The 46238-nt window shown below is 70.5% G+C and carries 36 protein-coding genes, 1 tRNA gene and 1 pseudogene; 20 read left to right on the top strand and 18 right to left on the bottom strand.

Going from position 1 to position 46238, the window contains the following annotated elements; genetic code table 11:
- Positions 1 to 9 precede the first annotated feature (9 nt).
- From GVL03_RS13190 to GVL03_RS13145, 10 genes are all read right to left on the bottom strand, one after another.
- Positions 10 to 1806, bottom strand: a complete 1797-nt coding sequence (locus GVL03_RS13190; RefSeq protein WP_306770339.1) for a cell wall metabolism sensor histidine kinase WalK — start codon at positions 1804 to 1806, stop codon at positions 10 to 12.
- The gene (locus GVL03_RS13185) at positions 1766 to 2458 is read right to left on the bottom strand and encodes a response regulator transcription factor (protein ID WP_159501463.1); all 693 of its coding nucleotides are present in this window, start codon (positions 2456 to 2458) and stop codon (positions 1766 to 1768) included. The genes GVL03_RS13190 and GVL03_RS13185 overlap by 41 nt, the downstream gene beginning before the upstream one ends.
- 151 nt (positions 2459 to 2609) lie before the next feature.
- Complete coding sequence (locus GVL03_RS13180) at positions 2610 to 3584, bottom strand: ABC transporter substrate-binding protein (protein WP_159501462.1); 975 nt, start codon at positions 3582 to 3584, stop codon at positions 2610 to 2612.
- A gap of 73 nt (positions 3585 to 3657) precedes the next feature.
- Positions 3658 to 5748, bottom strand: a complete 2091-nt coding sequence (locus GVL03_RS13175) for an ABC transporter permease subunit (protein WP_159501461.1) — start codon at positions 5746 to 5748, stop codon at positions 3658 to 3660.
- Positions 5745 to 6839 (bottom strand): glycine betaine/L-proline ABC transporter ATP-binding protein, encoded by a 1095-nt coding sequence (locus GVL03_RS13170; RefSeq protein WP_200847177.1) that lies wholly within the window; start codon positions 6837 to 6839, stop codon positions 5745 to 5747. The genes GVL03_RS13175 and GVL03_RS13170 overlap by 4 nt, the downstream gene beginning before the upstream one ends.
- 36 nt (positions 6840 to 6875) lie before the next feature.
- Positions 6876 to 8360 carry an aldehyde dehydrogenase family protein gene (locus tag GVL03_RS13165; RefSeq protein ID WP_159501459.1) on the bottom strand — a complete coding sequence of 495 codons (1485 nt, stop codon included), beginning with the start codon at positions 8358 to 8360 and terminating at the stop codon, positions 6876 to 6878.
- A gap of 181 nt (positions 8361 to 8541) precedes the next feature.
- Positions 8542 to 10218 (bottom strand): choline dehydrogenase, encoded by a 1677-nt coding sequence (betA, locus tag GVL03_RS13160; protein ID WP_200847176.1) that lies wholly within the window; start codon positions 10216 to 10218, stop codon positions 8542 to 8544.
- On the bottom strand, positions 10215 to 11345 hold the full coding sequence (locus GVL03_RS13155) for an aromatic ring-hydroxylating dioxygenase subunit alpha (RefSeq protein WP_159501457.1): 1131 nt from the start codon (positions 11343 to 11345) through the stop codon (positions 10215 to 10217). Before GVL03_RS13155 ends, betA begins: the two co-directional genes overlap by 4 nt.
- 50 nt (positions 11346 to 11395) lie before the next feature.
- A complete protein-coding gene (locus GVL03_RS13150; RefSeq protein ID WP_159501456.1) occupies positions 11396 to 12613 on the bottom strand; it encodes an NAD(P)/FAD-dependent oxidoreductase in 1218 nt (405 codons plus the stop codon).
- Positions 12613 to 12951 carry a bifunctional 3-phenylpropionate/cinnamic acid dioxygenase ferredoxin subunit gene (locus GVL03_RS13145; protein ID WP_159501455.1) on the bottom strand — a complete coding sequence of 113 codons (339 nt, stop codon included), beginning with the start codon at positions 12949 to 12951 and terminating at the stop codon, positions 12613 to 12615. The genes GVL03_RS13150 and GVL03_RS13145 overlap by 1 nt, the downstream gene beginning before the upstream one ends.
- Before the next feature lie 428 nt (positions 12952 to 13379).
- On the opposite strand from GVL03_RS13145, the gene GVL03_RS13140 reads away from it, so the two are divergent.
- From GVL03_RS13140 to solA, 3 genes are all read left to right on the top strand, one after another.
- Positions 13380 to 14171: an IclR family transcriptional regulator gene (locus GVL03_RS13140; protein ID WP_159501454.1), complete on the top strand. Its 792-nt coding sequence runs from the start codon at positions 13380 to 13382 to the stop codon at positions 14169 to 14171.
- A gap of 164 nt (positions 14172 to 14335) precedes the next feature.
- Positions 14336 to 16834, top strand: a complete 2499-nt coding sequence (locus tag GVL03_RS13135) for an FAD-dependent oxidoreductase (RefSeq protein ID WP_235038161.1) — start codon at positions 14336 to 14338, stop codon at positions 16832 to 16834.
- Between the two features lie 59 nt (positions 16835 to 16893).
- Positions 16894 to 18057, top strand: a complete 1164-nt coding sequence (gene solA / locus GVL03_RS13130; protein ID WP_159501453.1) for an N-methyl-L-tryptophan oxidase — start codon at positions 16894 to 16896, stop codon at positions 18055 to 18057.
- 26 nt (positions 18058 to 18083) lie between these two features.
- Here solA and GVL03_RS13125 read toward each other — a convergent pair whose 3' ends face one another.
- The 3 genes from GVL03_RS13125 to GVL03_RS13115 all read right to left on the bottom strand — a co-directional run bounded on the left by GVL03_RS13125 (position 18084) and on the right by GVL03_RS13115 (position 21817).
- Positions 18084 to 19739, bottom strand: coding sequence for a DNA repair helicase XPB (locus GVL03_RS13125; protein WP_159501452.1), 1656 nt, complete (start codon positions 19737 to 19739; stop codon positions 18084 to 18086).
- A gap of 80 nt (positions 19740 to 19819) precedes the next feature.
- Positions 19820 to 21547, bottom strand: coding sequence for a helicase-associated domain-containing protein (locus tag GVL03_RS13120; protein WP_235038160.1), 1728 nt, complete (start codon positions 21545 to 21547; stop codon positions 19820 to 19822).
- Between the two features lie 3 nt (positions 21548 to 21550).
- The gene (locus GVL03_RS13115) at positions 21551 to 21817 is read right to left on the bottom strand and encodes a multidrug ABC transporter ATPase (RefSeq protein ID WP_159501451.1); all 267 of its coding nucleotides are present in this window, start codon (positions 21815 to 21817) and stop codon (positions 21551 to 21553) included.
- Positions 21818 to 21931: 114 nt separating this feature from the next.
- On the opposite strand from GVL03_RS13115, the gene GVL03_RS13110 reads away from it, so the two are divergent.
- Together GVL03_RS13110 and GVL03_RS13105 are read left to right on the top strand one after the other, a co-directional pair.
- On the top strand, positions 21932 to 22315 hold the full coding sequence (locus GVL03_RS13110; RefSeq protein WP_159501450.1) for a cold-shock protein: 384 nt from the start codon (positions 21932 to 21934) through the stop codon (positions 22313 to 22315).
- On the top strand, positions 22299 to 23081 hold the full coding sequence (locus GVL03_RS13105; RefSeq protein WP_159501449.1) for a DUF3027 domain-containing protein: 783 nt from the start codon (positions 22299 to 22301) through the stop codon (positions 23079 to 23081). Before GVL03_RS13110 ends, GVL03_RS13105 begins: the two co-directional genes overlap by 17 nt.
- A gap of 170 nt (positions 23082 to 23251) precedes the next feature.
- Here the strand turns inward: GVL03_RS13105 and serC are convergent, their stop codons facing one another.
- Entirely contained in the window at positions 23252 to 24364 is a 1113-nt protein-coding gene (serC, locus tag GVL03_RS13100) for a phosphoserine transaminase (RefSeq protein ID WP_159501448.1), read from the bottom strand.
- A 100-nt stretch (positions 24365 to 24464) separates the two neighbouring features.
- Between serC and GVL03_RS13095 the strand changes: the two genes are divergently transcribed.
- The 4 genes from GVL03_RS13095 to GVL03_RS22335 all read left to right on the top strand — a co-directional run bounded on the left by GVL03_RS13095 (position 24465) and on the right by GVL03_RS22335 (position 28959).
- On the top strand, positions 24465 to 25166 hold the full coding sequence (locus tag GVL03_RS13095) for a metal-dependent transcriptional regulator (RefSeq protein ID WP_159501447.1): 702 nt from the start codon (positions 24465 to 24467) through the stop codon (positions 25164 to 25166).
- A 588-nt stretch (positions 25167 to 25754) separates the two neighbouring features.
- Entirely contained in the window at positions 25755 to 26576 is an 822-nt protein-coding gene (locus GVL03_RS13090) for a M23 family metallopeptidase (RefSeq protein ID WP_200847175.1), read from the top strand.
- 431 nt (positions 26577 to 27007) lie between these two features.
- Positions 27008 to 27505: an HNH endonuclease gene (locus GVL03_RS13085; RefSeq protein WP_159501445.1), complete on the top strand. Its 498-nt coding sequence runs from the start codon at positions 27008 to 27010 to the stop codon at positions 27503 to 27505.
- A 563-nt stretch (positions 27506 to 28068) separates the two neighbouring features.
- Positions 28069 to 28959 carry a heavy metal-responsive transcriptional regulator gene (locus GVL03_RS22335; RefSeq protein WP_235038159.1) on the top strand — a complete coding sequence of 297 codons (891 nt, stop codon included), beginning with the start codon at positions 28069 to 28071 and terminating at the stop codon, positions 28957 to 28959.
- Positions 28960 to 29056: 97 nt separating this feature from the next.
- Here GVL03_RS22335 and GVL03_RS13070 read toward each other — a convergent pair whose 3' ends face one another.
- A complete protein-coding gene (locus GVL03_RS13070; protein ID WP_159501444.1) occupies positions 29057 to 29554 on the bottom strand; it encodes a MarR family winged helix-turn-helix transcriptional regulator in 498 nt (165 codons plus the stop codon).
- A gap of 39 nt (positions 29555 to 29593) precedes the next feature.
- Between GVL03_RS13070 and GVL03_RS13065 the strand changes: the two genes are divergently transcribed.
- From GVL03_RS13065 to GVL03_RS13050, 4 genes are all read left to right on the top strand, one after another.
- On the top strand, positions 29594 to 30502 hold the full coding sequence (locus GVL03_RS13065; RefSeq protein ID WP_235038158.1) for an EamA family transporter: 909 nt from the start codon (positions 29594 to 29596) through the stop codon (positions 30500 to 30502).
- 192 nt (positions 30503 to 30694) lie between these two features.
- The gene (locus GVL03_RS13060) at positions 30695 to 31384 is read left to right on the top strand and encodes a hypothetical protein (protein WP_235038157.1); all 690 of its coding nucleotides are present in this window, start codon (positions 30695 to 30697) and stop codon (positions 31382 to 31384) included.
- 1 nt (position 31385) lies between these two features.
- Positions 31386 to 33113: a DNA polymerase Y family protein gene (locus tag GVL03_RS13055; RefSeq protein WP_159501443.1), complete on the top strand. Its 1728-nt coding sequence runs from the start codon at positions 31386 to 31388 to the stop codon at positions 33111 to 33113.
- Positions 33114 to 33341: 228 nt separating this feature from the next.
- Complete coding sequence (locus GVL03_RS13050) at positions 33342 to 36755, top strand: error-prone DNA polymerase (protein WP_159501442.1); 3414 nt, start codon at positions 33342 to 33344, stop codon at positions 36753 to 36755.
- Positions 36756 to 36869: 114 nt separating this feature from the next.
- Here the strand turns inward: GVL03_RS13050 and GVL03_RS13045 are convergent, their stop codons facing one another.
- Positions 36870 to 37148 (bottom strand): Fe-S cluster assembly protein HesB, encoded by a 279-nt coding sequence (locus GVL03_RS13045; protein ID WP_159501441.1) that lies wholly within the window; start codon positions 37146 to 37148, stop codon positions 36870 to 36872.
- A 108-nt stretch (positions 37149 to 37256) separates the two neighbouring features.
- Positions 37257 to 37391, bottom strand: coding sequence for a hypothetical protein (locus tag GVL03_RS22645; protein WP_306770338.1), 135 nt, complete (start codon positions 37389 to 37391; stop codon positions 37257 to 37259).
- Positions 37392 to 37648: 257 nt separating this feature from the next.
- Here GVL03_RS22645 and poxB point away from each other — a divergent pair, with 257 nt between their 5' ends.
- The 5 genes and pseudogenes from poxB to GVL03_RS13025 all read left to right on the top strand — a co-directional run bounded on the left by poxB (position 37649) and on the right by GVL03_RS13025 (position 41972).
- Positions 37649 to 39382, top strand: coding sequence for a ubiquinone-dependent pyruvate dehydrogenase (poxB, locus tag GVL03_RS13040; RefSeq protein WP_159501440.1), 1734 nt, complete (start codon positions 37649 to 37651; stop codon positions 39380 to 39382).
- Between the two features lie 35 nt (positions 39383 to 39417).
- Positions 39418 to 40419: pseudogene (locus GVL03_RS13035) on the top strand (MFS transporter); the annotation flags it as partial.
- 52 nt (positions 40420 to 40471) lie between these two features.
- Complete coding sequence (locus GVL03_RS22640) at positions 40472 to 40618, top strand: hypothetical protein (protein WP_306770337.1); 147 nt, start codon at positions 40472 to 40474, stop codon at positions 40616 to 40618.
- 50 nt (positions 40619 to 40668) lie between these two features.
- Positions 40669 to 40740, top strand: a tRNA-Arg gene (locus GVL03_RS13030).
- A 167-nt stretch (positions 40741 to 40907) separates the two neighbouring features.
- Entirely contained in the window at positions 40908 to 41972 is a 1065-nt protein-coding gene (locus GVL03_RS13025) for a hypothetical protein (RefSeq protein WP_159501439.1), read from the top strand.
- Positions 41973 to 42021: 49 nt separating this feature from the next.
- On the opposite strand, the gene GVL03_RS13020 is transcribed toward GVL03_RS13025, so the two are convergent.
- Entirely contained in the window at positions 42022 to 43290 is a 1269-nt protein-coding gene (locus tag GVL03_RS13020; RefSeq protein ID WP_159501438.1) for a TetR/AcrR family transcriptional regulator, read from the bottom strand.
- An 84-nt stretch (positions 43291 to 43374) separates the two neighbouring features.
- Between GVL03_RS13020 and GVL03_RS13015 the strand changes: the two genes are divergently transcribed.
- Positions 43375 to 44640, top strand: coding sequence for an MFS transporter (locus tag GVL03_RS13015; RefSeq protein ID WP_159501437.1), 1266 nt, complete (start codon positions 43375 to 43377; stop codon positions 44638 to 44640).
- Positions 44637 to 46160 carry a carboxylesterase/lipase family protein gene (locus GVL03_RS13010; protein ID WP_159501436.1) on the top strand — a complete coding sequence of 508 codons (1524 nt, stop codon included), beginning with the start codon at positions 44637 to 44639 and terminating at the stop codon, positions 46158 to 46160. The genes GVL03_RS13015 and GVL03_RS13010 overlap by 4 nt, the downstream gene beginning before the upstream one ends.
- The last annotated feature ends 78 nt before the right edge of the window (positions 46161 to 46238 follow it).

The raw sequence follows: 46238 nt of genomic DNA, 5'->3' as shown, positions 1-46238 counted from the left end.
GGGGGTCGCTCAGCCGAGCGGGCCGGGCAGTGGCGGCAGCGGAGGCAACGGCTGGGTCTCGATGAGCAGGTGCGCTGCCGCATCCTGGTCGGCCGCGAGCGGGAGCGAGACACGGAAGGTCGCGCCGCCGCCCGGGGTGTCGGTCACGGCGACCGTGCCGCGGAGCGTCTCGACGATCGAGGCGACGATCGAGAGGCCGAGCCCCGATCCGCCGGTCTCGCGGGCACGCGATGTGTCCGCGCGCCAGAACCGCTGGAAGATCTGCGACCGGATCTGCTCCGGGATCCCCTCGCCGTGGTCGATGACCTCGATCCATCCCATGCGCGTCTCGTCGTCGGTGCCGACGCGGATCTCGATGGGGGAGTCGACGGGCGAGAACCGCTGCGCGTTGCCCAGCAGGTTGGCGATCACCTGCCGGATGCGGTTCTCGTCGCCCATGACCACGGGAGGCATGACGGGCGACACCTCGTCGAACACGGCGGGCAGCGCCGGGATCTCCCCGGTGTCGCGGGGTCGACGGCGGAGCCGTGAGGCGAGGCCGATCGCGGCCGTCGGGACGGGGCCGCGGCGTCTGGTCTGAGCCTCGGCGCTCGGCAGCGGCGGCGGCAGCCGCGGGGTCTGCAGCGTCGTGGGGCGAGCGGCGCCGTCGTCCCGCACGGCGACGCGGCGCTGAGGAGCGGCGGCGCGCACGTCCAGGGCGGCGTCGCGCGCGATGGGACGCAGGTCGACCGCTGTGAAGACGATGTCCCGGCGCTCGTCCAGGCGGGCGAGGGCGAGGAGGTCCTCGACCATGGAGGTCATCCGCATCGCCTCCTTCTCGATGCGCTCCATCGCCTGCGCGGTGCCGTCGGCATCCGGGATGGCGCCCATCCGGTAGAGCTCGGCGTAGCCGCGCACGGTCACGAGCGGGGTGCGCAGCTCGTGACTTGCGTCCCCGATGAAGCGGCGCATCTGCCGCACGGTCGCGTCGCGGTCGGAGAGCGAGGCGTCGACGCGGCCGAGCATCGCGTTGATGGCCCGCTTCAGCCGGCCGACCTCGGTGGTGGCAGGTTCGATGTCGGTGAGCCGCTGGCTGAAATCTCCCCCCGCGATCGCCTCGGCCGTGCGCTCGACCTGTCCGAGGCTGCGGAACGTCAGCGTCACGACCCAGCGCACCAGGAACGCGCTCGCGATGACCGTGACCAGGGCGAGCAGCGTGTAGATGCCGAGATAGGTCGCGATGATGCGTTCGGTGGGCGCGGTCGGCGTGGCGACGAGCTGCACGACGGTCGCCGAGACATCGTCGATGGGCGTCACGATGACCGTCGCGTGGAAGGCGCCGGTCGGATCTCCGTCCAACGGGAACACCGACTCCTGCGAGATGTACGCCTGATCGCACGGGAAGGTGGCCGGCAGCACCGGAGTCGACGCAGAATCCTGCCCGCCCGCGACGACGATCCGGATGCCTTCGGTGGAGCACTCGTACAACGCCACCGTGTACGCGGTGTTGGCGGCATCGTCGCGTCGAGCGAAGGTCAGAGTGCCGTCGTTGTTGAGCGTGGTCGTCACGAGCGAGTTGGCGATGGCGGATTGAGCGACCTGCTTCAAGTTCGAGTCCAGGTTCGCGAGCAGGGTCGTGCGCAGGAACACCATGGTGCCCAGGCCTGCGGCGACGAGTCCGATCACGAGGACCGCGACGGTGACGCCGGTGACCTTCGCGCGCAGGCTGATGCTGCGCCACCAGCGCGTGATGCCGTCGCTCTCGCCCAGGATGTGGTCCTTCCGCTCAGGCGGATTTGCCGGCCTTGAGCATGTATCCGAATCCACGCTTGGTCTGGATGAGGGACTCCGCCGAGTGCGGGTCGATCTTCCGGCGCAGGTACGAGATGTAGCTCTCGACGATGCCCGCGTCGCCGTTGAAGTCGTACTCCCACACGTGGTCGAGGATCTGTGCCTTCGACAGCACCCGGTTGGGGTTGAGCATCAGGTAGCGCAGCAGCTTGAACTCGGTCGGGCTGAGCTCGATCTGCGTGTCGCCGACGAAGACGTCGTGCGTGTCCTGGTCCATCGTGAGCTCGCCGGCGCGGATGACCGACTCCTCGTCGGCCTGCATCGTGCGGCGCAGGATCGCCTGGATGCGGGCCACGATCTCATCGAGCGAGAAGGGCTTCGTGACGTAGTCGTCGCCGCCGGCGTTGAGACCGGTGATCTTGTCCTCGGTGTCGTCCTTGGCCGTGAGGAACAGGATCGGTGCCGTGTACCCCGCCTCGCGGAGGCGTTTCGTGACGCTGAACCCGTTCATGTCGGGCAGCATCACGTCGAGCACGATGAGATCCGGTTCCTCCTCGAGGACCGCGGAGATCGTCTGAGCGCCGTTGGAGACGGCTCGGACCTGGAATCCGGCGAACTTCAGGCTCGTGATGAGCAGGTCGCGGATGTTCGGTTCGTCGTCCACGACGAGGATGCGCGGTGCGGTCATAGGCCCATTATGGTCCGCTCTCCCTACGCGCGTCCTGAAACCTCCCTCCGCGGCGTGGCTCGGGCCGGCGACAGCACGTCCGGACCGGGCGAGGAGCGCGCCCTCACCCGGTCCGGACATCTCACCGGGCCCGGTCCATCCGGGCAGGGTCTCAGGAGATTCCCTCGAGCATCGCCGCCACCTTGTCGGGGTTCTCCGTCACCCATCGCTCGGCCGCCGCCGCCGGCGTCAGTCCCTCCTCGGAGATGTAGGCCGACACGACGTTCTGGTCGTCGTTGGTCCACTGGAAGTTCTCGAACAGCTGCGCGGCGGGGGAGCCGGCCTCGATCCACTCCGCCGATGCGATCTTGTCGAGCACGTACGGAGGGTAGTCGCAGGCGACCGCCTCGGGATCAGCGTCGCAGCCCTCGGTGTACGCGGGCAGCTCGAGGTGAACGAGCGCCTGCTCGGAGAGGAACCAGTGCGGCTCGTAGAAGTAGGCGAGCAACGGCGTGCGGTTCGTCTCCGCGGCGCGGAACGCCTCGATGAGCGCCGCCTCGGAACCGGCGTAGACGACCTGGAAGTCGAGCCCCAGGTTCGCCACGAGCGCCTCGTCGTTGGTGACGTAGCTCGGGTCGCCGTCGAGAAGCTGGCCTTTGCCGCCCGACTCGCTCGTCGCGAAGAGGTCGGCGTACTCGTTGAGGTCCTCCCAGCTGGTGAGGTCGGGGTACTCCTCGCCCATCCACTCCGGCAGGTACCAGCCGATGATCCCCTCGTTGCCGGTGGGACCGACCTCGACGGCGACGCCGTCGGTCTCGATGTACTTCTCCTTGAGGTCGTCGTGACCCCAGTTCTCGATGATCGCGTCGACCTCGCCGGTCGCGAAGCCCTGCCAGGCGACCTCTTCCGAGATCGACTTCTGATCGATCGTGCAGCCCAGCTCGGTCTCGGCGAGGTACGTGTACACGGCCGCGTTGGCCGTGTACCCGACCCAGTCGTTCATCGCGAGGCTGGTGGTGCCGCACGCCGACGCGTCGCCGTCCGATCCGCCCTCGTTGAGCGACGAGCCGCACGCGCTCAGCGTCAGCGCGCCGATCGAGGCGATCGCGAACGACGACAGCAGACGGGCGGACCGCCGACGGTTCATGGCTACTCGGTGCATGTGATCTCCCTCCGTGAGACGCGGGCGTCTCGTCTGGGCCTGAGCGGGGCCTTCCCGCTCAGGCTGTGTGCGTTCGAGCCGACCGGGCGATCGGCGGGAGCAGGCGTCGCAGGCGACGCTTCGACGCTGCGGCGGTGCGCTGCCCGCGGTGGGCGAACGCCTGGGTGGTGCGGTCGAGGAGCATGCCCCAGATCACGATCGCGAGCCCCGCGGCGAGCCCCTTGCCGAACAGCTCGCCCTGCACGAAGCCGGCGACGACGAGGTATCCCAGGCCGCCGCCGCCGACCAGACCGCCGATCACGACCATCGCGAGCACGTAGATGAGCCCCTGGTTGACGGCGAGCGCGATCGCGCGGCGGATCATGGGCAGCTGGATCCTGGTGATCGCCTGCCAGCTGGAGGACCCCGTCGAGAGCGCGACCTCTCGCAGGCTCTCCGGCAGCCGCTGGATCGCGTCCGCGATGATCTTGATCGAGATCGGGGCCGCGTAGATGACGGCGGCGACGATCGCGGTGAAACGGCTCGGGCCGAACAGGCCCAGGAACGGCACGAGGTAGACGAACGCGGGCATCGTCTGCGCGGCGTCGAGCACGGGACGCACGATGCGGTCGGTGCGCGGCGAGCGCCCCATCCACACGCCGACGACGAGCGCGAACGCCACCACGATCGCGGTGGCGACCAGGGTCGACGCGAGCGTCACCATCGAGGCGCCCCAGACTCCGAGCCACACGACCAGCAGAAGCCCGGCGGTCGTGCCGGCCGCGAGCAGCCGTCCGCCGGCGATTCCCGCGACGATCACGAAGACCGCGATGACGACGACGACCGGCGACTGCTGCAGCAGGGACTGAAGCGGGTTGAGCACTCCGACGGTGGCGATCTCCTGCAGCCCGCCGGTGACGACGCCGAACGTCCCTTTGACCCAGTCCGACGCCGCGTTCACCGCGGTCTGGATCGTGTCGCCGATCTCGAGCCGGCCGGGGAAGACCGCGGCCCACAGCTGGGTGCGCGAGAGGTGCACGCCCACGGCCGTCACGACGGCGCCGATGCCGTAGCCGATGCGGCGCGCCAGCGGCGAGCTCTGCCTGCGGGCCGCAGCGACGAGCGGGTCGCCGCGCTCGCCGATCGCGGTGGTGACCCGGTCGAGCATGATCGCCAGGAGCACCACTGCGAGGCCGGCGTTGAAGGCGCGGCCGACGTTGAGCGACTGCAGCGCCTGCACGACCGTCTGGCCGAGGCCGGGAGCCGCGATGAGCGCGGCGATCGTGACCATCGACAGGGCGGCCATGGTGGTCTGGTTGATGCCGAGCACGATCGAGGTGCGGGCCAGCGGCAGCACTGCGGAGCGCATGCGCTGGCCCGGTGTCGCGCCGAGCGACGCGACGGCCTCGTCGATCGACTCGGGCACATCGCGCACGCCGTGGGCGGTGAGCCGGATGACCGGAGGCGCGGCGTAGACGACGGTCGCGATGACCGCCGAGGCCGGGCCGATGAGGAAGACGAGGGCGAGGGGCGCCAGATAGACGAAGGTCGGCATCGTCTGCATGAAATCGAGCACGGGCGTCACCACGCGCCCCACCCGCGGCGACCGGCCTGCCCACATGCCGAGCGGGACGCCGATCAGCAAGGAGAACAGCACCGCGGCCAGTGTGATCGCGAGGGTCTGCATGGCCTCGGTGTAGAGGCCCTGCACGCCGATGAACACGAGCACGCCCACGGCGAGACCGGCGACGCGTGCGTTGCCGGTCGTCCAGGCGAGGAACCCGATCAGGAGGGTGGAGCCGAGCCATCCGATCTCGGGGTACCCGAGCCCGTAGGGGGTGGTCGCCAGCAGGGCGAGCAGCGCCTGCACGACGGCGTTCACGACGATCCGTATGCCCTCGAGCGCGAGCAGCACGGGATTCGAGGTGCGGTTGGCGGCCACCCAGTCCTTGACGTCGTTGAGCGTCCTCTGCACGTCGGTGAGCGTCGAGGCGGGCAGCACGTCCGTGCCCCGGCCGTGGAAGATCGCGAACAGGACGAGCCAGACCACACCGGTGCCGATCAGCATCCACGCCCACGGCGGGATCGCTCGCGGGCGGGGTGCCGCCCTCACGGCGGCGGCCTCGATCCTGGCGATCTCCACGGTGGTCGGCGGGAGGCTCTCGCTCATGGCTGCGGCATCCGATCGCTCGGGTTCCGCTCTCCGGCGACGCTGCGCAGCAGCGCGTCGCGGTCGACCGCGCCCAGCGTGGCGCCCTCCTCATCGACCACCCGGATCGGGTTCGGCGTGCCGAGCACGACCGGTATCGCGTCCGCGATGACGGTGCCCGCAGGCAGGGCGACCGCGTCGGGGGCGAGATCGCCGGGTCGTGCGATCCACTCGAGCGTGAGCACGGATGCGATCGGCACGTCGGAGACGAAGTCGGCGACGTAGTCGTTGGCGGGCGCGCCCACCAGCTCCGCGCCGGTGCCCACCTGCTGCAGCTCGCCGTGTCGCATGATCAGGATGCGGTCGCCCAGCCTGAGCGCTTCGGCGAGATCGTGGGTGACGAAGACCATCGTCTTGCCCATCTCGTGGTGCAGGCGCACGATCTCGTTCTGCATGTTGCGGCGGATCAGGGGATCGAGGGCGGAGAAGGGCTCGTCGAACAGGAGCACGTCGGGGTCGCCGGCGAGCGCACGGGCGAGACCGACGCGCTGCTGCATACCGCCGGAGAGCTGCGCCGGGTAGCGCCACTCGTAGCCGCCGAGGCCGACGAGCTCCACCATCTGCAGGGCGCGGGCGCGCCGCTCGGCCTTGCCCATCCCGCGGATCTCGAGTCCGTAGGCGATGTTCTCGACCACCGTGCGAAACGGCAGCAGGCCGAAGTGCTGGAACACCATCGAGGCCTTCCGGCGGCGCAGCTCGCGGAGCGATCCCGCATCGAGGGCCCGCAGATCGTCGCCCTGCAGACGGATGCTGCCGGCGGTGGGCTCGATCAGGCGCGTCAGACACCGCACGAGCGTCGACTTGCCCGAGCCCGACAGCCCCATGATGACGAAGACCTCGCCCTTGCCGACCGTGAAACTGAGATCGCGGACGGCCACGACGTTGCCGGTGCGCTCGAGGATCTCGGAGGGGGAGAGGGACGCATACTCGGGGTCTGCGACGACCCGCTCCGGCTGCTCCCCGAAGACCTTCCAGAGGCCGTCGACGACGAAGTCGGGATCTGGCGTCGGCGCCTCGGGAACGTCCGTCGATGCCGTGCTGGTGGTGCTCATCATGTGCATCCCTTCGCGTGCAACGGGCCGAGGCGATCAGTCCGTGGGCGAGAACCAGTGCTGCGGGCGCGGGTCGAGGTTGTGGTAGACGTGACGGGTCTCGCGGTACTCGTCGAGACCCGCGAGGCCGAGCTCCCGCCCGTTGCCGGACCGCCCGAAGCCACCCCACTCGGCCTGCGGCAGATAGGGGTGGTAGTCGTTGATCCAGACGGTGCCGTGCCGCAGGCGGCTCGCGACCCGCTGCGCCCGTCCGGCGTCCTGTGTCCATACGGCGCCGGCGAGACCGTAGACGGTGTCGTTCGCGATGCGCACCGCCTCGTCCTCGTCGCGGAACGTCTCGACGGTGAGCACGGGGCCGAAGCTCTCCTCGTGCACGACGCCCATGCCGCTGTGGCAGCGGTCGAGGACCGTCGGCAGGTAGTAGTGGCCGCGGGCGTACTGCTCGCCGTCCGGGGGGCGGCCGCCGCAGCGCAGGATCGCCCCCTCGGCGATCCCCGTCCGCACATAGGCGTCGACCTTCTCGCGGTGGGCGGCGGAGATGAGTGGCCCGGTCTCGGCCGCCTCGTCGAAGGGACCGCCGAGACGGATGCGCTGCGCGCGATCGACGAGCGCGTCGACGAAGCCGTCGTGCAACGACTCCTCGATCACGAGCCGCGCACCCGCGGAGCACACCTGGCCGCTGTGCAGGAAGATCGCGGTCAGGGCCTGGTCGAGCGCCGCCTCGGCGTCGGCGTCGGCGAACACCACGTTGGGGTTCTTGCCGCCCAGTTCGAGGGCGACCCGTTTGACCGTGGCGGATGCGGCGGCCATGACGCGCGCGCCGGTGGAGAGACCGCCGGTGAAGGAGACCAGGTCGACCGCCGGGTGCGTCGTGAGCACCTCGCCGACCTCCGCGCCCGTTCCGGTGACGAGGTTCGCGACGCCGGCGGGGAGACCGGCCCCGGCGAGGGTGCCCATGAGAAGGATCGCCGTGGAGGGCGTGAGCTCGCTGGGCTTGAGCACGAGACAGTTGCCGGCCAGCAGGGCGGGGGCGATCTTCCAGGACGCCTGCAGCAGCGGATAGTTCCACGGGGTGATGAGGCTGCAGACGCCGACCGGCGCGTACTCGATGCGGCTGCGGACGAGGGGGTTCCCGGTGTCGACCAGGCGGCCGGTGCGAGTGCCGGCGACCCGGGCGTAGTAGCGGAAGCAGGCGATGACGTCGTGCATGTCGTACCGGGACTCGGCGATGCGCTTGCCGGTGTCCCGCGACTCGGCCTCCGCGTAGTCCTCCAGGTCGCGCTCGATGAGGTCGGCGACGCGCTCGAGCAGCGCGCCGCGCTCCGGTTCGGGGGTGTCGGCCCACGAGCCGGCGCGCCAGGCCGCGGCGGCGGCCTCGACGGCGGAAGCGGCGTCCCGGCCGTCCGCCTCCGTGACGGTGCGAACGAGCGAGCCGTCGGCGGGGCAGCGGATCTCGCGCACGGCCGGGGAGTGCGGCTCGCGCCATGCCCCGTCGACGTACACCGTGCTGCTCGCGGTCATGGGTCTCGCGTCACCCCTCGTGATCTCAATGATGCGCTATACGCAACATTCGTGCGTGATGCGCGCTTTTCATTGTGGCGAGCCGATCAGATGCACGCACCCCCGCGACCGGGATCGATACACAAGGTTCATGCGCCGAAACACGCAGGTAACCGGCTGCCGCGTATCCGCTCCGCAGGTCTCAGGCCGAGCGCTTCGCCGGCCCGTCCGCGACGAAGAAGGGGACGTCCTCGGCGGGCAGCGGAGCCTTGCCGAGGATGAGGTCGGCGGCCTTCTCGGCGATCATCATCGTGGGCGCGTAGATGTTCGCGTTGGTGACGAAGGGCATGACCGAGGCGTCCACGACCCGCACGTTGTCGAGGCCGTGCACGCGCATCGTGCCGGGATCTGTCACGGCGAGCAGGTCCGAATCGGGTCCGAGCTTCGCGGTCCCGCACGGATGCAGCGCCGTCTCGGCCTCCCGGCCCACCCAGTCGAGGATCTCGGCATCGGTGGAGACCCCGGACCCCGGCGCGATCTCGCCGCCGTCGAACGGACGCAGCGCGGGCTGCGACAGGATGTCGCGGGCGACGTGGATCGCCTCGACCCACTCCCGGCGGTCCTTCTCGGTGCTGAGGTAGTTGAAGACGAGCTCGGGATGCGCCGTCGGGTCGGGGGAGCGGATGCGCAGGCGCCCGATCGTGTCGGCGTACATGGGGCCGATGTGCACCTGGTAGCCGTGCGGCACATCGGCGACCTGACCGTCGTAGCGCACCGCGACCGGCAGGAAGTGGAACATCAGGTTGGGCCAGCCCACCTCGTCGTTGGAGCGCGCGAACCCGCCGCCCTCGAAGTGGTTGGTCGCGGCGGGGCCTGTGCGCCCGAGCAGCCACTTCAGGCCCGTCAGCGGCATGCTGGCCGGCTTCAGATAAGGCTGCATCGACACCGGCTGCGTGGCTCTGTGCTGGATGTAGACCTCCAGGTGGTCCTGCAGGTTCTCGCCGACTCCGGGAAGGTCGACGACGGGTGCGAGACCGAGGCCCCGGAGATGGTCGGCTGCTCCGACCCCCGACAGCTGCAGCAGCTGCGGGGTGTTGATCGAGCCGCCCGCGAGGACGACCTCTCCGGCGCTCGCGGTCCGCATCCGGCCGTTGTGGCGGTACCGCACGCCGGTGGCGCGCGTGCCGTCGAAGAGCACGCGTGTGACCAAGGCGCGCGTGGTCACGGTGAGGTTCGGGCGGCGGCGGCGCACCGGCCAGAGGTACGCGCGGGATGCCGAGAGCCGGCGCCCGCGCCGCACGTTCCGGTCGAAGGGCCCGAACCCCTCCTGGCGGAAGCCGTTCACGTCGTCGGTGCGGGAGTAGCCGGCTTCGACGGCTGCGTCGAAGAACGCCTGGAACAGCGGGTTGGTCGCCGGCCCCCTCTCCAGCTCGAGCGGGCCGTCGTGGCCGCGGAACGGGTCGTCCGCCGCCGCCGCCAGCGCGTTCTCCATCCGCTTGAAGTACGGCAGGCAGTGCGCGTAGTCCCAGTCGTTGAGACCCGGGAGAGCCGCCCAGCGCTCGTAGTCGAGCGGGTTGCCGCGCTGGAAGATCATGCCGTTGATCGACGAGGATCCGCCCAGGACCTTGCCGCGGGCGTGCGCGACGCGACGTCCATGCATGTGCGGCTCGGGCTCGGACTCGTAGCGCCAGTCGTAGAGGGGGCGTCCGCTCGGGAACGTCAGGGCCGCCGGCATGTGGATGAACAGATCCCACGGCCAGTCGCTGCGGCCGGCCTCCAGCACCAGCACCGAGACGTCGGGATCGGCCGAGAGACGGTTCGCCAGCACGCTCCCCGCGCTGCCGCCGCCGACGACGACGTAGTCGTAGACCTCGGTCACGCCTCCAGCGCCTCTCGCAGCCACTCGTGGAAGAAGGCGATGTGGTGCTCGGCGGGCACGAGCGCGCCACCCGCCCGGTAGAGCCGCGACGCCATCGCCGGCTGGGTCTTCTCGCAGGCGTCGAAGTCCTGCAGGTTGACCCGGTCGAACAGCTGGACCGACTTCGAGACGTCGAGTCCGGCATCGACCACCTCGGGCAGGAACAGCCAGTCGCACTCCACGTAGGTGGAGGACTCGGAGGTCGGGAACATGCGGTGGATGATGACGTGGTCGGGCACCATGTTGATGAAGACGTTCGGCCGGATCGTGATGGCGAAGTAACGGCGTTCCTGATCGGGCGCGATGAGCGGCAGCTCGATCACGCCCGCCGAGCCGTCGACGGTGAAGCCCTCGATGTCGTCGCCGAACTCGGCGCCGCGGCCGACGTTGGTCTGCGCGGCCCAACCCTCGGCGAACTCCGGGATGACCTCGGTCAGCTCGGGGTGGATGGTGGCGCAGTGGTAGCACTCCATGAAGTTCTCGATGATGAGCTTCCAGTTCGCCTTGACCTCGTACCCGATGCGCCTGCCGATCCTGAGGTTCTCCACCTGGTAGTGGTCGAGGCTCTCGACCTGTCCGAGACGCCCCACGACCTCGCCGAGCACCCTCTCCTCGAACGACGGCGGATCCTCGGCGGTGCACACCCACACGTAGCCGAGCCATTCGCGCACGTGGATCCGCTGCAGGCCGTAGTCGTCGCGGTCGATGTCGGGCATCTTCGTCAGGTTCGGCGCCGCGATCAGCGTGCCGTCGAGGTCGTAGGTCCAGGCGTGGTAGCCGCACTGGAAGCTGCGGCGGTTGCCGGAGTCCTCGGTGCACACGCGCATTCCGCGATGGCGGCACACGTTGAAGAACGCGCGGATCTCGCGCTTGCGGTTGCGTGAGACGATCAGCTGCTCGCGTCCGACCTGCACGAGCTTGTAGTCGCCGGGGTTCGGGATGTCGCTGCCGTGCAGCACGCAGAACCACGACCGCTCGAAGATGAGCTCCTGCTCGGCGGCGAACACGCCCGGGTCCGTGTAGTAGCCGCCGGAGAGCGTCGGGAGGAGGGAACCGGGGAGGGGCTTGTCCAGCTGCTCGATGATCATCGTGAGTCACATCCTCTGGTGGTGGTGGGTGCGGATGCCTGCCCCGCCCGTCAGGCGGCCACGGCGTCGCCGGGCGGGCGCAGCGGGGCGGGATGGGTCTTGCGCCAGCGCATCATGAGGCGGACCTGGTCCATGCCGAGTGCGGCGACCTCGGTGCCGGTGTCATCGCGGTACACGAGGAAGACATCGCCCGTGTCGATGCCGCCGGCCTCGACGGTCGCGGTCTCACCGCCGCGCAGGCGGCCCGCGAACTGCAGGCGCACGCCGTGCTGATCGCTCCACACGTAGGCCGGAGCGTCGGAGGGGGCTGCGGCGCCCGGCGCGACGATGTCGCGGGCCACGAGCTCGGCCTGCTCCCGGGCACGGGTCCAGTGGGCGCAGGGCTCGTCCCGCCATGAGGCGCAGTCGCCGGCGGCGCGCACCCCGGGGGCGGCCACGCCGCGCTCATCGCATGCCACGGCGCCTCGGGCGGTGAGTCTCAGGCCGCTGTCCGCGAGCCAACCGGTCGCGGGGACGGCTCCGACACCGGCGACCACGACGGATGCCTCGAGCTCCCGTCCGTCCGCCAGGACGACGCCGTGGGGCTCACCGGAGCCGTCGCGCCGTACGCCCGAGACGCGCGTCCCCGTGACGAAACGTACGCCTGCCCGCTCGTGGAGCGCGCGGACGGCGGCGCTCGCCTCGGCGCCGTAGGCCGACCTCAGCGGGGACTCGTCGGCGCAGACGACGGTGACGGAGGCCGCTCCGAGGGCGGCGGCGGTGGCCGCGACCTCAAGGCCGACGAATCCCGCCCCGGCGACGACGACGGAGGTTCCGGGCACGAGCGCTCGGCGCAGGTCCGCGGCGTCCTCGATCGTGCCGACGACGTACGCGGCGGGACGCAGCGGCGCGATCCCGCGGCCGGTGACCGGCATCGCGACGTCCGGCAGGCGGCGCGGTGCGGCGCCGGTCGCGAGCACGATGTGGTCGGCGGTGAGAGCGGAGCCGTCGGCGAGGGCGAGAGTACGGGTCGATGCGTCCAGCCCCACCGCGGCCGAGCCCAGGCGCCAGTCGACGTCGAGATGCTCGCCCGGAGCCTCGAGGGAGAGGCCTCCGTCGTCCACCTCGCCGTGCAGGTACGCCTTGCTCAGCGGTGGGCGGTCGTAAGGGCGGTGGCGCTCGGCGCCGACGACGACGATCTCGCCGGCGTAGCCCTCGGCGCGCAGGACGCGCGCCACGGTGTAGCCGACGAGACCTGCGCCGACGATCGCGATGCGGGAGGCCGGCATCAGTACGTCACCCCGGGCGGCAGGTTGGGCGTCTCTCCGGAGAGCTCGACGTAGACCTCGCCGTCGACCACGTCGACGCGGTGCGTCCGTACCCCCAGCTTGGCCGGCGGTACGTCGACCTCGCCGGTGCGCAGCGAGAAGGTGCTGGCGTGCAGAGGGCATTCGACGCGGCACTCCTCGACCCATCCCTCAGCGAGCGAGGCGTCCTGATGGGTGCACGTGTCGTCGATCGCGAAGACCTCGCCCGCGCTGAGGAACAGCGCGATGGGCGGAGTGACGGTGTCGAAGCGGACGCCCTCGTCTTCGGGGAGGTCGCTCAGCGAGCAGATGCGCAGCATGGAAGAAGGGTCTCTCGTGCCGGTGGAGCGGGTGTTCATGTGATGCGCATTACGCACGATATCTCGTAATACACAACAGAATGAGGACGTCGACGAGGCCCTGTCAAGGCGGATCCGAGCTGCGCGGCAGGAATTTACCGCGCGGAAACACGCGGCGCCCTCGCGTGCGGCCGCGCGAGGCCGGCGGGGGAGAAGAGGGCGCTGCGCTGCGCGGCGCCGACGGGCAGCGCAGCGCCGTGCGGCTGCATCCGGAGGTCGTGCTCTGCCGAGGGGAATCAGCCGGGACGAGGGTGATCGTTCGGCATGCATTCTCGTCTCGGCCGGGTGGTCGGTACGCGGGATGCCGACGTGACTGCGGGGTGCCGAGCGAGCCCATGGCGCACGTCGTGCACCCCGTGCGTCAGGCGCAACACCAGTAGGGTGGAAGGATGGTGGAGACCGAGCCGGCGCCGGACGGGACCGTGCAGTCGGTCGATCGTGCGATCCAGATCCTCGAGATGCTCTCGGAGGCGCGCTCTCTCGGCGTCAGCGAGATATCCCGGCAGCTGGGCGTGCATCGGTCGACGGCCTTCCGCCTGCTCGCAACGCTCGAGGCGCGCAACCTCGTCGAGCAGGAGGAGAAGCGCGGGACCTACAGTCTGGGACTGGGGGTGCTGCGGCTCGCCGGGCACATCACGGCGCGGATGGACATCGTCAAGGACGCCCAGGTCGTCTGCGACGAGTTGACCGGCGAGCTCAACGAGACCAGCAACGTCGCGATCCTCGACAACGGCTCAGCCGTCAACATCACCCAGACCACGGGCACGAAGCTGGTCTCGGTCACGCGGCAGTACGTCGGCCAGCGCACGCCGCTGCACGCGACCTCCACGGGCAAGGTCCTGCTCGCGTACGCGCCGAACGAGGTCCTGCTGGGCACGTTGTCGACGCAGCTCGAGCAGTGCACGGAGCACACCATCACCGATCCCGTCGCGCTGGAGGAGCACCTGCAGGAGATCCGCGAGCGGGAGTGGGCGGCCGCGGTCGAGGAATGGGAGTACGACACCAACGCGCTCGCCGTGCCGGTGCGGGGGCTCGGCGGCAAGGTCGTCGCCGCGCTGAGCGTGACGGCGCCGAGCTTTCGCATGTCGGGGGAGCACTTCCCCGTCCTCGTGGAGACGCTGCGCGCCCACGCGCGGCGTCTCAGCACGCGGCTCGGCTCGCCGGGCCCCGACGCAGTCTGACCGACCGGCCGCACTCGCCCCTCGCGTAACGGGCGTGTAAACAGTGCTCCGCACCCTCGGGCGGCGGTTGTCGGAGAGGCGCCTCGCGCCTACTGTGTTGCGTAGTGAACATCATGTTGCATTATTCGCAACATAGATCCGGCTCTTTCTCGGAGGTGCGCGCCGTGACCCGTCTCCCCGGCCTCTCGCCGCGGCCGCGCGTCGTGATCATCGGTCTGGGCGTCGTCGGAGCGGCGCTGGCCGACGAGTTGGCACTGAGGGGCATGACCGATGTCACGGTCCTCGAGCAGGGGCCTCTCTACGTGACGGGCGGATCGTCGTCGCACGCGCCCGGCTTCGTCTACCAGACCAGCCCGAACCGCACGATGAGCCGGCTCGCGACCCGAACCCTCGACAAGCTCGACGGCATCCGCCTGAACGGCCAATGGCTGAGCAAGCGCGTCGGCGGACTCGAGATCGCCACGACTCCCGAGCGGCTGCACGACCTGGCACGTCGGCACGGGCTCGCCTCGTCGTGGGGCATCCCGTCGTCGTTGATCGACGCCGAGGAATGCGGGCGGCTCTGGCCCGGCCTCGACACCTCCGCCGTGCTCGGCGGGTACCTGACCCCGACCGATGCGATCGTGAAGTCCGTGCCCGCCGTGCAATGGCAGGCCGAGCGGGCCATCGACCGCGGGGCGCGGATCCGGGGACGCACGCGCGTCGTCGGCATCACCCGGGAGGGCGGACGGGTGACGGGCGTCGACGTCGTGCCCGTGCCTCGGGCGGATGCCGCATCCGAGCACGTTCCCGCCGACATCGTGATCGCGGCCGGCGGCCTGTGGGGCCCGGGGATCACGCGGGAGCTCCTCGGCTTCGAGCTGCCGATGCAGCCCATGGAGCACGGCTTCGGCATGAGCGCCACGGTGCCCTCGCTCGTGGGCAGGAACACAGAGCGGGACGAGGCCACCCGGCCCATGCTGCGCCACCAGGACTTCTCGCTCTACCTGCGCGAGTACGTCGACCGCATCGGCATCGGCGCCTACAACCATCGCCCCATCCCGCTCGAGCAGTCGGAGATCGCCTCCGCCGACGAGCACGCGGCGACGGGCGTGCACCCGGCGATGCATCCGCTCGCCTGGGACGACTTCGAACCGACCTGGGAGGAGGCGCGGCGCCTTCTCCCCGAACTGCGCGAGGTGGCCTTCGACGGGGGCTTCAACGGCATCTTCTCGTTCACTCCCGACGGCGGTCCCATGCTCGGACCCGTGCCGCACGTCGACGGCCTGTGGCTCGCCCAGGCCGTCTGGGTCACCCAGTCGGCGGGGGTCGCCCAGGTCATCGCCGACTGGATCGTCGCCGACGACCCGGGCGTCGACACGCACGGGCTCGAGTACACGCGCTTCGACCCCGCCGTGGTGAGCCGTGCCTTCACTCGGGAGCGGGCCGAGGAGGCGTACGACGAGGTCTACGACATCTGGCATCCGCATCGTCCCACGCAACGCCTGCGCGGCTTGCGCAGGAGCCCCTTCCATCCCCGCCAGGTCGAGCTCGGCGCCGTCTTCGGCGAGGGCGACGGATGGGAGCGCCCGCTGTGGTTCGAGGCGAACGCGCCGCTCCTCGACGGCCTCGATGCCGCTCCCGCCCGCGACCCGTGGGCTTCCGAGGGCTGGTCTCCCATCGCCGCCGCCGAGGCGAGGGCCACCCGCGAGCGCGTGGCGCTCTACGACCTCTCGCCGCTGCCGCGGCTGGAGGTCGAGGGCCCCGGCGCCGCAGCCTTCTTGAACCGGGTCTCCAGCAACCAGGTCGACGTGGCCATCGGCCGGGTGGTCTACACGCTGCTGCTCGATGCGCGGGGCGGCATCCTCTCCGACGTCACGGTCACCCGTCTCGGCCAGGACCGCTATCTGCTCGGCACCAACGGCAACCTCGACCGCGTCCACCTCGAGGCCCACGCCCCCGCGGACGTGCGCATCCGCCCAGTCACCGCCGGAGGATGCGGGCTGGGGCTCTGGGGGCCGCAGGCCCGCGAGGTGCTGCAGAAGCTGACCGACGACGACATCTCACACGAGGGACTGCGGTACTTCCGCGCCCGGGAGCTCCGGGTCGCGGGCGCCCCCGTGCTCGCCCTGCGGGTCAGCTATGTCGGAGAGCTGGGCTGGGAGCTCTACACCACGGCGGATTTCGGGCTGCACCTGTGGGACGCCCTGTGGGATGCGGGAGCGGATGCCGGGATCGTCGCGGCGGGCCGGCGGGCCTTCAACGGCCTGCGGCTGGAGAAGGGCTACCGGTCGTACGGCGTCGACATGACCCGCGAGCACACGCCGGCCGAGGCGGGCCTGGACTTCGCGGTCAGGCCGGGAAAGGGCGATTTCGCCGGCCGTGACGCCCTTGCCTCCCGTGCCGACACGAGGCGCCTGGCCTGCCTGACCCTCGACGACCCGGGCGGGATCCTGCTGGGCGCCGAGCCCGTCTTCCCGCTCGGGGAGGAACGCGCCGTGGGATACGTCACGAGCGCCGACCAGGGGTACACGATCGGCAGGACGATCGCCTACGCGTGGCTGCCCAAGGAGCAGGCCGTCCCGGGCGTGGCCGTGGAGGTCGAGTACTTCGGCGAGCGGCTGGCGGCCACCGTGCGGGCCGAGCCGTTGTTCGATCCCGAGATGGCGCACATCCTGCGCTGAGAGACGCGCCGGCGTCGGGCGGCCGCGACGCGCCGAGCGGCCGGAACGAGAGGAATCCCATGGAGCACTACGACGTCATCGTCCTGGGAGTCGGGTCGATGGGAGGCGCGGCGGCCAACAGCCTCGCCGGGCGCGGGCTGAAGGTGCTGGGGCTCGAGACGTTCGAGCCGGGCCACGACCAGGGCGCAGCCCACGGCGGCACCCGCATCATCCGGCAGTCGTACTTCGAGAGCCCGGAGTACGTGCCGCTGCTGCGCCGCGCCTACGATCTCTGGCGCGCGCTCGAGGAGGAGTCGGGCCGGAGGATCATGGAGCTCTGCGGCGGGATCTATCTGGGGGATCCGGACAGCCCGACCTTCGCGGGCAGCAGGCTGGCCGCGAAGGAGCACGGGCTCGACCACGAGGTGCTCGACGCCGACGAGGTGCGCCGGCGCTTTCCCACCATGGACCCCGCCGACGACGCGCTCGCCGTCTACGAGCGGGAGGCCGGGTACGTGAGACCCGAGGAGACCACCATCGCCAACGCCGAGGTCGCGGCCCGCAAAGGCGCGACGCTCCGCTTCCACGAGCCGGTCACGCACTGGCAGACGACCGCGGGCGGCGGGGTGCGGGTGGTCACCACGCAGGGCGTCTACGGCGCCGACCGGCTCGTCGTCACCCCGGGGCCGTGGGCGCCGACGGTGCTGCCCGAGCTCGGGCTGCCGCTGTCGATCGAACGCATGATCTTCTACTGGTTCACCCCCGAGTTCACGGACGCGGTGCCCTACGCGAGCTGGAGCGAGGCCCGGCATCCGGTGTACATCGAGGAGACCCACGCCAACGGCCAGATCTACGGCTTCCCCATGACCGACGGGCCGGCCGGCGGTTTCAAGCTGGGCTTCTTCCGCAAGGGCACGCCCACCACGGCCGGGACGATCGACCGCACCGTGTACGACGCGGAGGTCGAGGACATGCGCGAGCGCGCGGTGCAGCTCTTCCCCCGTCTGACGGGGCCGCTCGTGCAGGCCAAGACCTGCCTCTACTCGGTCACGCCCGACGAGCACTTCGTGATCGGGACGCACCCCGAGCACGCTCAGGTGCAGGTGGCGTGCGGATTCAGCGGGCACGGCTTCAAGTTCGTGCCGGTGATCGGCGAGATCCTCGCCGATCTGACGATCGACGGCCGCACCGACCTGCCGATCGGCCTCTTCGACCCGGCGCGCGCCGTCCTCCGTCCCGCCTGACACCGGGGCCGGGCGGCGTCGGCGGGCTAGGCGGCGACGAGCCCCTCCGCATCCAGGATCGTGTAGCTGTAGCCCTGCTCGGCGAGGAAGCGCTGGCGGTTCTGCGCGAAGTCCTGATCGACCGTGTCGCGGGCGATGAGCGTGTAGAAGCTCGCGGTGTGTCCGTTCGTCTTCGGGCGCAGAAGACGCCCGAGGCGCTGGGCCTCCTCCTGGCGGGAGCCGAACGACCCCGACACCTGGATGGCGACGGACGCCTCGGGCAGGTCGACCGAGAAGTTCGCGACCTTCGACACCACCAGCAGCGGCACGGTCCCGTCGCGGAACGCCTGGTAGAGCCGCTCGCGCTCGTCGACGGGCGTCGCTCCCGTGATCTTCGGTGCCTGGAGGGCGTCGGCGATCGTGTCGATCTGGTCGAGGTACTGGCCGATGACGAGGATCTGCTCGCCGGAGTGCCGCTCGGCGAGCGAACGGACGACGTCGATCTTTGCCGGCGCGGTCGCGGCGAGCCGGTAGCGGTCCTCGTCGGCCGCCGCCGCGTACTCCAGCCGCTCGTAGGCGGGAAGGTCGACGCGCACCTCGTAGCAGGCCGCGGGGGAGATGAAGCCCTGGGCCTCGATCTCCTTCCAGGGGGCGTCGAACCGCTTGGGGCCGATCAGGCTGAACACGTCGCCCTCGCGGCCGTCCTCGCGCACGAGCGTCGCGGTGAGGCCCAGCCGGCGTCGCGCCTGCAGGTCGGCGGTCAGCTTGAACACCGGGGCGGGAAGCAGATGCACCTCGTCGTAGACGACGAGGCCCCAGTCGAGGGCGTCGAGCAGCGCCAGGTGCGCGTACTCGCCCTTCCGCTTGGCGGTGAGGATCTGATAGGTCGCGATCGTGACCGGCTTGATCTCTTTGACCTGCCCCGAGTACTCGCCGATCTCCTCGGCCGTGAGCGAGGTGCGCTTGAGCAGCTCGTCGCGCCACTGGCGGGCGCTGACGGCGTTGGTCACGAGGATGAGCGTCGTGGTCTTCGTGTCGGCCATCGCCGCCGCCCCCACCAGCGTCTTGCCGGCGCCGCAGGGCAGCACCACGACGCCCGATCCACCCTCGGTGAAGATGTCGACGGCCTTGCGCTGGTAGGGGCGCAATGACCACTCGGTCTCGTCGAGGGCGATCGGATGCGGTGTGCCGGGCGTGTACCCGGCGAGGTCCTCGGCGGGCCAGCCGATCTTGAGCAGCTCCTGCTTGATGTGCCCGCGCGCCCACGGGTCGACGACATAGGTGTCGGCGGCGGGGTGCGCGATCAACAGCGGCGCGATGCGCTTGTTGCGGGCGACCTCGGTGAGGACCGCCTCGTCCGTCGACCGCAGGATGAGCGCGGACTGCTCGTCGCCGTACGGGCCGCGCTCGATCACCAGACGTCCGTAGCGGGTCACCGTCTCGCGGATGTCGGTGGACACCGAGGGGGGGACCGGGAACCGCGACCAGCGGTCGAGGGTGGCCAGCATGTCCTCGGCATCGTGACCGGCGGCGCGGGCGTTCCAGAGGCCGAGGCGGGTGATCCGGTAGGTGTGGATGTGCTCGGGGGCGCGTTCCAGCTCGGCGAAGACGGCGAGCTCGTGCCGGGCGTCCTCGGCATCGGGGTGGGCCACTTCGAGCAGTACCGTGCGGTCGCTCTGCACGATGAGGGGTCCGTCAGCCATAACGGGAAAGTCTACCGGGCGTCGCGCGAGGGAGGTCGGCATGCCGGGAAACGGGGATCCAGGGCGCGGGGCGACAGCCCTCAGGGGTGACGCACGCTGACGATGCTCGTGAGCGGCAGGGTGCGCTCGACGTCGGCGGCGCGGTCGAGACCGCGGAGCCTGCCGCCCCCGATGCCGGTCGCCTCGAGCGAGAAGGTGCGGGCCGACCCGTCGGGAAGCCGCACCACGACGTCGATCGATGTGCGTGCGCGGACCGCCTGCTCGAGTTCGCGCTCGAGCCAGGCGGCGTCCGCATCCGGTCCGTGCGCCGACCGGAGGGTCTCGATGAGTCGCGCATAGCGTTCCGCGGCGGTCTGCTCCGTCGATGCCGACCGCGCGACGCGGCGCGACACGCGCTCCACGTCGTCGTCCTCGTCCACCGCGACGACGGGGTAGCGGGCATCCACGAGCGACCAGTAGACGGCGTCCCGCGACGCGCGGGACACGAGCGCCCCCTCGTGCGGGACGAGGCCGACCGGACGCAGCGCCTGGTCGACGCCGATGGTCGCGAGCACCTGGGGATCGGGGCTGCGCACGACCGTGCGACCGGAGTCCGCGTCCGTCGAGACCCGGATGAGGCCGTGCCGGGCCGCGGTGGTCTCGATGAGGTAGTCGAGGGGCTGGGGGATGCCGGTCAGCGACAGCTCGCCGAGGAACGCCCGCAGCGACTGCGCGGACTCGCCCGCGCTGACCGCCGTGGTGAGCGACTCGACCGTGAAGCGGTACGTCGACGCCTGCGCGCGCGTCTCGCGCACCGTCATCGTCCGCAGCCTCTGCTCCCACTTCGGAGCGAGGGGCCCGGGCGAGATCGCGGACAGATCGGCCTGCAGATAGATGCGGTCGACCTCGGGCGGCAGGTGCGCGTCCAACTCGGCGAGGTCGGGTGTCCCGTGTTCGCGCAGATCGGTGGTCCAGGCCGGCTCGACGGCCGCCTCGGCGAGGATGCCCCATCGGATGGCGCGTCGCAGAAGCGCGGCCGCCTGGCCGGGCCACTCCGCGTCGAGGGGGTAGGCGGCGGCCCAGGCCCCGGGGGAGACGAAGCCGCCGAGGGGCGTCCGCAGACCCAGCGGCAGGTGCGCGACGAATCCACGGGCCACGGCCGCCCAGCGGGCGGAGGTTGCCTCCGCCAGCCAGTCGACGGCGGTACCGGTCGCCGTCCAGGCGCGCTCCACGTCGCCGAGGAGAGCGGCGTCCCGGCCCAGCGCCAGCAGATCGTCGAGCTCGTCGACGTCGACGACGGCGCCGTCCTCGACCAGGCGGCGCCGCTCGGCCACGCTGACCGTGCCCGCGCCCGTGCGCGGCAGCGGCGCGGCGGACGCCGCCAGCAGGACGTCTGTCAGAGAGGCGACGGCCGAGAAGGCGCGCTCCGCGGCGGCAGCGGTCGCGGCGGCGTCGGCGCGGGCCGGGGCGGGGGAGGCATCGAGGGGGATCGCCGGCGTCCGTACGCGCAGAGCGTCCAGGCGCGAACGGACGGCGTCGAACGGGCGTGCGTTCGCATCGATGAGCGCGAGCGCGCCGAGGGCGGCGCGCGCGCGCTCATCGACGCCCGCGCCGTCGGCATCCGTCAGCGCGGAGAGCAGGGCCGCGGGAAGGCGGGTGAGGGTCTTATCGACGGCGGTGTCGGTCAGAAGCGCCGCCGCGACGTCGAAGAAGTCGTGGGCAGTGCTCGGCAGGGGCAGCCGGCGGGCCTCGAACAGTTCAGCAAGCTCCGCATCGCCGGACGCGGCCAGCATCGTCGCCAGCGCGCGTTCGTCGGAGGAGTCGTCCACCGGTCAGTCCGCTCGGTTGGCCCGAGCCCTTCGCACGAAGGCCATGATGATGACGGCGAGCATCATCACGAACGCGACCGGGGGGGCGATGTAGACGAGGACGCCCACGGCCGGCCAGACGCCGGTGCTGAAGTCGGCACCGGATGCCGAGCCGATCATGATCGCGAGGAAGCAGATGATCGACAGCACGAGCAGCCCCAGCGACATGAACGCCAGAACGCGGTCGATGCGACGGACCGGGAGGTCGCCGGCGGGAGTGGGCTTGCTCATCCTCATCAGCCTACCGCCTCGCACCCGGTGCCGTAGGCTGGAGGTTGGGGTCCACCGATCCCTGCGTCCCGCCGCGCCCGCGATCCCGCGGCCGCATGATCCAGCGAGGTTTCCATGCCCACCGGCAAGGTCAGGTTCTACGACGAGGAGAAGGGCTTCGGCTTCATCACGACCGATGACGGCCAGGATGTCTTCCTGCACGCCACGGCCCTGCCGCAGGGGGCGACGACGCTCAAGCCCGGGTCGCGTCTCGAGTTCGGCGTCGCCGACGGCAAGCGCGGGCTGCAGGCGCTCTCGGTGCGGGTGCTCGAAGCGCCCGTCAGCCTCGCGAAGCGCTCCCGCAAGCCGGCCGACGACATGGCCGTGATCGTCGAGGACCTCGTAAAGCTCCTCGACGGCATCGGCGCCGATCTTCGCCACGGGCGCTACCCCAGTTCGTCGCACGCGAAGAAGATCGCCGCGGTCCTGCGCAAGGTCGCCGATGACCTCGACGCCTGAGTCCTCCGGCGCCGAGGACGGCGCCGACGATGTCCCCGTGGAGGCCATCGCGGAGACCGCCGAATCGCGTGCCGTCGAGGTGACGTCGACCGGTGAGATCGCCGCCACCGACACCCGGAGGCGCGACGAGGCGGAGGATGCGGGCGAGTCCGCATCTCTTCCTGCTGCCGAGCCCGACCCGCGGCTGCTCGCCGCGCACGATCTCGCGCTCGCGGCACTCCATGAGATCACCGCAGCCACCTCGGTCGGGCCGGCCGCCGGATACCGCATCGAGGTGGACGGCGTCGTATCGCTGCGCTTCGAGAACCGCCTCGCCGGCTATCCGGGCTGGTACTGGACCGTATCGCTCGCCGTGGTCGACGACGCGGAGCCGACCGTGCTCGAGGCCGAGCTGCTGCCCGGCGACGGCGCGCTGCTGGCGCCCGAGTGGGTACCGTGGGCGATGCGCCTGGCGGAGTACCACGCCCAGCAGGCCCTGCTCGCCGAATCGGCGGACGCCGCCGAGAGCGACGCCACTGACGGCGACGAGCCCGATGGCCTGGACGACCTCGATGACGACCTCGACTCCGGGGACTTCGACGACGACGGATCCCGGGTGCTGCACGCCGGCGACGTCGACGGCGTCGACATCGACGAACTCGACTCGGAGGGCGACGTCGACGACGAACCGGACGGCGAGTTCTCCGACGACGGCGAGTTCTCCGATGACGATCCGGACGGTGACGAGGACCCGGACGAGTCCGAGGACACCGGCGGCGAGCGCTGAGCGCCAGCCGCTGAGACGCCGCGACGACTCTCGAGCCGTCGGCATCCGCTCAGCTGAACGCGGAGACTTTCGGGTCAGCTTCTCCGCGCCCCTGGCGGGGCACTCCGTGGGGTGGGGAAAATCCAGGCAATGCGCCTGTTCAACAGAACCGGGGCGGGGAGACTTTCGGGTCAGCTGTGCTCGAGCGTGTAGTCGATGGACCGGATCAGCTGGCGCACGTCGTCCGGCTCGATCGAGGTGAACGTCGCGATCCGCAGCTGGTTGCGGCCGAGCTTGCGGTACGGCTCGGTGTCGACGATGCCGTTGTGACGAAGGCTCGCCGCGATCGCCGCCGCATCCACGCTCTCGTCGAAGTCGATCGTGACGACGACCGGCGAGCGGTCGGCCGGGTCGGCGACGAACGGGGTCGCGACCGATGAGGCCTCCGCCCACGCGTACAGGGCGTCCGAGGACTCGTGCGTGCGTGCGTCCGCCCACTGCAGCCCGCCGTTGTCGATGATCCAGCGCAACTGCTCGTCGAGGAGGATCAGCGTCGAGAGCGCAGGGGTGTTCAGCGTCTGCTGCAGGCGGGAGTTGTCGAGCGCGTTCTTCAGGCTCAGGAACTCCGGGATGTAGCGGCCGGATGCGGCGATCCGCTCGATCCGCTCGATCGCGGCGGGCGACACCGCGGCGAACCACAGGCCGCCGTCGGAGCCGAGGTTCTTCTGCGGGGCGAAGTAGTAGACGTCGCTCTCGGCGATCGTGACGTCGATGCCGCCCGCTGCGCTTGTGGCGTCGATCACGGTCAGCGCGCCCGCATCCGCCTCGACGCGGCGGATCTCCGTCGCGACGCCGGTGGAGGTCTCGTTGTGCGGCCAGGCGTAGACGTCGACGCCCTCGACGGCCTCGGGCGACGCGCTCGTTCCCGGGGCGGCCTTGCGCACATCGGGGGCCTCGAGCCAGGGTGCTGCGGCTGCGGCGGCGAACTTGCCACCGAACTCGCCGAACACGAGGTTCTGCGCGCGGCGCTCGATGAGGCCGAACGCGGCGGCGTCCCAGAACGCGGTGGAGCCGCCGTTGCCCACGACGATCTCGTATCCGGCGGGCAGGCGCAGCAGGTCGGCGAGTCGCGAGCGGACGCCGGCGACGAGGTTCTTCACGGGGGCCTGCCGGTGGGAGGTCCCCAGGACGGCGGCGCCGGGGCCGACGAGCGCGGACAGCTGTTCGGGACGGATCTTTGACGGACCGCAACCGAAGCGTCCGTCGGTGGGCAGGATCTCGCGGGGCAGCACGACGTGGGGCATGGCTCGATTCTAGGGCTCGGATCGTCCTGTCATCCGGCCGCGGCGCCGTGCGGACGGATAGGCTTGCCTGACCTGCTCCGAATCGTCGAGGAACACATTCATGACCGATCTCATCGACACCACCGAGATGTATCTGCGCACCATCCTCGAACTCGAGGAGGAGAACATCGTCCCCCTCCGTGCGCGCATCTCAGAGCGCCTCGGGCACTCGGGGCCCACGGTCTCGCAGACCATCGGACGCATGGAACGCGACGGCCTCGTCGTCGTCTCCGACGACCGCACCCTGGAGCTGACCGGCTCGGGCCGTCAGAAGGCCGTCGACGTGATGCGCAAGCACCGTCTGGCGGAGCGACTGCTCAGCGACGTCATCGGCCTCGACTGGGCGTACGTCCACGAAGAGGCCTGCCGGTGGGAGCACGTGATGAGCGAGCAGGTCGAGCGACGTCTGGTCGAGCTGCTCGGGCACCCGACCGAGTCTCCGTACGGCAACCCGATCCCCGGTCTCGACCAGCTGGGCGATCTGCCGACCTCGACGTTCGAGGAGGGTGTGGTCGGTCTCGTCCGGCTGCTCGATGCCACGGGCGGCCCGATCACCGGCACGGTCCGTCGCCTCGCGGAGCCCGCCCAGGTCGACCCCGAGCTGCTCCAGCAGCTGCGCGGGGCGGGCGTTGTGCCCGGCGCGAGCGGTGGGTTCCAGTTCAGCGAGGGATACGTGCTCGTGCAGATGGACGGCGCGGACGAGGGCCTGGAGCTGCCGGTCGAGGTCGCCGGACACATCTTCTTGGTCGACGAGAAGCGCTGACCCGAAAGTCCTCACGCTTCGTCTCGCTGCGCTCGTTCAGCGAGCGGACTTTCGCGCCCCACGGAGCGCCCCGCAGGGGCGCGGAGAAGCTGAAGCGAAAGTCTCCCCGGAGGGGGGAGACTTCGCCTCCTTCGTTGGTCGTCAGATACCCAGGCCGCTGACCCGCGAGTCTCCGCTCTCGGTCCCCGTGCGAGGAGCGAGGCTCCGAGACGAAGGGCGGCGACCGGGTTCTCCCCTCCCGGGGAATGCCCGGCGGGGGCACGGAGAAGCCGACGCGACCTGTCCTCCACAGCCGTCGAAAGCTCCTCCCGAACGCCTCTCAGCGTGACTTATTCGTTACCTTCCGGTAGCCTCGTGACGTCCACAGGCGAGAAGCCCGCCGTCGGACCCCGCGTGGATCTGCCTCTGACGGCTCGTCGTTCCCGCGGTGAAACCCGCATATCGTGCCCCGACAACGAATGCCGACGAGCCAGCGTGAGAACGCAGAGGCGACGGAGGACAGATTTGGCCGAGTACACCGATTCGTCAGCGAGCGAACCCGGCGCAGACGCTGCGAGTCCCCCCACGAGCCGACGCGGGATGCGCGACATGGCGCGCACGGCGAAGCATCGTGTGGCACGGACCTCGACGACGGTGGCCCGCACCAGAAAGCCCCTCTCCGGCCGCAGCTTCCGCAAGCCCCTGCGCAGCGTCGTCACCTTGAGCATGGTCGGTGGACTCGTTCTGACCGTCGCCCTCCCCGCCTACGCGGCCTTCAGCACGACGTCCGAGCTCACCACCGCATCCGAGGCGGTGACGATAGAGCAGGTGGCCGCCGACAACGCGCAGTCGCTCGTCGTCGCCTCCGACGTCACCACCACCGGGCTCTCCCGCAGCAGCTACGCCGCCACCACGGCCGAAGAGGTCGAGAAGAAGAAGGCGGCCGAGGCCGCGGCCGCGCGGGTCGCCGCATCCGGATCGTCTGCTTCCGTCTCGTCCGCCTCGGTGGACCTGAACATGGTCGCCCCCGGCAGCGGCGCGGTGCGCTGGCCGCTCGACATGTCCGGCATCACCGTCGGCCGCGGCTTCGGCGCCGACGGCTACCACCAGGGCATCGATCTGCTCGGCCCGCAGGGCACCGCCGAGTACGCCGCCGCCGCGGGCACCGTCCGCGTCGCCGGCTGGTACTACGGCTACGGCTACGCGGTCGTGCTCGACAGCGTCATCAACGGACAGACCGTCACCACGCTCTACGGGCACATGGTCGAGGGCGGTGTGCTCGTCACCCCCGGCCAGTACGTCGAGGCCGGTCAGATCATCGGACTCATGGGCAGCACCGGCTCGTCCACCGCCAACCACCTCCACTTCGAGGTGCGTCTCAACGGCGGACTGGTCGACCCGTACGCCTGGCTGCTCTCCAACGCGGGCTGACCGACGCGGAAGTCCCTGGGAGGGACTTTTCCGCGTCATCCTGGACGGCATCGGCCGGGACCGTTGACCCGAGAATCCCTGGGAGGATTTCCGGGGCCGTCCTGATGGTCGTCGGCCGGGGTTCGCTGACGCGAAGCCGACACGACACCCGCCGTTCCTCCCTCCGTGCGCCCGCGCGTGTCGTGGTGGGTTACCCTGAGTCTCGACGCTCAGAGAAGCGGAGGGAAGCCGATGGGCAGCACACCACGCATCCGAACCATGGATGCGCTCGGCCTGCTCGTCCTTCGGCATCATGAGATCGGATGCCACGGGGTTCCCGTGCGTTCACGGCGCTGTCCATAGGGCAGCGCCTTCTTCATACCCTGCGTCCCTTTCCGAGCGCTCGAATCGAATATCCGCGAAGCCGTCCCGGCCTATTCGAAGGACAGGAAATGCGCACACTGGTGCTGAATGCGGGCTACGAGCCGCTTGCCGTGGTCTCTTTCAAGCGAGCCCTCGTGCTCGTCATGAACGAGAAGGCCACCGTCGTCGAGCAGGTCGACGGAGATCCGATCTGGAGCGCGAGCGCGGTGTATGAGCGCCCCGCCGTGATCATCCTGACGCGTTATGTGCGGATCCCGGGCGCACGCAGCGTCCCGGTCACCCGTCGTGGGGTGCTGCGCAGGGACGGCCACCGCTGCGCGTACTGCGGCAAGGCTGCCTCCACGATCGATCACGTCCAGCCGCGGTCCCGGGGCGGCAAGGACACGTGGGAGAACCTCGTCGCCTGCTGCCTGCGCTGCAACAACGTGAAGGGTGACCGCACGCCGCAGGAGATGTCCTGGTCGTTGCGGCTCGTCCCCGGCGTTCCACGCGGCACCCAGTGGACCGTGCGCGGAACCGAGCGCGCCGACCCGCGATGGGAGCCGTACCTCGCCCTCGCCGCCTGAGCGGCGATATTCGCGCGGTCGGGCGATGCCCATGGGCTGAGGTGTGCCGGTCGGGAGCGGCGTCGTTCGGGGCGGCTTCTCAGCGCCGGGTCCGGGCGCTGTGGGGGTGGCGAGAGTCTGGTCGTTGGGCGAGCGCAGCGAGACGGAGCGCGAGGGCTTTCGCTTTGCTCGCATGGCTGTGCACAACGGCGGATATGGCGTGCGCCACGCCGTGCGTGGGGTGGCGATGTCGGCGTGTCGGGGTGCGATCTCCGCCGTTGTGTCGGGGACCGGGCTGGGGTGGGTTCGATGTCGGAGGCCTCTCGTAGCATGTAGGCAAGTTCGAAGATAGGTACGATTCTGAGTGGGTGGATCCGGAACGGTTCATCTCGCGGATCTCGCTCAGCGACCGGACTTTCCTCTCTCCCGCGGAGCGCCCCGCAAGGGTTCAGCGAGGCGGAGGTGCCGGGCGGAACTGCTCGGGTGGCACCCGGTCGCGCTGCGCGTTCGTGCTTGAGGAGCGGGGCGTGTGGCTGGGCAGGCGACTTGACCGTGAACCATGGTTCACGGTCGACGATCGGTTCATGACCCCATCAGCTCTCGACCGCCCGTTCAGCGCACGCACCCGTCGGACGATCCGCGCCTCGGCCGTCTACGACCTCGTCGTCACCGGTGGGTTCGCACTGCCGTTCACGGCTCCGACGCTGTTCGCGGCGCTGGGCGCCCTGCACGCGTGGCTCGATCTGCCTGGCTCAGCGCCCTCCCCGGACGTGTTCACCATCCTCTTCGCGAATCTGATGGGCAGCATCGTCTCCGTCTGGTCTCTCTTCCGGCTCCTGCGGCCGTCGTATACGGCCGGGGTTGCCGACATCGTCGCCCGAGTGCTGTTCTCGCTCGGGATGGCCGCCGCCCTCGCTCACGGAGCATCGCCGATCCTGGGGGTCATGCTCGCGCTGGAGGTCGGTTGGGCGATCGTGCAGGCGATCGCCTCGGCCGCATGGGCGGAGGCTTCGCACCAGTCCCGAGGCCCGCGACCGGAGGCCCGAGAACCTCTGACACACGACACTAGGGTCGAAGGCATGCGCATCTCCGAACTGGCACAGCGGGCAGGGGTGCCGGTCTCGACGGTCCGCTTCTACGAACGCAACGACATCCTCCCCGTCCCCGAGCGCGGGCTCAACGGCTATCGCGTCTACTCGGCGGATGACGTCCGTACTGTCCGGTATCTGCGACGGGGTCAGGAGCTCGGCTTCACTCTGCGAGAGCTCTCGACCCTCACCCGGCTCTCGGAGGACGTCCGTGCATCGGGGATCGTCGCCGGAGACGTCGCACAACAGGCACGCGACAAGATCGCCGAGATCGATGGTCGAATCGCGGATCTCGCTCGCACGCGCGACGCCATCGCGGGGCTTCTCGACGCCCAGTGCCTCGACCCGGAAGCGACCTGCCCCATCATCGACACGCTCGCGAACTGACGTCGAGTAAGAAGAGGGGGCGGAGCGCCCCGAGCATCATCCTGATCGCGACCACCTGGATCCGCAGCATCCGTCCGCGTTCGGATGAGCGCCGGGATCAGCCCCGGTCGAGGATGCCGAGCCAGCGCGTGAGGATGGGCTCGAGGGCGGCGGTATCCGATGTTCCGAGTTGGTCGAGCAGGCGGCGCTCGTTCGCGAGGTGGGCGGTCACGGCCCGATCGATCAGCTCACGGCCGGCGTCGGTGAGCCGGATGACGCGACGCCGGGCATCACTCGCTTCGCCACCACGCTCGACCAGTCCGCGCTCGATCAGACGGTCGACGCGTTTGGTGAGCCCTCCGGTCGTCACCATCGTGTGCGCGGCCAGTTCTCCCGCCGTCCGGGCGTAGGGGGCGCCCGCGCGTCGCAGAGTGGCGAGCAGGTCGAACTCGGGCTCGCTGAGGTCGAAATCCGCGTAGACCCTGGTCAGTTCGGCGGTCAGCGCCTGCGCGATCCGGTGCAGGCGCCCGATGACCCCCTGGGGAGAGGGGTCGAGGTCGGGGCGGGCGGCGCGCCATTCGGCCTGGATCCGCGCCACCCGGTCGGTGCCTGTCATCCCTCGACTTTACCTTCCGTAGAAGATAAAGTGTCTTCCGTGGAAGATAAATGGCTCCGATGGGTGCTCGTGACCGCGATGGCCCCGATCGCGTGGGGTGCGACCTATGTCGTCACGCGTCACCTGCTGCCGGCCGAGGCGCCCCTGTGGGGGAGCGTCATCCGTTGCCTGCCCGCGGGGCTGCTCGTCCTCCTGGTCGCCCGGAAGCTGCCGCGCGGCGCCTGGTGGTGGCGCTCCGCCCTGCTCGGTGTGCTCAACGTCGGCGGCTTCTGCGTGCTGATCTACATCGTCGGGCAGCGTCTCCCCTCGAGTCTCGCGGCGGCGCTCATGTCGTCGTCCGCGGCGGTCATGATGCTCTTCGCCTGGCTGCTGCTGCGGCAGCGTCCTCGGCTGCGCGCGGCACTCGGGGCTCTCATCGGCATCGGCGGGGTGGCGCTCATGCTGGGGGTCGGTGCGGGCGAGGTCGACGGATGGGGCGTCGCGGCGTCGATCGGCGCCATGATCGCGTCGTCGCTCGGCTTCGTGCTCACAGCGCGATGGGGCGCAGAGGTGCCCCCGCTCGCGATGACCTCGTGGCAGCTGCTGGCCGGCTCTCTCGTGCTCCTTCCGGTCGCGGTGATCGTCGAGGGTGCTGCGCCGGTGCTCGATCCGCCCGCCGTCGCCGGATTCGCGTTCGTGATCGTCGTCGGCACCGCGATCGCCTACGCGGCGTGGTTCACCGGCCTGGCGAGGCTCCAGCCGGCCGTGGTGGGGATCATCGGCCTGCTCAACCCGGTGACCGGCGCGGTGCTCGGTGTGTGGATCGGCGGAGAGGTGTTCGGGCCCGCACAGATCGGGGGACTCCTCCTCGTGGTGGTCGGCGTCGTGCTGGGGGTGGTGCCCGGGCGGATGGCGTTCGGTCGACGCCGAACGGCAGCCTTGCGCTCCGGCGGTGTCGGCGCGGCGTGATGTGATGGGCACGACCCGGGAGGAGGCGAAAGGCCGGAGACCGGGTCTTCGTGCGCGGTGACGCGCCGCCTGACGCTTTGCCGGTCTTCCGTGGCGCAAGCCGGCGACATCCCTCCGGAGGCGATGTCGGTGGTCGATCTTATCTTCGAATACGACATTGAGAAACTAGAACATACGTTCTAGCCTGTCGGAGTGAAGGTGATCGTGCGAGAAGACGCTGTCGGCGAGGTCCGCCGCCTGCGCGCGCAGCTCGATCGGGTGCAGAGGCCGCGCATGGACCCGGCCGTGCTGCCGACACATCCTTCGCTCGCCGAGCTTCTCCCCGGCGGAGGTCTGCGTTCCGGTGCGGCATACTCGATCGGCCCTTCCTCGTCGCTCCTGCTCTCGCTGATGGCCCGGCCTTCGCGGGAGGGGGCGTGGTGCGCGGCGGTCGGCATGCCGGAGCTCGGGGCCGAGGCGGCAGCGGCGCTCGGAGTGGTGCTCGAGCGTCTCGTGCTGGTCCCCGATCCGGGGTCGCGCTGGCTGGGCGTGGTCGCCACGCTCGCCGAGGTCATGCCGGTGGTCGCCGTGCGTCCCACCGGGCGGGTCGCCGAGGCAGAGGCATCGCGGTTCATGGCACGGCTGCGCGATCGCGGCGCGACGCTGCTCGTGCAGGGGGTCTGGCCACAGACCGAGGCATCGCTGCAGCTCGGCGAGCCGGAGTGGACGGGGCTGGGCGAGGGGCACGGCCACCTGTCGTCGCGAGCGGTCACGGTCACGGTGCAGTCCCGGCGTTCGCCCGTGCCGCGGCACGCGCGGATGCTGCTGCCCGACCAGGAGGGGGCGCTCGCGCCGCTCACGGTGCCCGCCGCGGCCGCTGTGCCGATGCGGGCGGTCGGCTGACATGCCCGAGCAGGTGCGGAGCCTTGTCCTCTGGATCCCCGACTGGCCGGTCGTGGCCGTGCATCGTGATCGTGCCGTGCCGGGGGCTCCGGCGTCCGGCGGCGAGTCGTCGCGGGTCGAGAGTGCATCCGGCAACCACCGCGGCGCCGACGACGCGGGGACCGACGACCGCGCACCATGTCGCGCCGGTGGAGACCGATCCCATCGCTCTGATGACCTCCTCGGCGCCGTCTCGGCGGGAGCGGCAGAAGGCCCGGAGCACGCGCTCGCGGTGATCGAGAAGAACCTCGTCGTCGCGTGCTCCGCGGCGGCCCGTGCCGAGGGCGTGCGTCGCGGACAGCGCCGCCGTGACGCACAGGCGCGCTGCCCCCGGCTCGAGATCGTGACGGCGGACACCGCTCGCGACCATCGGATCTTCGCGCCGATCGTCGCGGCGGTAGAGCAGCTGGCCCCGCACGTGCAGGTGATCCGTCCGGGACTCTGCACGCTGAAGGCCCGCGGACCCGCCCGTTACTACGGCGGGGAGTCCGCGGCCGCCCAGACGCTGCGGGCGGCGCTCGTGACCCAGGGCATCGCCGACGCGCGGGTGGGGATCGCCGACGGTCCCTTCACCGCCGAGCAGGCCGCCCGTGCGGCGACCCGCCGGGACGATCCCGTTCGCATCGTCCCGGCGGGAGAAGCGGCGGACTTCCTGGCGCCGCTGCCCATCGTCGCGCTGATCGACGCCGCCGGCGGCTCGGCCGGAGCCGACCTCGCGCATCTCCTCGCCCGGCTGGGGGCGCACACCCTCGGCGCGTTCGCCGCGCTCGAGGTCGACCGCGTGCGCGAGCGGCTGGGGGAGCGCGGCGTGCACCTGCAGTCTCTCGCCGCCGGTGCGGACTCGCGAGCCGTCGAGCCGCGCATCCCCCCACCGGAGCTGCATCGCGAGGTCGCCTTCGACCCGCCAGCCGAGATCGCCGAGCAGGTCGCGTTCGGGATGCGTGTGGCCGCCGAGGAGTTCATCGCCCGCCTCGACGTCGCCCGCCTCGTCTGCACGGAGCTGCGGGTCGAGCTGAGCGGCGACCGGGGCGAGCGCAGCGACCGGGTGTGGCTGCATCCGGGGACCTTCGATGCCTCCGCCGTCGTCGACCGGGTGCGCTGGCAGCTCGCTGAGGAACAGGACCTTCGCAGCGGCGTGACCCGGGTCCGTCTCTTCCCGGAGGCCGTGGACGCCGCTGCCCACCACATCACGGGTCTGTTCGGCGCGGGCGAGCGCGAGAAGGTGCACCACGCCCTCTCACGCGTGCAGGCCATGCTCGGACACCGGGGCGTCGTGACCCCGGTCGTGGGCGGTGGCCGCTGGCTCGAGGAGCGACAGGTGCTCGTGCCCTGGGGCGACCGCACGCTCACCGCGCGCGACCCCTCGCGACCGTGGCCGGGGTCGCTCCCCGCCCCGCTGCCGACGACCGTCTACCCGCATCCGCCGCCGGCCGAGGTGCGCGACGCCCGCGGAGAGCGCGTGTCGGTCGACGGGCGCGGGGTGCTCTCGGCGCCGCTCGCGGAGGTGACGGTGGAGGGATCGCGGCGCGCCGTCGTGTCGTGGGCAGGGCCGTGGCCGGTCCTCGAACGGGAATGGGATGCCGCGCGGCGTCGCATCGCGCACCGGTTCCAGGTCATCGACGCCGCCCAGGACGCCTGGCTGCTCGTTCACGAGGAAGGCGGGTGGTATGCCGAGGCGAAGTACGACTGAGCACGCGATCGAGCGGCCCGACGTGAGAGTCATCGACTCGCCGGTCCCTGAGCGAGGAGCGCAGCGACGAGACGAAGGGGTCACCTGTCGCGCCCCGTCTCGCTGCGCTCGCTCGGCGACCGAGCTTTCTCCATCCCCCGGATGGGCACGCAGGGGCACGGAAGCCGAGGCCGGACTGCTCGAGGCCGGACGGCTCGATGCGGGTCGAGACCTGGGAGGAGGTGGCTGATGGGCTGGCACAACCCCGCCGTGCCGTGGTCGGAGCTCGAACGGGCGCTGAGTGACGTGCGACGACCGGGCACCGTGCCCGCGGGCGCGGACGGAGGCGACAGCCCGGCCTGGTCGCGCAAGCGCGGACCCTACGTGCCCCCGCCGATCGAGCGGCCGGAGCAGGTCGTTCCCTACGCCGAGCTGCACGCCCATTCCTCGTACTCGTTCCTGGACGGCGCCTCCTCGCCCGAAGAGCTCGTCGAGGAGGCCGAGCGGCTCGGACTGCACGCGCTGGCGGTCACCGATCACGACGGCTTCTACGGCATCGTCCGGTTCGCGGAGGCCGCCGAGCAGCGCCGGGTGCAGACCGTCTTCGGCGCCGAGCTGTCGCTCGAGCTGCCCTCGCCGCAGAAGGGGCGGCCCGACCCGGTCGGGCGTCACCTCGTCGTGCTGGCCCGGCAGCAGGAGGGGTACCACCGCCTCGCCGGGGCGCTGACCCGCGCCCAACTGCGCGGCGCGGAGAAGGGGCGACCGATCTACGACCTCGCCGAGCTCGCCGAGCAGGCGGGCGGGGCCGCCGACCCGCACTGGGCGGTGCTCACGGGGTGCCGCAAAGGGGGTGTGCGTCAGGCGCTCGCCGAGGGCGGGGCCGTGGGCGCGGCGGCGGAGCTCGACCTGCTCGTCGACCTCTTCGGGCGAGACGCGGTGCACGTCGAGCTCATCGACCACGGCGACCCGCGCGACACGCAGACCAACGACATCCTCGCCGGTCTCGCCGCCGAGCGGGGGCTCGCTCTCCTCGCCACCGGCAACGTTCACTACGCGGTCCCCGAACGACGGCTGCTGGCGGCGGCGGTCGCCGCCGTGCGGGCGAACCGCAGCATGGACGAGCTCGACGGGTGGCTTCCCGCGCACGGCGCTGCGTTCCTGCGCTCCGGAGCCGAGATGGCGGCCCGGTTCGCGCGGTACCCCGGGGCGGTGGCGCGCACCGTGACCCTCGCCGACGAGCTCGCCTTCCCGCTCCGCAAGGCCTCGCCCGCCCTGCCGAAGCTGCCCGTCCCCGACGGGCACACGCCGATGTCGTGGCTGCGGAAGCTGGTCTGGGATGCGGTTCCCGTGCTCTATCCGCGGCTGACCGACAAGAGCAGGGAGCGCATCGAACGCGAGCTCGACGTCATCGAGAGGAAGGACTTCCCCGGGTACTTCCTGATCGTGCACGGCATCGTGCAGGAGGCGAAGGACCGCGGCATCCTGTGCCAGGGGCGGGGATCGGCGGCCAACAGCGCGGTCTGCTACCTCCTCGGGATCACGGCGATCGACGCCATCCACTACGACCTGCCGTTCGAGCGGTTCCTGTCGAGCCTGCGCGACGAGGAGCCCGACATCGACGTCGACTTCGACTCCGACCGTCGCGAGGAGATCATCCAGTGGGTGTACGGGGAGTACGGTCGCGAGCGCGCGGCGCAGGTGGCGAACGTCATCCAGTACCGGCCGAAGAACGCGGTGCGCGACATGGCCCGGGCGCTCGGGTACTCACCCGGCCAGCAGGACGCCTGGTCGAAGCAGGTCGAGCGCGGGCCCCTGCGACCGGAGGCTCCGGGCAGCGCGTTCGACCACGACATCCCCGACCAGGTGATCGCCTATGCGAGCGAGTTGATGAAGGCGCCCCGGCACCTCGGCATCCATTCCGGGGGGATGGTGCTCACCGAACGTCCGGTCGGCGAGGTGGTTCCGATCGAGCACGCCCGGATGCCCGGGCGCACGGTCATCCAGTGGGACAAGGACGACGCCGCGTGGATGGGGCTGGTCAAGTTCGATCTGCTCGGTCTCGGGATGCTGTCGGCGCTGCAGTACTGCTTCGATCTCATCCGCGCCTCGACCGGGGAGGAGTGGCAGCTGCGATCCCTGCCGAAGGACGAGGCGGCCGTCTACGACATGCTCTGCCGGGCCGACTCGATCGGCGTCTTCCAGGTCGAGTCCCGGGCGCAGATGGGGCTGCTGCCGCGCCTGCAGCCCCGGCGGTTCTACGATCTGGTGATCGAGATCGCGCTCGTGCGGCCGGGGCCCATCCAGGGCGGCGCGGTGCATCCGTTCGTCCGGCGCAAGCTCGGCCTGGAGGAGACGACCTATCCGCATCCCGACCTGAAGCCGGTGCTCGAACGCACGAAGGGGATCCCGGTCTTCCAGGAGCAGCTCATGCAGATGGCGATGGTGGTGGGCGATCTCTCCGGCGAGGATGCGGATCTCATGCGCCGGGCGATGGGCTCCAAGCGCGGCCAGGAACGCATCGACTCCCTGAGGGAGAAGCTCTACGCCGGCATGGCCCGACACGGCCTGGTGGACGAGGACGCCGACGCGATCTACCGGAAGATCCAGGCGTTCGCGAACTTCGGGTTCGCGGAGTCCCACTCGCTCTCGTTCGCCCTGCTGGTGTACGCGAGCTCGTGGATCAAGCTGCACTACCCTGCGGCGTTCCTCGCCGGGCTCCTGCGGGCGCAGCCGATGGGGTTCTACTCCCCGGCGACGCTCGTGGCCGACGCCCGCAGACACGGTGTGGAGGTGCGGCGCCCCGATCTGCAGCTCTCCGGCGCCGAGGCGACGCTCGAGGCGCTCGCCGACACCACGGGGCCGACCGGCCGGGACGCCTGCCGGGCGGAGCAGCCGCCCGTCGGAGACTTCAACCCGGAGGCCCCCGACGAGTCGGAGGCCCACCGGCGCGACGGGGCGTTCACGGTGCGTCTCGGGCTCGCCGGCGTCACGGGCATCGGCGCGGACGTCGCCGCTCGCATCGTGGCGGCGCGGGAGAAGGAGGGGGCGTTCCGCGACATGCACGATCTCGTGCGGCGCACGGATCTGACCGTCGCGCAGCTCGAAGCCCTCGCGACGGCGGGAGCATTCGGATGCTTCGGCCTCAGCCGCCGCGAGGCGATCTGGCTGGCGGGCTCCGCGGCCGAGGATCGCGCCGTCTTCCTGCCCGGGTCGTTCATCGCCGTGCAGCCGCCGTTGTTCCCCGACCCCTCCAGCTATGAGGTGCTGGCTGCCGATCTGTGGGCGACCGGGATCTCGACCGACGACCATCCGATGACGCACTACCGGTCGGCGCTGACCGCCCGAGGCGTGCTGACCTCGCGGGAGCTGCGCGAGCACGAGACGGAGCGTCGGGTGCAGGTCGCGGGGCTCGTGACCCACCGGCAGCGGCCGGCGACCGCATCCGGGATCACGTTCCTCAACCTTGAGGACGAACACGGCCTGGTCAACGTGATCTGCTCGGTCGGGGTGTGGAACCGGCATCGGCGACTCGTGCGTGACACTCCGGCGCTGATCGTGCGTGGGATGCTGGAACGCTCCGTCGAGGGGGTGACCAACATCGTTGCCGATGGGTTCGAGGACCTGCGAGTGGGGGTGCGGCACCGTTCCCGCGACTTCCGTTGACCCCTCTCCGGTCTCTGAGCGAGGAACGAAGCTTCGAGACAGCTCGGAGGACGACCCGGTCGGGCATGGCGAAGGGCCCGGAGAACCGGTCTCCGGGCCCTTCGCGCGGGTATGTCAGCCGCGCACGCCGAGTGCGAAGCGCACCGAGCCGTCGTCTCCCACTTCCGCGTCGAGGATGCGGTCGTCGAGGGCGTCGCTGGCGGCCGGATCCACGAAGACGAGGGCGCCGTCCGTCTCGACGACGGCGTCGCCCTGCTCGGGCGACGGCGCGAGCGCGAGCTCGAAGCCGGTGTCCGGGCCGGTGTCGCGGATGCGCAGGCCGCCGCCTTCCGCCGGGATCTGCGACGAGATCGTCTTGACCGCCGAGGCAGCGTTGTCGGTGAGCGTGAGCATGAAGCTCTCCCTTCGATCGGTGACTGCGGACCGGCCACGATTCCGAGAATCGGAGCCGGTTTCAACCCGAGCGGTCGATTGTGAGGGAACTCACACGTCCGCTCGGGGTCACAGCGTGGGGTTCCGGGAGTCGTATCCGTCGATGCGTCGTCGCGGACCCGGGTCGTCCGTGACGATCGCCCGGACGGTGGCGGCGATGGCCACGAGGGTGATGAGGATGCAGATGACGATGGGAACGAGCATGGGACCACCTCCTGGTCGAGTCGATGATCCGATCCCACCAGTGCGGTCCTCCGCGGCGAGCGGTCCACGGGCGCCGACGTGGCATCGAGACGCTCGAGAGCCCCGGAATTCCGGGGATCGTGCGGGGGCGTGCAGTCCACGGTCCGTGGATCGGACCGGTCGGCGCCGGCGTTCGCCCGGAGCCCGGACGGAGGTCGCGAGCGATCTCATCCTCCACTCCTCGCCGTCGCGCGGTGTGCACGTCTAGCGTGGGGGGCATGGCTGAGAACGTCGCAGAACTCTTCGTCCACACCCTCCGCGCCGCCGGCGTCACCCGGGTGTGGGGGCTCCCCGGCGACTCGTTGAACGCGTTCACCGACGCGCTCCGGCGGAACGGCGGGATCGAGTGGCTGCACATGCGGCACGAGGAGGCGGCTGCGTTCGCCGCCGCCGGCGAGGCCGAGGCGACCGGGGAGCTGGCGGTCGTCGCCGGCAGCTGCGGGCCCGGCAACCTCCACTTCATCAACGGCCTGTTCGATGCCCAGCGCTCCCGTGTTCCGGTGCTCGCGATCGCCTCGCACATCCCCTCGGCCGAGATCGGCAGCGGCTATTTCCAGGAGACCCACCCGCAGGAGCTGTTCCGCGAGTGCAGCGTCTACAGCGAGCTCGTCGGCGACCCGGCGCAGCTGCCGTGGGTCCTGGAGATCGCGATGCGCACCGCCGTCGAGAAGCGGGGAGTGGCGGTCGTGGTCGTGCCCGGCGACGTGTTCTTCGCGGAAGCCCCCGCCCGCCGCGCCACCGCGCCGATCCGGGCGACGCGGCCCGTGGTCGTCCCCTCGGAGGCCGAGCTCTCCCGTGCGGCGGCGCTCCTCGACGACGCGAAGAAGGTGACGATCCTCGCCGGGGCCGGCGTCGCCGGTTCCCACGACGAGGTGCTGGCGCTCGCCGAACGTCTGCAGGCGCCGATCGTGCACGCGTTCCGCGGCAAGGAGCACATCGAGTACGACAATCCCTACGACGTCGGCATGACGGGGCTGCTGGGCTTCGCCTCCGGCTATCGTGCGATCGAGAAGAGCGACGCGCTCCTGATCCTCGGGTCGGACTTCCCCTACCGGCAGTTCTACCCGGAGAAGGCCACGATCCTGCAGGTCGACATCCGTGGCGAGCAGCTCGGCCGCCGAACCCCGATCGACCTCGGTCTTGTCGGCGACGTCGGTGCGACCGCATCCGCCCTTCTTCCGCTCCTGCGCACGCAGCGCGACGGGCATCACCTGCGCGACGCGGTCGACCACTACGCGAAGACCCGCCGTGAGCTCGACGGGCTCGCGAACGACGACGGCAAGGAGCCGATCCATCCGCAGTACGTCGCCCGCCTGCTCGACGAGCTCGCGGCGGACGACGCCGTGTTCACCGCGGATGTCGGCACGCCCGTCATCTGGGCGGCACGCTACCTGCGGATGACCGAGCGGCGGCGCCTCATCGGCTCGTTCACCCACGGCTCCATGGCCAACGCCCTGCCGCACGCGCTCGGCGCCCAGGCGGTCGACCGCGACCGTCAGGTCATCGCGCTCGCCGGGGACGGCGGGCTGTCGATGCTCATGGGAGATCTCATCTCGATCGGTCAGAACGATCTGCCGGTGAACATCGTCGTGTTCAACAACTCGTCGCTCGGCTTCGTCGAGGTGGAGATGAAGGCCGCCGGCATCGTCAACTTCGGCACCGGCCTCGAGAACCCGAACTTCGCGGCCGTCGCCGAGGCGGTCGGCATCACCGGCATCCGCGTGGAGCGGGCCGCGGACCTCGAGGGAGCGCTGCGCCGCGCGCTGGCCGAGCCGGGGCCGGTGCTCCTGGACGTCGTGGTGGCGCGGGAGGAGCTGTCGATCCCGCCGGCCGTGACGACCGCGCAGGCGAAGGGCTTCACGCTGTGGGCGCTGCGCACGGTGCTGTCGGGGCGCGGCGACGAGCTGCTCGACCTCGCCGACACGAACCTGTGGCGACGTCTGTTCCATTGACGTCGAGAGGGGCGTTCGGGGCATAGCGTGATCCGGTGAGCGGATTCGCGGGGCACAAGCCGGGGGAGCGCGCGTATCGTCGGCTGATCGTCGGGCTGTTCTTCGCCGGGGTGGCCACGTTCGCGCAGCTCTACTCGCCGCAGGCCGCGCTGCCGTTCCTCGCGGCGGACTTCGGCGTCTCGCCGGCGACGGCGGCGCTGTCGGTGTCGGGCGCGACGATCGGCATCGCCGTGACCGTCATCCCGTGGTCGATCGCCGCCGACCGGTTCGGGCGGCTTCCGGCGATGAGCGTCGGGATCCTCGTCGCGACGGCCGCAGGCCTCGCCGCTCCGCTGCTGCCCGGCATCGAGGCCTTCCTGATCGTGCGGGTGATCGAGGGGATGGCGCTCGGAGCCGTTCCCTCGGTCGCGCTCGCCTACCTGACCGAGGAGGTCGATGCGGCGCACACGGCCCGCGCGGCGGCGAGCTACATCGCCGGAACGACCATCGGCGGGCTCTCCGGACGCCTCGTCGCGGGTCCGTTCGCCGAGTTCGGGATGTGGCGCGCCGGGCTCTTCGTCGCGGCCGCCCTCTGCGCGGTGAGCGCCGTCGTGTTCCTGCGCCTCGCGCCGCGGGCACGCCGGTTCGTCCCGCGGCGCGAACCGGTCCGCGCCGTCGGCCGACGCCTCCTCGCCAATCTCCGCCTGCCCGCGCAGCGGGCGCTGTACGCCCAGGGATTCCTCCTCATGGGCGGTTTCGTCGCGGTGTACAACTATCTCGGCTTCCTGCTCGCCGCGCCGCCCTACGCGCTGCCGCTCTGGCTCGTGAGCCTGCTCTTCCTCGCATACCTCGCCGGCACCTTCTCGTCGCCGCAGGTCGGCGCGTTCGCGGCGCGGCGCGGGCGGCTTCCCGCGCTGCTGCTGTCGGTCGGCATCATGATGCTGGGCCTCGTGCTCATGCTGGTTCCCGCACTCGTCGCGATCCTGATCGGTCTCGTCGTGTTCACCGGGGGATTCTTCGGGGCGCACGCCGTCGCCTCGGGGTGGACGCCGGCGTCCGCGGCACCCGGAGCGCCCGCGCAGGCCTCGTCGCTGTACTACCTCGCCTACTATGGGGGGGTCGAGCGTCTTCGGCTGGGGCCTCGGCATCGTGTTCGCCGCATCCGGATGGCCGGGGATGGCGCTGTGCGTCGTCGGCATGTGCGCACTGGCCGCCCTGATCGCGGTGGCCGCCCTGCGCCGCCCCCGCGCGCACTGACGTCGCCGGGTCGCTGGACTCCGCGCCCGGTGGCTAGACTCGGGGAGCCAGCCTCTGTAGCTCAATGGAAGAGCAGTTCCGTCCTAAGGAAACGGTTGGGGGTTCGAGTCCCTCCAGGGGCACGGTATTTCTACCCTTTGATCAGGTATTCACCGTACGTTATGAGCAACCGCGCCCAGGCGCGAGCTCTCCGCGGTCCGCCTTGTGCCGGCGAAGCCGGGTGGCTTGCGATCACTGCGCGATACGGATCGGCGGGGGCCTGGAAGCCGGGCTCTGGCAGTCTGCTCCTGTGGACGTCAAGCGAAACGGATGGACCGAGGTCGGCGTCGGAACATCCCGCGTCGTCGTGAGCCTGGACGATCCGGTGGCGATCGTGCGCAGCCCCGGGGCGGCAGACGTCGTCGCATCGTGGCCGGATCTGGATGTGGGGTCGCGCGCCACATCCAGCACGGTGCTGGGCGCGCATGCGGGAGCATGGGTGTTCTACAGGCCCCTCGAATCGGAGGATCCTTCGCTGCCCGCCGGACACTCGGCGGCGGTTCACGTGGCGGTCGACGGCGAGGTGACGCGCTTCGCCCCCGTGCCCCAGGGGCAAACGTTGGGGGTGACGCGACATGGCCTGTGGCTCACGTCGGGAGGCTTTCCCGATCCCGACGAGGAGGCCGCGTGGCGGGCGGATCATCGCGTCGCCGTGCTCGGTCCGGACGGGATCGAGCGGAGACACGCAATCGATCGCAGGATCGCGGTCGCCCTCGACGACAGTGGGTCATCGCGCCTGATTCTCTACCGAGGGGCGCCCGCCGCCCGTCGAGACGGGTTCGGCGGCGCGACCTACTCCTACCGCTACGTCACGGCACGGCTCCCCGACGTGCTCCTTGGCGTCATGCGCGTGGCAGACCTCGAGACCGAGACCTTCGATGAGCGCGAGCTGATGAGTGCCATGGCGGCTGTCACGCCACGTCCTCCCGACGACCCTCCATCCGACCCGGCGATCCGGTGGGATCCGATCAGCCTCACGTCGGACGAGAAGGACGCGGCGGTCGCCTCCGTCGTCCACGAGTTCGACCATCTCACGGACTACTGGCGCGGGCAGGACGGTCGGACGTTCCCGCTTTCGCGTGGCCTCGGTGACCCGCTCGTCGAGGCTGTCGACGAGTGGCCGAGAACACGCGTGGAAGTGTCGTTCACCCATCCTCACTATCCCGAAGGACGCCTTCGTCGCACACTCCGCGTATTCGACGACGCCGGACGCGTCAATCCGGCCCTCTATGCATCCATCCACCTCATGGAGGACCTCGGCACCGAGGCCCTCCCCGACGCCGGTGCGGCACGCGACGGAATCCTCGACATCTGAACCGGCTCGACTCGATCGATCCGAACGACGAGGTCAGCAGCGGGAGCCCTCAGTCATTCCGCGAAGGAGGGGCGGGACGGCCCCGCAGAGTCCCCGAGAAGTTGACGCGATCACCGTGGGCGACCCCATCCCCAGACGTCCCCGTGTTGCCGTTGTCGGCACGGAGGACCGTCGATGCGAGCGTGTGCACGACGTCCACGTCCGGAGCAGAAGGCCTGGGCGGCCACAGCATCAGCCCGTAGACCAGCAGAAACGCTGCGTCGCTACGGATGCGTGCCTCGACCGCACTGCTGCCGGTTGCGGTCTCGATGTAGCGCGACCAGCGGTCGACGAGCTCGTCGTGAATGCGGGACGCGTTGAGCCGGTCGCTCTGATCGAGCTCGAACGCGTCGTTGACGACGATCGTGATCAGGTCGGGTCGTGCGAGCAGCAGGCCGATGTACCCGTCCAGCAGGCGGTCAAGAGTCGTGACGTCGTCCGGTTCACCGATGACGGCCCGGTCCACCTCGGCCCGCAACAGGACCTCGCCTTCGGCGAAGGCTGCGCCGAGTACGTCGCGTTTGCTTGCGAAGTGATTGTAGAAGCTGCTCGCGACGATGCCCGCCGCGCCCGCGATCTGCTCGACCGAGACTTCGGCGTAGCCGCGGTCTGCGAAGAGCTCAACCGCTCGCGTCAACAGTTCGGCGCGTCGACCGGCGTGATCGTGCGGCGCGACCTCGACGACGGGGGGACGTGTCCCTCGCACTGAGGCGTCCACGATCCGCCGCGCGGAGTCGCGGACGAACACCTCCATCCTGTCGTCGGGCAGTTCGAAGTAGTGGAACGAGATGCTCGCGAGCAGCATGACGATGGCGCGCGCCCGAGAGTGGGGCTCGATTCCGCTGGGAGCGCTTTCGCGGGCGATCGCGGCGGCGATCAGATCGATGAGCTCGGCGATCGAGTTCTCGACGATCAAGCGCTTCGGCGCGTCGAGGTGTCGGTACTCGCGCACCCACAGAAGGCCCGAGTTGCGTTCACGTACCGCGACCGCCGCCAACTCGCCCAGAAGCGAGTCGAGCGCAGTCGCGGATCTCGCGCTATCGAGCAGTGGATCGAGGCCCGCTCGGGTGGCGGCCAGGAGGAGCGCCGCCTTGCCGGGGACGTGCCGGTAGAGGGCGGAGGCGCGGACGTTCAATGCTTCGGCGATGTCCCGCATCGCGACGGCGCTGTATCCGTGGAGTCCGAACAGGCGCCCGGCTGTGCGGACGATCATCGCCTTGCGATCGCGCGGACGTGTTCCGCGCGGCGGCGGGTCTGAGACGCCGACCTCAAGGTCCATGTCCCTGACTTTACTTGGGCGCTCGACAACGAATAGAGATTCACTTAGAGTTGGCGAGCCCAAGCCGTTCCAAGGATGTGATGCATGCTCGATCCCGCCGTCTTCGATCCCGTGCCCTCCTCAGCGCCTGCGATTCCTCGCCCGCCGCGACGACTCATCCCCTGGCTCGGCATCCTCCAGTTCACCGTCCAAGGCGTCTTCAGCGCGCTGACGGCCGTGCTGCTGCCGAACCAGCTGACCGCCCTCGACGAGCCGCACAAGGTCGCGAACCTCGCCCTCGTCACGAGCATCTCGTTCGCGTTGGCCATCGTGGTGCAGCCCGTCGTCGGCACCCTGAGCGACCGCACTCGTGGCAGGCTCGGCCGTCGCGCGCCATGGATGCTCGGCGGCGCGGTCGCGGCGGCAGCGGTGCTGGCCCTCGTCGGGCACCTCGATTCGATCGGTGCGGTCGCCGCCTGCTGGGTGGGCGTCCAGATCGCGTTCAACGCCATCCTCGCGCCGTTCTCCGCGGTGCTTCCCGACCGTATCCCCTCGGAACGACGCGGCGTCGCCTCCGCCGCCATCGGCTTCGGCTTCATGGTGGGCGCCGCGGTCGCCGTGGTGATCGCGGGGCAACTCGCTCGCGACCTGCCGCTGGCCTACACCGCGTTCGGGCTCGCCGTGCTCGTCGGGGTCGTGCTCTTCGTCGTCGTCAACCGTGACCGGACGATCGTCGCACGCCAGCTGCCGCCCCTATGCCTGCGCTCGATTCTCGCGGCGTTCTGGGTGAATCCGCGCCGGCATCCGGACTTCGCCTGGGCGTTCGCGGGCCGGTTCCTCTTCGTGATCGGCTACTACTCCGTCTTCACCTTCAACCTCTACGTGCTCACGGACTACGTGGGAATGACACTGGACGAGGCCAACGCGGGTCTCGGTCTGCTGAGCGCGGCGACCGTGCTGGGAGCGATCGCCGCCATCCTTGTCGGCGGCTTTCTCAGCGATCGTCTGCGGTGCCGCAAGCCGTTCATCTATGCCGCTTCCGTGTTCATGGCCGTGGGGCTGGCGGTGCCGCTGATCTCTCCGACATTCGCGGCGATCGTCGTGCTCTCGGCGCTGTTCGGCATCGGCTTCGGCCTCTATCAGGTATGCGATACCGTGCTCATGACAGAGGTGCTGCCCGACGCCGACGGCGCGGCGGCGAAGGATCTCGGTGTGCTCAACCTCGCCAACGCGATTCCGCAGGCGGTTGCTCCGGCGCTCGGCGCTGCACTCGTCCTGGCGACCGGCGGCTACATAGGGCTGTTCGCTGTAGGCATCGGTATCGTGCTCATCGCCGCTGCGGCGATCTGGCCGATCAGGTCGGTGCGATGAGCACTCCGAACCGTGCGGACGGGCCCAGACCCGAGGCGACGACCCGCGCAGGGCGGGTCCGCGGCATGTGGCGGCACGACGTCGCGGTGTTTCTCGGCATCCCGTTCGCGCAGCCCCCTGTCGGCCCGCTGCGGTTCGCGGCGCCCGTGCCGCCTGAGCCGTGGGGCGGCGTACGCGACGCGGTCGAGTACGGTCCCACGACAGACCGCGTGCCCATTCCCGGGCACATCATGCCCGAGACCGTGGTTCTCGGTGACGAGACGCTCAATCTCAACGTTTTCACGCCTGCGCTCGCGCACGAGCCGCCGTCGGGTCTGCCGGTGATGGTATGGATTCACGGCGGCGGCTTCTACGGCGGGTCGCCGAAGAACGAGTGGTACGAGGGCGAATCGTTCACCCGCGACGGCGTCGTGGTGGTGACCGTCGACTACCGGCTCGGCGTCGACGGCTTCGGCTGCATCGATGGTGCTCCGCACAATCGGGGAGTGCTCGACTGGCTCGCGGCCCTCGAGTGGGTCTCCGACAACATCGCGGCGTTCGGCGGAGACCCTGCCCGCGTGACGATCGCGGGCCAGTCCGCGGGTGGCGGTGCGGTGCTCACGCTCCTCGGGATGCAGCGGGCACAGCCGCTGTTCTGCGCCGCCATCAGCCTTTCGGGCGCGGTGGCCGACGTGCCGCGTGCTCGCGCGGACGAGTTCACTCGGCGCCTTGCGGCACGTGCGGGCGTCGCGGGGGATCGGGCGGGCCTCGCATCCCTGTCCGAGGCGAGGCTTCTCGAACTGCAGTCGCAGCAGTTCGCAGGTTTCGCGACCCCTGCCCGCGAGCGGCTGGCGATGACTCGCGCGATGCTCGATGGCGCGTTCCCGACCGGCCCGATGATCGACGGCGATCTGCTGGAGCGTCCGACGGTCGACTCGTTGGCACTCGGCGTCGGAGCGGACAAGCCGCTGCTGATTGCGACGGTGGATGACGAGCTGACCTCCGAGACCGCGCGGGGGATGCCTCGCGTTGTCGATCTTCTCCCCCGGTTCCCGGCGTTGAGAATGCTGGGCATTCCCGGCTCGGTCGCCCGCGCCTATCTCGCGCGTCATCGAGGTCTGAAGCCGCGCCGGTTGCTCGGCCAGCTGCTGACGGACGCGCTGTTCCGCCGCCTCGCACTCGACGTGGCGACAGCACGCGGCACCGCCGCGACCTGGCTCGCACGGGTCGGCTGGACGTCCCCCGCTTTCGGTGACGCATTGCATTGCCTGGACCTCCCGTTCTTCTTCGACGTGCTCGGTTCCCCCACCGTCTATCGCCTCGTCGGGCCGCAAGCCCCTCAGCAGATCGCCGATGATCTCCACGGCGCGGCCGTCCGGCTCATTCGCGGTCACGAGCCGCAATGGGAGGCTTGGACCCCCGAGCGCGGTGCCACCCGCGTGCTGAACACCACGATCGTGACCGAACTGGACGGTTACGCCGACGTGCGCCCGCTTAGCCTCGATCCACCGATGAGCCTGGGTGTTGAGCGGGCGTCGTGACAGAGAAATGCCTCTCTGACCGGGAAGAATAGAGCTTGTCTAAGGTCCTATTCACCCAATCCGAGAGGCATCTCGTAG

The organism is Microbacterium sp. 18062, from assembly GCF_902706225.1.
GTDB lineage: Bacteria > Actinomycetota > Actinomycetes > Actinomycetales > Microbacteriaceae > Microbacterium.
This window is presented reverse-complemented; position numbering and strand designations above follow the sequence as displayed.

Bases quoted from the DNA above. Each gene is read 5' to 3' on its own strand.
- GVL03_RS13070 (WP_159501444.1), bottom strand. From the start codon at position 29,554: ATGACAGGCACCGACCGGGTGGCGCGGATCCAGGCCGAATGGCGCGCC.
- GVL03_RS13110 (WP_159501450.1), top strand. From the start codon at position 21,932: ATGCCCACCGGCAAGGTCAGGTTCTACGACGAGGAGAAGGGCTTCGGC.
- GVL03_RS13055 (WP_159501443.1), top strand. From the start codon at position 31,386: ATGCCCGAGCAGGTGCGGAGCCTTGTCCTCTGGATCCCCGACTGGCCG.
- GVL03_RS13045 (WP_159501441.1), bottom strand. From the start codon at position 37,148: ATGCTCACGCTCACCGACAACGCTGCCTCGGCGGTCAAGACGATCTCG.
- GVL03_RS13095 (WP_159501447.1), top strand. From the start codon at position 24,465: ATGACCGATCTCATCGACACCACCGAGATGTATCTGCGCACCATCCTC.
- solA (WP_159501453.1), top strand. From the start codon at position 16,894: ATGGAGCACTACGACGTCATCGTCCTGGGAGTCGGGTCGATGGGAGGC.
- GVL03_RS13050 (WP_159501442.1), top strand. From the start codon at position 33,342: ATGGGCTGGCACAACCCCGCCGTGCCGTGGTCGGAGCTCGAACGGGCG.
- GVL03_RS13140 (WP_159501454.1), top strand. From the start codon at position 13,380: ATGGTGGAGACCGAGCCGGCGCCGGACGGGACCGTGCAGTCGGTCGAT.
- GVL03_RS22645 (WP_306770338.1), bottom strand. From the start codon at position 37,391: ATGCTCGTTCCCATCGTCATCTGCATCCTCATCACCCTCGTGGCCATC.
- GVL03_RS13085 (WP_159501445.1), top strand. From the start codon at position 27,008: ATGCGCACACTGGTGCTGAATGCGGGCTACGAGCCGCTTGCCGTGGTC.
- GVL03_RS13175 (WP_159501461.1), bottom strand. From the start codon at position 5,748: ATGAGCGAGAGCCTCCCGCCGACCACCGTGGAGATCGCCAGGATCGAG.
- GVL03_RS13170 (WP_200847177.1), bottom strand. From the start codon at position 6,839: ATGAGCACCACCAGCACGGCATCGACGGACGTTCCCGAGGCGCCGACG.
- GVL03_RS13015 (WP_159501437.1), top strand. From the start codon at position 43,375: ATGCTCGATCCCGCCGTCTTCGATCCCGTGCCCTCCTCAGCGCCTGCG.
- GVL03_RS13165 (WP_159501459.1), bottom strand. From the start codon at position 8,360: ATGACCGCGAGCAGCACGGTGTACGTCGACGGGGCATGGCGCGAGCCG.
- serC (WP_159501448.1), bottom strand. From the start codon at position 24,364: ATGCCCCACGTCGTGCTGCCCCGCGAGATCCTGCCCACCGACGGACGC.
- GVL03_RS22640 (WP_306770337.1), top strand. From the start codon at position 40,472: ATGGGGGGGTCGAGCGTCTTCGGCTGGGGCCTCGGCATCGTGTTCGCC.
- GVL03_RS13180 (WP_159501462.1), bottom strand. From the start codon at position 3,584: ATGAACCGTCGGCGGTCCGCCCGTCTGCTGTCGTCGTTCGCGATCGCC.
- GVL03_RS13115 (WP_159501451.1), bottom strand. From the start codon at position 21,817: ATGAGCAAGCCCACTCCCGCCGGCGACCTCCCGGTCCGTCGCATCGAC.
- GVL03_RS13150 (WP_159501456.1), bottom strand. From the start codon at position 12,613: ATGCCGGCCTCCCGCATCGCGATCGTCGGCGCAGGTCTCGTCGGCTAC.
- GVL03_RS13010 (WP_159501436.1), top strand. From the start codon at position 44,637: ATGAGCACTCCGAACCGTGCGGACGGGCCCAGACCCGAGGCGACGACC.
- GVL03_RS13145 (WP_159501455.1), bottom strand. From the start codon at position 12,951: ATGCTGCGCATCTGCTCGCTGAGCGACCTCCCCGAAGACGAGGGCGTC.
- GVL03_RS13155 (WP_159501457.1), bottom strand. From the start codon at position 11,345: ATGATCATCGAGCAGCTGGACAAGCCCCTCCCCGGTTCCCTCCTCCCG.
- GVL03_RS22335 (WP_235038159.1), top strand. From the start codon at position 28,069: ATGACCCCATCAGCTCTCGACCGCCCGTTCAGCGCACGCACCCGTCGG.
- GVL03_RS13185 (WP_159501463.1), bottom strand. From the start codon at position 2,458: ATGACCGCACCGCGCATCCTCGTCGTGGACGACGAACCGAACATCCGC.
- GVL03_RS13020 (WP_159501438.1), bottom strand. From the start codon at position 43,290: ATGGACCTTGAGGTCGGCGTCTCAGACCCGCCGCCGCGCGGAACACGT.
- GVL03_RS13090 (WP_200847175.1), top strand. From the start codon at position 25,755: ATGGCGCGCACGGCGAAGCATCGTGTGGCACGGACCTCGACGACGGTG.
- poxB (WP_159501440.1), top strand. From the start codon at position 37,649: ATGGCTGAGAACGTCGCAGAACTCTTCGTCCACACCCTCCGCGCCGCC.
- GVL03_RS13125 (WP_159501452.1), bottom strand. From the start codon at position 19,739: ATGGCTGACGGACCCCTCATCGTGCAGAGCGACCGCACGGTACTGCTC.
- GVL03_RS13105 (WP_159501449.1), top strand. From the start codon at position 22,299: ATGACCTCGACGCCTGAGTCCTCCGGCGCCGAGGACGGCGCCGACGAT.